The organism is Acidovorax bellezanensis, from assembly GCF_025421555.1.
GTDB lineage: Bacteria > Pseudomonadota > Gammaproteobacteria > Burkholderiales > Burkholderiaceae_C > Comamonas > Comamonas bellezanensis.
In genome coordinates this window covers 356-57,422 of record NZ_JAODYH010000014.1, presented here as the reverse complement: position 1 = coordinate 57,422, position 57,067 = coordinate 356, and the positions used below count along the sequence as shown (strand labels likewise).

Below are 57,067 nucleotides of genomic sequence, written 5' to 3'. Positions count from 1 at the left end.
GCCCGGCTGGCATGTCGTATCACGGCGGCCAACGTGGTGGGGGTTGCGGGCAATGCCCAGCATTTCGATGAAATCCTGTTTGCGGCCAAACCCCATCCCGGGCAGCAGCGCGTGGCGGCGCGCATTCGCGGCGACCTGGTGGCGCAGGCGCCGCTGCGCAATTCCCACCGTCTGCAGGACCGCTATTCCTTGCGCTGTGCTCCCCACGTGATCGGTGTGCTGGAGGATGCGCAGCCCTTCTTCCGCCAATTGATCGAAGGCGAGCTGAACTCCGCCAACGACAACCCCTTGATCGAGCCCGACGAGGAGCGGGTGCTGCATGGCGGTCATTTCTACGGCGGCCACATCGCGTTTGCCATGGACGGACTGAAGAACGCCGTGGCCAATGTGGCCGATCTGCTGGACCGGCAATTGGCATTGCTGGTCGACACGCGCTACAGCCAGGGTCTGCCGTCAAACCTGTCGGCCGTGCAAGGCCCGCGCCAGGCGATCAACCACGGCTTGAAGGCCTTGCAGATCAGCGTCTCGGCCTGGACGGCGGAAGCCTTGAAGCAGACCATGCCGGCCTCGGTGTTCTCGCGCTCCACCGAATGCCACAACCAGGACAAGGTCAGCATGGGCACGATTGCCGCGCGCGATGCCTTGCGGGTGCTGGAGTTGACGGAGCAGGTGGTGGCCGCGATGCTGATTTCAGCGCGACAGGCCGTGGTTCTGCGCCAGCGCGTGCAAGCCGACATGCAGTTGGGCGACACGTTGAACGATTGGGTGGGGGATCTGGCACAGCGCGTGGCGCTGGTCGAGGAAGATCGTGCCCTGGACCAGGATTTGCAACGCCTGATCGCCGATATACGCGCCCAGGCCTGGAATTTGTATGATGGCGCGTGAAACAGCCCCTGACCTGGGCCAGTTGGCGTCTTGTGAAGATGTTTCTAATTGTATCAAGTGGTATGATGCGCGGTTGATCGGTGGAAGGGGCCTGCCTGCGCCTTGTGTGATTTCAGATCGGTTTCATTTGTGCCCCAGTCATTCGTCATCCATTCCTGGGCAGCAGTAGCTTCCGGTCTTTCGTCTTCCGATCAGTGGTTGGCATGGGCGCGGGCGCCTTTTTTGCCAGTCGGCCTGGTCAACGACGTGGCCTTGGTGGATTTTCCCGCCATGTCGCGGCGGCGCTTGGCCCTGCTCGGAAAGATGGCGGTGTCGGTGGCTGACCAGGTGCTGGCCGGCCTACCCGATAGCGCACTGGATCTGCCCGTGGTCTGGGCCTCACGCTATGGCGATGCCCAGCGCTCGCTGGAGTTGCTGCGCGAGCAGGCGTCGGCCGCACCCTTGTCTCCCACGTCTTTTGCACTTTCCGTGCACAACGCCATCGGTGCGCAGCACTCGATTGCGCGCCGCATGCGGGGCAATGCCTTGTGTGTTGCTGCAGCAGGCGCCACGGTGGAAGCCGGTTTGCTGGAGTGCATGGGCCTGCTGGCCGAAGGCGCGCAGCGGGCGCTGCTGGTTTGCTATGACGGGCCTCTGCCCGCGGACTATGCCCATTTCCATGACGAGCCGGCCTGTGCCTATGCCTGGGCCTGGTTGCTGGGAGCTGTGCCCGCCGAAGGTGCATCGCGGGTGATGAGGCTGGAGCACTTGCCAGCGGGGCCGGCAGCCAATGACGCCAGCGCCAGACGGCTGCCGCACGGCCTGGAAGTGTTGCAATGGGCGCTGGCCCCGGGACAGGGCGGCGAAAACGGCCGCTGGAGGTGGTCGCATGCGAATGCTTGAAGCGCTGGGGCGGGGCTGGCGCGTGCTGGCGACAGGTTTTTGTTTCCTGGTCTTTGGCCTGGGCGGCATGGTGATGCGCTGCCTGGTGTATCCGCTGCTCAGCCTGTGCGTGCGAGATCCGCAGCGGCGCGTGGCCTGGTCGCAGAAAATCATCCATTACAGCTTTCGCGCTTTCGTCGGGCTGATGGCTGCCGCGCAGGTGCTGACCTATGAAGTGCGCGGCCATGAGCGTCTGCGGCGTCGCGGATTGCTGGTTCTGGCCAACCACCCGTCGCTGATCGACGTGGTGTTCCTGATCTCGCTGATCCGCCACATGGACTGCATCGTCAAGGATGCGCTGGTGCGCAATGCCTTTACCCGTGGACCCATCATGGCGGCTGGCTTCATTGCCAACAATGCGGGCGCTGGCCTGGTGGCCGACTGCATGCGTTCGCTGGGGGCCGGCAATAATCTGATCATCTTCCCCGAGGGTACGCGCACGCCGCTGCACGGTCCTCCGGTGCGGCTGCAGCGCGGCGCTGCCAACGTGGCGGTGCGTGGCGGCTTCGATATCACGCCAGTGCACATTCATTGCACATTGCCCATGCTCACCAAAGGCACGCCCTGGTGGCAGGTGCCGCAGCGGCGTCCGCATTTCACCATCGAGGTGCGCGAAGACATCGCCATTGCACCTTTCGTGGCCCAGGCCGCGAGCGAGGCGCTGGCCGCGCGTGCCGTCACAGAACACCTTTCGGACCAACTTTTCAAGAAAGCTTCACGTGTCTCCACTTGAGCAGGAAATCAAGCAAATCATCATCTCCGCCCTGGCGCTGGAGGACATCCTCCCCGAGGACATTGACGCCGCCGCGCCGCTGTTCGTCGAGGGTCTGGGTCTGGACTCTATCGATGCGCTGGAGCTGGGTCTGGCCCTGCAAAAGCGTTACGGGCTCAGCATGTCGGCCGATGCGCAGGAAACCCGCCAGCACTTCAAGAGCGTGCAGGCACTGGCAGCTTTTGTGGCGGCCAGCCGCACACTGTGATTCCGGACGAGAAAACGCACATGACCAAAGACGATATTTTTCAGCGCATTGTCCAGATTCTGCAGGACACGTTTGACATCGATGCGCAGCGCATCACCCTTGAATCCAAGCTGCATGAAGATCTGGATATCGACAGCATCGACGCTGTGGATTTGATCGTGCAACTCAAGCCATTGGTCGGCAAGCGCTTGAACGCGGAAGCGTTCAAGGCCGTGCGCACCATTCAGGATGTCGTGGACGCGCTTTACCTCCTGGTCAGCACGGACAGTGCGTCGGCCTGAGTCCGACCGGCAGACTCCGTTGCGCGCGTGGATCACCGCCGGACTGGCGGCCGTCACCATGGCTTATCCATTGGTGGTCTACCTGTCTATCGGGCATCTGGCGCCACAGTGGCTGGCTTTGTTGCTGGTGCTGCTGGCGGTGGCCCGGGCCTGCGTGGCCGGCCAGCGCTTTTGGTGGCTGGTGGCGGGCGGCGCTGCGTTGCTGTGCGCCGCCGCCTGGTGGCACGGCGATGCGCTGGCGGTCAAACTCTATCCTGTGCTGGTCAATCTGGTGCTGCTGCTGGTGTTCGCTTTCAGCTTCTGGCGCCCGCCCAGCGTGGTGGAGCGGCTGGCGCGCTTGCGCGAGCCTGATTTGCCGCCGTCGGGCGTGCGCTATACGCGCCAGGTCACCGGCGTGTGGTGTGGATTTTTCGTCTTCAACGGCAGCATGGCCCTGTATACGGCCCTGTGGGGCAGCGACCGACAGTGGGCGCTGTACAACGGCCTGCTGGCCTATGTGTTGATGGGGCTTCTGATGGCGGCAGAGTGGTGCGTGCGACAGCGCGTACGTGGCAAACAAGAAAAGGGATCCGCGTGATGGCGTGCATTGCATTGACGCAACTGGCCTGGGAAGGCGCGGCGCCGGATGAGCGCGTGGTGGGCTACCGAGACGGCCAGGCGGTGACGCGTGGCGCTTTCATCGCCCAGGTCCATGCCTGGTGCGCTGCGTTCCGTGAAGTGCGCGGCCCGGTGGTGGCCCTGTATTTTGCGGATGCACTCGATGCTGCCGCGGCCTTGTACGGCGCCTGGCATGCGGGCAAGGCCGTGGTACTGCCGGGTGACATGCAGCCAGCGACTCTCGGGCCTCTGCTGGCCGGTGTCGACGCCTGTGCCGGCCAACTGCCCGGGGCCTTGCAGCCGCTGCCACAAGCCGGCCGACAGGACTTGCAAACCCTGTCCTTGCGCGCTACCCGGCTGACCCTGTTCACTTCCGGCTCCAGCGGCCAGCCCGCGCGCATCGAAAAATGCCTGGGGCAATTGGACGCGGAAGTGCAGGCCTTGCAGGCCTTGTTCGCCGAGTCGCTGGATGCGGACGGCATGCCTTGCGTGCTGGCCACGGTCTCGCACCAGCACATTTACGGCCTGTTGTTTCGACTGCTGTGGCCGCTGGCGGCTGGGCGGCCGACCGAGGCGCTGCCCCTGTCCTACCCTGAAGAGCTGGTGCATCGTTTGCTGGCGTGGCCTGGCTGCCTGCTGGTCTCCAGCCCTGCGTTTCTCGCGCGCCTGCCGGTACAGCTGGACTGGGCGCAGGCCAGTCCGGGGCTGCGTGCCGTGTTCTCGTCGGGCGGGCCGCTGCCGGCCGACGCTTCCGCGCAGGCCTTGGCCTTGCTCGCGCACTCGCCAACGGAAGTGTTCGGCAGTTCGGAAACCGGGGGCATTGCCTGGCGTCGACGCGCCGAGCACGGCGAGCAGTGGGCGCTGCTGCCGGGCGTGGATTGCCGGGTCAATGCCCAAGGCCTGCTTGAAGTGCGCTCGCCGCACCTGCCGGATGCCGATCAATGGTGGGAGACCGCCGATCGAGCGCAGGCGCATGCCGATGGCCAGGGCTTTGGCTTGCTCGGACGTGCCGATCGAATTGTCAAGATTGCAGAAAAACGCGTTTCTCTGACGGCCATCGAGCAGGCCTTGCTGGCCAGTGCCTGGGTGCGCGAGGCGCGTGCCGTGGTGCTCGAAAGTGCGGCGAGCGCGCGCATCGGCATGGTGGTGGTGCTCAGCGAGGCCGGATGGCTGCATTTGCAGGCGCAGGGGCGCCGCGCCATGCAGCTGGCCTTGCGGGCCCTGGTGGCTCCCCATGTGGAACGGGTGGCGTTGCCGCGCCACTGGCGCTATGTGGAGCACCTGCCGCTCAATGCCCAGGGCAAGAGCACGCAGCAGCAATTGGCGCTGTTGTTCCGTCCGGTGATGCCGGCGCTGGAGTGGTTGCAGCGTGACGCGCAGCAGGCCAGGGCGCGCTGGCAGGTGGCTGCCGACCTGTTGGTGTTCGATGGCCATTTCCCCGATGCGCCACTGGTGCCGGGGGTATCGCAGCTGCATTGGGTGGAGTGGACCGCGCGCCAGGCGTTTGCGCTGGCGCCGAACTTCCTGCGGGCGGACGTGCTGAAGTTCCAGCTGCCCATCCTGCCCGGGGCGGCGGTGGACGTGGCGCTGGAGTGGCATGCCGACAGGGCTGCACTGCATTTTTCGCTGACTTCGGGGCAGGGCACCCATGCCAGTGGCCGCCTGTTCTGGGGGGCATGAGGCCATGGCGTTTTCCGCAATCACGGTCATTCCGTATTACAACCACCCCGCGACGATCACCGCGATGGTCGAAGGCGTGCTGCGTGCCGGCCTGCCTTGCATCGTGGTGAATGACGGCTCGGCCCGTGAGAGCGTTGGCGTGCTTGACAGCTTGGCGCTGCAGCATGGCGCCCTGGTGCAGGTCTTGCATCTGCCGCGCAACCTGGGCAAGGGCGGGGCCATGATGGCCGGCCTGCGTGAAGCGCTGCGGCAGGGCTATTCGCATGCGGTGCAGATCGACGCCGATGGACAGCACCGCTGTGACGAGATTCCACGTTTTGTGGCGGCCGCGCGCCAGGCATCCGAGGCCATGGTCTGCGGCGCGCCCGCCTATGACGCCAGCGTGCCCAAAAGCCGGCTGTATGCGCGCTATTTCACCCATGTCTGGGTCTGGATCAATACCTTGTCGCTGGACATCCAGGACTCCATGTGCGGCTTGCGGGTCTATCCGCTGGCCGCGACCGTGGCGTTGCTGGACCAGGTTCGGCTGGGCCAGCGCATGGAATTCGACACCGAGGTGCTGGTGCGCCTGCACTGGCGCGGTCTGCGTGTGCTGAGCCTGCGCACACCCGTGACCTATCCGCAGGACGGCATCTCGCATTTTCAGCTGTGGCGTGACAATGCGTTGATCTCCGGCATGCATGCCCGGCTGTTCTTCGGCATGCTGGTGCGCAGCCCTGCGCTGCTGGGGCGCCGATTGCTCAGAGGCCTGCGCGCATGAAGCAGCAGGCCGGCAGCGAGCACTGGGCGCAGATGGGCGAAAGTACCTTCGTGGGCGGCATGTGGCTGCTCTACCAGGTGCACCGGCTGCTTGGGCGTTGGCCTTTCCTGGTCTGCCTGTATCCGGTGGTGCTGTACTACTGGGCCACGCGCCGGGTGGCGCGGGCGTCTTCGATGGAGTATTTGCAGCGCCTGCAGGCGGCTTGCGGCGCGTTGGGCGGTACGCCTGGCTGGCGCCACAGCCTGCGGCATTTCATGGTGTTTGCCCAGGTCATCCTGGACAAGACCCTGGCCATGACCGGGCGCTATCGCAGCGAGAACATCGTCTTCATGGGCCGCCAGCCCTTGCTCGACCTGCTGCGCCGCGGTCAGGGCGCGGTGGTGGTGACGGCGCATCTGGGGTGCATCGAGCTGTGCCAGTGCATGGCCCGGCAGCAGCCCGGCCTCAAGCTCAACATCCTTGTGCATACCAAGCATGCGCTGCGCTTCAACCGCCTGATGCAGCGCCTGTCGCCCGATAGCGGCGTGCAACTGCTGCAGGTCAGCGAGTTCGATGCGGCCATGGCCATGGTCCTGGCCGACAAGGTGGCGCGCGGAGAATTCATTGCCATCGCTGGCGACCGTGTGCCGGTGCAAGGCGGCCGGGTTGTGTCTGTTCCTTTCCTGGGGCATGACGCCGCTTTTCCGTGCGGACCCTATGTCATTGCCGCGCTGCTCAAGTGCCCGCTGTACTTCATGGGCTGCATCCATGCAGGACCGGGCTATGCCGTGACCTTCCACCCCTTGGCCGAGCAGGTGCTGCTGCCCCGGGACAGGCGCCAGCAGGCCTTGGAAGGCTACGCCCGCAGCTTCGTGCAGCAGCTGGAGCTGCTGCTGCAGCGTGCACCCTACGACTGGTTCAATTTCTTTCCGTTCTGGGAGCAGGGCGCAGCACCCTTGCCTCCGGCGGCTTCTGTACCCGACAAGCCTTCCGCGATTTGACAATGCCCACTGACAATGAATTGGCGACGCGCACACGCCTGTGCTGCGAGGTGGAAGTGACGCCGGCTTTCTATGACATCGATGTCATGGAAGTCGTCTACCACGGCCACTATGTGAAGTACCTGGAATTGGCGCGCAGCGCATTGCTTGCGCAGTTCGACTATGACTACCCGCGCATGCGCGAATCCGGCTATGCCTGGCCGGTGGTGGACATGCGCCTGAAATACGTGCGCTCGGCCACTTTCGGCCAGAAGCTGAAGGTCACGGCCACCATCACGGAGTGGGAAAACCGCTTGCGCATCGACTATGTCATGCGCGATGCGGCCACGGGCCAGAAAGTGAACGTCGCCCACACCATCCAGGTGGCGGTGGATATCGCCACGCGCGAGATGTGTTTTGTCTGTCCCCCTGTGCTGCTGGAAAAGCTGGGAGTCACGCCATGAAGCGCCGCCTTGCCTGGCTTTTGTGCGCGAGCCTTGCCTGGCCGTTGGCGCAGGCGGTGGAAACTGGCGCAGTGCAAACTGGCGCAGCCCCAACCCGTCTGCTCAGCCAGGTGCGACAGCGCCTGGCTGAGGCGCCAGTGGTGCGTGGCACGTTCACGCAGGAAAAGACCATCAAGGGCTTCCAGCATCCGCTGCGCTCGTCCGGGCGCTTCGTGGTGGCGCAGGGCAAGGGCATTGTCTGGCAGGTGCAGCAGCCGTTTGCTTCGACGCTGCGCGTGACGCCGGACAGCCTGCAGTCGCTGCAGGCCGACGGCCAGGTGGACTTCCAGCTGCAGGCGCAGCAGGAGCCGGCGCTGCGTGCCATCAACGGCATGCTGTTTGCCGTGATGGCGGCCGATGTGGCCGCGCTGGCGCAGCATTTCGTGGTGCAGGGAAATCTGCAGGGTAATGACGCCTGGCGCCTCACGCTCATACCCCGCGACAAGATGCTGGGCCAGTGGCTGGTGCGCATCGAATTGCGGGGCGACCGCTTCGTGCGCGAAGTGCGCCTGCTGGAAGCGCAAGGTGATGCCAGTGTGATCCAGCTGCAAAACCCGGCCGCCGACCGGGCCCTGAAACCTGAAGAAGCTTCGCTCTTTGATTGATCCTGCATGCGCCACACCCCGCCTTCTTCCCCGTTGAGCCCTTCGGATCGCCCCGGCGCCTGGTGGCGCCTGGCGGCGATCGTCTGGCTGCTGTGCGTGCTGGCCGTGGGCTGGCACCAGTGGAATTTCTGGCAGCAGGGGCGGGTGGACATGAATGTGCTGGCGCTGCTGCCCGAAGATGAGCAGGCGCCGGAAGTGGGGCTGGCAACGCGCAAGCTGGTCGACGGCATTTCTCGCCAGGTGATGCTGCTGGTGGGCGGTGAAGACTGGAATGAAGTGCGTGCGGCCACGGCCTTGTTGCGCGAGAAGCTGCCTGCGGGCGCCGCCGGCCTGCAGGAGCAGCCTTTGGCTGACGGCGTGTCGATGGCTGCGGCGCTGGACTTTTACTTCCCCTGGCGGGATCGCTTGCTGACGCCCGGGCAGCGCCAGATGCTCGACGCCAGCGATACGCCGGCGCTGGCCCAGCGGGCACTGACCGCGCTCTATCAGCCCGCGGCGCAGGCGCGCCTGTCTCAATGGGTGGCGGATCCGCTGGGCCTGTGGGTGCAGTGGTGGGCGGCGCGCGCGGCGCAAAGCCATGCCCGCCCGCGCGACGGCCTGTTATGGTTGCAGTCCGAAGGCCGGCACTGGGCGGTGCTGGCGTATGAGGTGCCGGGCTCGGCCTTTCGCCTCTCGGGCGAGGCCGAGTATGGACAGGCGATCGCTGAGGCCACCGCGGCCATACAGCAACGCTGGCCGCAGATGCAAGTCTTGCGCGCAGGCGTGCCCCTGCACGCCGAAGCTGCCGCTGTACAGGCCAGCGGTGAAATCAACACCATAGGCTGGGGTTCGCTGGCCGGAGTGCTGCTGCTGACCTGGCTGGCCTTTCGCTCGCTGCGGCCGATTGCGCTGGTGGGGCTTTCTCTGCTGGTGGGCTGCGCGGTGGCGCTGTCGGTGACTGCCTGGGTGTTTGGTGAAGTGCATCTGCTGACGCTGGTGTTTGGCGCCAGCCTGGTCGGCGTGGCGGAAGACTATGGCATTCACTATTTCGCGGCCCGCCAAAGCCAGGCCGACGTGCCGCCGCACCGCCTGATGCGCAGTCTGTTGCCGGCGCTCTGGCTGGCCTTGGGCACCAGCGTCATTGCCTATCTGGCCTTGGGCGCGGAGGCCTTTCCGGGCTTGCGGCAAATGGCCGTGTTTGCGGCCTTTGGGCCGGTGGCCGCCCTGATCACCGTGGTCTGCTGGTTCCCCTGGCTGGACCGGGGCCGGGTGCCGCGCAGCCGTTGGGCGGACAAGGTGGGCGGCTCGCTGGCCTACTGGCCTCGGCTGCCCTTGGGGCGCAAAGCCTGTGTGGGCTATGGGCTGGCCGCCGCAGGCCTGGTGGCGGTGTGCGTGCTGATGCTGCGTCCGCAGGACGATGTGCGCCAGCTGCAGAATTCGCCGCTCGAACTGGTGGAGCAGCAGCGGCGCATCAGCGCCATGCTGGGGCTGCCCAGCCCGGCCCAGTTCTATCTGGTGCGCGGCGACAGTGCCGAGCAGGTATTGCAGCGCGAGGAGCTGCTGACCCAGCGCTTGCAGCCGCTGGCGGCGCAGGGCCATATCAGCGGCTGGAGCGCGGTATCGGACTGGGTACCGTCGCAGGCGCAGCAGGCACGGGACGCGCAGCGGCTGGGCGAAGTGGAGCCCGCCGTGCTGTCGGCCGTGAATGCCGCCTTGGGCGAGCACATGCAGCGCCCGGCCTTTGCCGCAGAACCTCTGACGGTGGACGCCTGGCTGGCCCAGCCGATTTCCGCGGCCGGGCGTGCCCTGTGGCTAGGGGCTGTGGGCGATCAATGGATGAGCGTGGTCATGTTGCGTGGTCTGCATGACTGGGCCGTGCTGCCACGGCTGGAGGCGGCGGGCCAAGGCCTGGAGGGTGTGCGCTGGGTCGACAAGCCGGCAGAAATTTCATCGCTGCTGGCCCGTTACCGGGATTCGATGACCTGGCTGCTGGTGCTAGGCCATGTGCTGGTCCTGGCCGCCCTTTGCTGGCGCTTTGGCCGCCAGGCATGGCGTGCCTGGGTGCCTACGCTGGCGGCCACGCTGGGCGTGCTGGCGTTCATGGCGCTGGCCGGCCAGCCTTTGCAACTGTTCAATATATTGGCCCTGGTGCTGTTGCTCGGGGTCGGCGTGGATTACGGTATTTTCCTGCTCGAACACGAGGAGGACGGATCCGCCTGGCTGGCGGTGGTCGTCGGCGCGGGCAGTACCTGGCTGTCCTTTGGCTTGCTGGGGCTGTCCCAGACGCCGGCGCTCAAGGCCTTTGGCACCACCTTGATGGTGGGGCTGCCGCTGGTGCTGGTGCTGGCGCCTGCGCTGCGCGCCAGGAAGATCCGCCCATCTATCGAGGGGCTGGTTCAGCCCTGCACCCCTAACCAACCCTCATGAACAACATGCAGCAGACAGATATTCTCATCATTGGCGCCGGCCCTTCGGGGGCGGTGGCCGCGGGCCTGTTGCGCAAGCAGGGGCGCCAGGTACTCATTCTCGAGCAGCAGTACTTCCCGCGCTTCTCCATCGGCGAGAGCCTGCTGCCGCAAAGCATGGCCTATCTGGAAGAGGCCGGCTTTTTGCAGGATGTGGTCGAAGCCGGCTTCCAGTACAAGAATGGCGCGGCGTTTGCCAAGGGTGACGCACGCACGGCCTTCGACTTCCGTGAGAAATTCTCTCCAGGCTGGGGCACGACCTACCAGGTGCAGCGCGCGGATTTCGACAAGGTACTGGCCGATGCCGCGGCCAAGGCCGGCGCTGAAATCCGCTACGGCCATGCGGTGCTGGCGGTGGATGTGAGCGGCGCCAAGCCTTGCGTGACCGCGCGCGACCCCGAAGGGCGCGAGTACCAGGTGCAGGCGAATTTTCTGCTCGATGCCAGCGGCTTTGGCCGCGTGCTGCCCAGGCTGCTCGACCTTGAGACGCCGTCCGACTTTCCTGTGCGCGGGGCCTTGTTCACGCACATCGAGGACCGGATCGCGCCGCAGGAAATCGATCGCAACAAGATTCTCATCAGCGTGCACCCGCAGCAGCAGGATGTCTGGTTCTGGACGATTCCCTTTTCCAACGGCCGCTGCTCGCAAGGCGTGGTGGCGACGCCCGAATACCTGGCGCGCTATCAGGGCACGGAAGTCGAGCGTCTGCGCGCCATCATCGGCGAGACGCCCAGCCTGTTGCAGGTGCTGCGCCATGCGCAGTGGGATACGCCGGGCCGCTCCATCAGCGGCTATGCGGCCAACGTCAAGTCGCTGTGGGGCCAGGGCTTTGCCCTGCTGGGCAATGCCGGTGAGTTTCTGGACCCGGTGTTCTCCAGCGGCGTGACGATTGCCGTCAAGTCGGCCAGCCTGGCCGCACAGTGCCTGGCGCAAGCCGCCGACGGCCAGACCGTGGATTGGCAAAAGCAATATGCCGAGCCACTGCAGGCCGGCGTCAACACCTTCCGTTCCTTCGTGCAGGGATGGTACGAGGGTGGCTTTCAGGACATCATTTTCCATGAACAGCACAACCCGGAGATCCGCCGGATGATTGCCTCCATCCTGGCTGGTTACGCCTGGGATGCCAACAATCCCTATGTGGCCGAGCCGCAGCGGCGTCTGCGCGTGCTGCAGGAATTGTGCGCTCCCAAGCCTTTGGCCGCCTTGGCCGAAGCCGAGGCAGTATGAAGTCCGGGCGCGCTTTGTCCTGGCGTACGGCCCTTGTACTGTGCGGGCTCGCCGTGCTGGCGGGTTGCGCGCAGCCGCCCGCTGCCGTGCCGGTGCCGCCGGTGGTGGCGGGCGCGCAGTCCGCGGCCATGCCTTTGCTGCAACTGGCGCCCGCGGCCTTGGGCCGGACACTGGCGCTGCAGCAGCAGCTGAGCGTGCGCGGGCCGGATGGTACAGAGCGCCATCTGCAGGCCCTGCTGGAGGCGGATGCCAGCGAAGTGCGCATTGCGCTGACGTCCATGGGGCAGGTGCTGGCGCGCATGCGCTGGGACGGTGTGCAGCTGGACGTACAGCGTTCGCGCCACTGGCCGCAGCAGGTGGAGCCCGAGCGCATTCTCAGCGACCTGCAACTGGTGCTGTGGCCCGCCGAAGTGATCGCCCAGGCCTTGCCGCCGTCGTGGCAGTTGCTGGCGCAGCCCGACGGCTCGCGCCGTTTGCTGCAGGGCGAGACGGCGCGCGTGGAAGTGCGGGTCGTCACGCCGGACTTGACGGAAATCGACTACTTGCAAGAAGGCTGGCTACTGCGCATCCTGACCGCGCCGCTGTCGCCCACGGGCCCGAAAGCGCCATGATGTCGCCGGTGTATTTGCAAGCCATGGGCCAGCTCAGTGCCTTGGGCGCCGGTGCGGCGGGGATGCGCGCAGGCTTGTTCGCGGCGCAATACCCCGACAGCCTGCAGTGTACCGAACGCTATTCTCCGCAGCGGCCTTTGCCTCTGGGCATGTTGCCGGCGCAGGTGCGGCTGCCGGACCTGGACTTTGCCGCGCCCGCGCAGCGCAGCCGCAACAATGCCTTGGCCTGGGCGGCGGCGCAGCAGATTCGACTGCAGGTGGACGCCGCCATCGCCCGCTTTGGCGCCCACCGTGTGGCGCTGGTCATAGGCACCAGCACGGCAGGTGTGGAAGAGGGTGAGGCGGCGGCGAGGCAGTTGCTGGCGCAGGGACGTTTTCCCCCAGGTTTTGACTATGCCTTGCAGGAAATGGGCAATGTGGCCCAGTTCCTCGCGCGGCATCTGGGCATTGCCGGGCCGGCGCACGTGATTTCGACGGCCTGCTCCTCCGGTGCCAAGGCCTTGGCCTCGGCGGCGCGGCTGTTGCGCAGCGGCATGGCGGATGCGGTGGTGGCGGGCGGGGTGGACGCCTTGTGCAGCTTCACCGTGGCGGGCTTCAGCGCGCTGGAGTCGGTGTCGGCGCAGCGCTGCAACCCGCTGTCGCGCAATCGCCAGGGAATCAATCTGGGCGAAGCCGCGGCTTTGTTCCTGGTCGGGCGCGATGCCGGGCCGGTGCGCCTGGCCGGCTGGGGCGAAAGCCAGGACGCCCACCATATGTCGGCGCCCGACCCCAGCGGCCAGGGCGCGATGCGGGCGATGGAGCAGGCGCTGGCGCTTGCCCAGGTGCCGGCCGCGGCCGTGGACTACGTCAATCTGCACGGCACGGCAACGCCGCACAACGATGCCATGGAAAGCCTCGCAGTGCATAGCCTGCTGGGGCCGCAGGTGCCGGTGAGTTCCACCAAGCCGCTGACCGGCCACACCTTGGCGGCGGCAGGGGCGCTGGAAGCGGCCGTGGCCTGGCAGGTGCTGGTGGACAATCCCCGGGGCCGCTTGCCCCCGCACTGGTGGGACGGCGCGGCCGATCCGGCCTTGCCGGCGATGCAACTGGTGACGCCGGGCATGTCGCTGGGCCGGCCGGTGCGCCATGTATTGAGCAATTCCTTTGCGTTTGGCGGCAGCAACGCGGCGTTGCTGCTGGCGGCGCAATAGAAGAGAACGGAAATGAGTGATTTTTTACCTATAGAGCGCTATGTGCCGCACCGCGGCAGCATGCTGCTGCTCGACCGCTTGCTGGAGGCCAGCGATGAACACGCCGTGGCCGAAGTGCGTGTCGCGCGCGACGGCATGTTCGTGCAGCCCCAGGGTGTGCCGGCATGGGTGGCGATTGAGTACATGGCCCAGACCGTAGCGGCCTGGGCCGGTTGGCGGGCGGCCCAGAAGGGGGAGCCGGTGAAGATCGGCTTCCTGCTGGGTAGCCGGAAGTTTGAAGCCTTGCAGCCGTTTTTTGCGCTGGGGGCGGTGTTGCGCGTGGAGGTGCAATACGAGTTGCTCGGCAGCAATGGCTTGGGGATGTTTTCCTGCCAGGTGCTGCACAACGGCCAACTGGCCGCGCGCGCCAGGGTTTCGGTGTTCGAGCCGGGTGATGGCGCCGCTTACCTCCAGGCTTTGGGATCAGAGGAAGAGAAAAAGCATGAATGATGTTCCACAGGCCGGCACCGTGCTGGTCACCGGGTCGAGCCGCGGGATTGGCCGTGCGATCGCGCTGCGGCTGGCCCAGGCCGGCTACGACATCGTGGTGCATTGCCGCAGCGGCGTCGCGCAGGCGCAGCAGGTGGCGGCAGAGATTGAAGCCATGGGGCGCATGGCCCGCGTGCTGCAGTTTGACGTGGCCGACCGCGCGGCCTGCGCGCAGGCGCTGGAGACAGACATCCTGGCACATGGCGCCTACTACGGCGTGGTGTGCAATGCCGGCATCGCCAGGGACAACGCCTTCCCCGCCATGACGGGCGAGGAGTGGGATGCGGTGATCCACACCAATCTGGACGCGTTCTACAACGTGCTGAAGCCCGTGGTCATGCCCATGGTGCGCCGCCGCAAGCCGGGGCGCATCGTGACCCTGGCATCGGTTTCCGCCCTGATGGGCAACCGCGGCCAGACCAATTACAGCGCGGCCAAAGCCGGCGTGATCGCTGCGACCAAGTCGCTGGCCGTGGAAATGGCCAAGCGCGAGATCACCGTCAATTGCGTCGCGCCTGGCCTGATCGATACCGAGATGGTGCCGGATGAAGTGCGTGACGAGGCCATGAAGATCATTCCCATGCGCCGCATGGGACGGGCTGACGAAGTCGCCGGACTGGTGGCGTTTCTCATGGGTCCCGAGGCGGGCTACATCACGCGGCAGGTGATTTCCGTGAATGGGGGGATGGTGGGATGAGCAAGACTGGCAAGCGCGTGGTGGTGACTGGCATGGCGGGCATCAGCCCTTTGGGCAACGACTGGCCGTCGGTGCGGACCCAACTGCTCAGCGGCCGCAACAAGATCCGCGTGATGCACGAGTGGCAGGACTATGAAGGCCTGAGCACCCAGCTGGGCGCGACGGCCGCGCCTTTCGAACTGCCGGCGCATTACAACCGCAAAACCATGCGCAGCATGGGACGTGTGGCCGTGATGGGCACGCGGGTCAGCGAGCTGGCGCTGCAGGACGCGGGCCTGTGGGGCGATGCTTTCGTCAAGAGCGGCGACATGGGAGTGTCCTACGGCTCCTCGGCGGGAACGCCTTCGGCGATCGGGGATTTCGGCCGCATGATGGCGGGAAAAAGCACCGAAGGCATCAATGCCAACACCTACATCAAGATGATGTCGCATACGGCGGCGGTGAACATTGGCGTCTTTCTCGGCACGACCGGCCGCATCATCACCACGTCGAGCGCCTGCACTTCGGGCAGCCAGGGCATAGGCTATGCCTACGAAGCCATCCAGAACGGCAAGCAACTGGCCATGCTGGCCGGTGGCGCCGAGGAGCTGGATGCCATACAGGCCGCGGTATTCGATACCCTGTTCGCGACCAGCACCAAAAATGCCACTCCCGAGTTGACGCCCCGGCCTTTCGATGCGGGCCGTGACGGACTGGTGCTGGGCGAGGGCGCGGCCACGATGGTGCTGGAGTCGCTGGAGCATGCGCGCGCACGCGGCGCGCGCATTCAGGCTGAACTGGTGGGCTTTGCGTCCAACAGCGACGGCACGCATGTCACCCACCCCAATCCGCACACCATGGCCAAGGCCATGCGCATGGCCTTGGCCGATGCCGGCCTGCAGCCCGAGGACATTGGCTACGTGAACGCCCACGGCACGGCGACCGACCAGGGCGATATCGCCGAATCCCTGGCGACGCATGCCGTGTTTGGCGACAAGGTGCCTGTCAGCACGCTCAAAGGCTATATGGGCCATACGCTGGGGGCCAGCGGCGCGCTGGAAGCCTGGATGACGCTGGAGATGATGCGTGAAGGCTGGTTTGCAGCCAACGCCAATCTGGAGGTGCCCGATGCGCGTTGTGCCCCGCTGGACTACATCATGGGCAGCGCACGCCAGGCCCAGGTGGAGTACGTGATGAGCAACAACTTCGCGTTTGGCGGCATCAATACCTCGTTGATCTTTCAGCGCTGGAGCGAATGACGGAGCTCCTCTGAACTGCCGCAGCTGTGGCAGCCCTGCCTGAATGGGGAGCGGGCAGGGCGTTTCTCCCTTACTCCGATGGCAAAGACTTATGAAAAAAATCGCACTCACCCTCTCGGTATTGATGGCCGCCGGCATGGCGCATGCACGCAATGACGCGATGATGCTGCCGCTCGACGCCGTGGTGGAGCAGGGCCTGGCCAGCGGCAAGCTGGACGGCTCCGTCAAGTTTTACCTGTCCGGCGCCCAGACGCCGGCCGTGGCCACCGCCTTGGACGAAGACGTTTCCAACAAGAAGACCAACGGCGTGGGCAAAAGCGACCAAGAAGCCTGCAACTGGGCCGCGCTGTCGGCGCTGATTGCCTTCCAGAACTCGGCCAAGCAAAGAGGCGCGAACGCGGTGGTGGACATGCACAGCTTCTACAAGCGCAACGTGGTCAAGGATGCGGTCAACTATGAATGCCACGCTGGCAACATCATGGCCGGCGTGACCTTGCAAGGCACTTACGCCAAGCTGCGCTGATCAGCGCCAACTCCATGGAAGCCGCCGTGGATCTGACCGTGGCCTGCGTGGATGCGCTGTGGCCGCTGGCCAGTCAGGCCCCGCAGGCCTGGCTTTCACCCAGCGAAACACGGCGCCTGGAGCGTATCCGCGGGCCCGGCCGGTACCGGGAGTTTGTGGCTTCGCGCTGCCTCATGCGCATGTTGCTGAGCGCGCATACCGGTTTTGAGCGGGGCTGGCAAAGCTGGGTGCTGGAAGCGCCCGACAACGCATCCCCCGTGGTGCATGCCTGTGGCCTCGACGGCGCGGGCCTGCACCTGAATCTGTCGCACAGCCAGGGCCTGCTGGCCTGTGCCGTGTTCCACCTCCCCGTGGGCGTGGATCTGGAAGTGCGGCGCGCTGCTCGGTTGCGCGACGTCGCCGGCTTGAGCGAGCTGGTCTGCAGCGTGCAAGAGCAGTCCTGGCTGGCAGGCTTGCCCGATGAGGGCGCGCGCCAAAGCGCTTTTTTGCAGTTGTGGACGCGCAAGGAAGCCTATTTCAAATGGCAGGGAACGGGCCTGGACCTGTCGCTGCTGCCTGCCGTGTGCAGCCAGACTCCATGCCCGCTGCAAAGCGCTATCGCGGCCGGCACCAGTCTGGCAGGCGAATGGGGGGGCCGAGGCTTCGATCTGTCCGTGTGCGCGGGCGCCTCGCCTATCGAGGTCCGAATCAGGCTGCTGGAGGGCGTGGCCTGCCTGGCGCCTGCGCACAGCAGCCCGTGGGCCTTGACGGCGCTGAGCGGCAGGGCTTGATTGTCAACGCCGTGGAAACAAACTGCGTCTGTTTCAAGGCTTTTTCAGAAACACGTGTGGCCCTAGAGTGGAGAAAACTCAGGAGACGCAGATGTTCGAGAAAAATCTTTATCAGGGCCAGCGGGTGCTCATCACCGGTGGCGGCACGGGCCTGGGATTTGCCATGGCCAGAAAACTGGCCTCCCTGGGCGCTGAAGTCCATTTGTGCGGCCGGCGCCTGGCGGTGCTGGAGCAGGCGGTGGACGCCCTCCAGGCCGAGTTCGGCTGCCAGGCCTTTGGCCATGCGCTGGATATCCGCAGCGCCGAGAACGTCACCCAGGTGGTGGAGCACATCTGGCAGCAGCACGGCCCGCTCACGGCGCTGATCAACAACGCGGCCGGCAATTTCGTCAGCCGCACGGAAGACCTCAGTCCCAACGCTTTCCACGCGATCTCGGACATCGTTTTCCGCGGCACCTTCTATGTGACCCAGGCCGTGGGCCGCAAATGGATTGCCGGCCAGCTGCCGGGCGCGGTGCTGAGCATCGTGGTGACCTGGGTCGACACCGGCGCGCCGTTTGTCGTGCCTTCGGCCATGTCCAAGGCCGGTCTGGACGCCATGACCAAGTCCCTGGCGGTGGAGTGGGGCCCCAAGCGCATTCGCTTGAACGCCATCGCGCCCGGCGTGATTCCCACCCAGGGCGCAAGCAGCCGGCTGCGCCCCGATGTCAAGGGCAACGAAGATTCGGCCGACCAGCGCCGCCTGGACAATCCCACGCGTCGCCTGGGCACCGGCGACGACATCGGCAATCTGGCTGCTTACATTCTCGCGCCGGAGAACACCTGGCTCAACGGCCAGACCATTACGCTGGACGGCGGCGACGCGCTGGCCAACGGCGCGTATTTCACCGATTACCAGGCCTGGGACGACGAAGACTGGGCGAGTGCAAAGCAAAAGGCAAAAAGCGCCAATGCCAGCGCCAATCCGCAAGAGCAGGGGGCCTGAATGATGGTGACTTCACCCAATTCCACGCTGGTCTGGGAAGGCCAAAGCGTTGACGCCGCCCAGCAGCAAAGCCGGGGCAGTCGACTGGCCGGGGGGCTGTGCGCCCTGGGCCTGAAAGAAGGCGATGTGGTCGCCGTGTTTCTCAGAAACGGCCTGGAGTATGCCGACGTCGTGCACGCCTGCCGCATGGCCGGCATCTCCTACTGCCCCATCAACTGGCACTTCACGGCGCAGGAAATCAACTTCATCCTGAACGACAGCGGCGCCAAGGCCTTGATCGCCAGCCAGGACTTGCTGGATGGGCTCAAGGGTGAGCTGGATCCCACCCCCGTCCGGCTGGTGGTGCATGCCGTCGAAGGCGCGCAGGATTACGAGCCATGGCTGGCACGGCAGCCCGCGTATGACGGCCCGTTTGTCGCACCGCGCGGCCATATGGCCTATACCTCGGGCACCACCGGCCGTCCCAAAGGCGTGATCCGCTTTGCTTTCCCGGTGCAGGAGCTGCCCCAGCGCCTAGCGGTCAACCGCAGCCTGATAGCGACCGCCTACGGCCTGCAGCCGGGCGCGCGCACCTTGCTGACGGCGCCCATCTACCACAGCGCTCCCAGCCTTTACTTCCAGAATGCGCTGATGCTGTCCGAGCTGGTGGTGCTGACTTCGCGCTTCGACCCCGAGCAGTTCCTGCAGCTGGTGGAGCAGCACCGCATCGATACGGCCTATATGGTGCCCATCATGTATGTGCGCCTGCTGAGGCTGCCGGCCGCGGTGCGCGCGAAGTACGACCTGTCGTCGCTGAAATTCATCGCTTCGACGGGCTCGCCTTGCGCGCCGGAAGTCAAGAAAGCCATGATCGAGTGGCTGGGGCCCATCATCAACGAGACCTATGCGTCCAGCGAGGCCGGCCTGGTCACGTTCATCAATGCGCAGGACGCCCTGACCCATCCGGGCAGCGCGGGCCGCCCCTTGATGGATGCCAGCGTGCGCATTCTGGACAAGGCGCAGCGCCCGCTGCCCGCAGGCGAGGTGGGCCTGATCTATGTGCAGCAACCGGCCTACGCCGACTTCACCTACAAGGGCAATGCAGAAGCGCGCCAGAAAATCGCGCACGACGGCATGGTGACCCTGGGCGACATGGGCTATCTGGATGAAGACGGTTTTCTGTATGTCTGCGACCGGGACTCGGATCTGGTCATTTCCGGCGGCGTGAATATCTACCCCGCGGAGATTGAAAACGAGCTGCTCAAGCATCCGCAGGTGGCCGACTGCGCCGTGATAGGCATTCCCGACGCGGAATACGGCGAAAAACTGCATGCCCTCGTGGAAAGCGAGCAGGCATCGCCGGAGTTGGAAGCCCAGTTGAAAGACTGGCTCAAAGGCAACCTCGCGGCCTACAAGCTGCCGCGCAGCATTGAGTTCAGGAAGCTGCCGCGCGACGAAAACGGAAAGATCGCCAAGCGCAAGCTGCGCGATGCTTTCTGGGGATCCGAGCAGCGAAAAGTCTGACGTATTAAAAACTGAAGGAGACAACACCATGAAAAAGAAACTCATTGCCATGCTCGTGGCCACGGTGGCGGGCGCGGCTTTCGCGCAGACGGATTTCCCCAGCAAGCCCGTCAAGCTGATCGCACCCTATGCCCCAGGGGGCGCGGCCGACGTGCTGGCGCGCACCCTGGCCAGCTATCTGTCCGCGGAAATCAAGCAGCCCGTGGTGGTGGAAAACAAGCCCGGTGCCAACACCATGATTGCGGCTTCGGCCGTGTCGCGCTCGCCGGCCGACGGCTACACCTTGCTGCTGGCCAGCAATGCCAGCATGGTGCTGAACCCGTTGCTGTACAAGAAGCTGAGCTATGACCCGGACAAGGATTTGACGCTGATCAACATCCTGGCCGAAGCGCCGCTGGTGCTGGTGACGAACACCCAGACCAGGATCAAGAACATCGCCGATCTCAAAGCCGTCTCCAAGGCCCAGGGCGGCCAGCTCAACTACAGCTCCATCGGCCTGGGCAACCCGCTGCAGCTGACCTCCGAGCTGATCAAAAGCCGCCTGGATGTGACCGCGACCCATATCCCGTTCAATGGCAGTGCGCCTGCATTGACGGCCTTGATGTCCAACAGCACGCAGTTGATGGTCGATGTCCTGGGCACTTCGCTGCCCCAGATCAAGGCTGGAAAGCTGGTGGCGATTGCGACCACGGGACCGGCCCGTTCGCAGTTTCTGCCGGAAACGCCAACCATTGCGGAGTCCGGTTTCCCTGGCTTCAAGGCGTCGACCTGGTTCGGTGTCTCCGTGCCTTCGGCCACGCCGGGCGCCGTGAAGACCAGACTGCAGGCCGCCGTGGATGTGGTGATGCAAAACCCGGAGTTCGCCGCCACCCTGGCCAAGCAATACCTGGTGGCCCAGAAGCCGCAATCGCTGGCGGAACTCGATGCCTTCCTGAAGTCCGATGGCGTCATGTGGCGCAAAGTGATTGCCGACAACAGCATCGTTTTAGAAAACTGAGCCAATCCCTGGGCGCCTGCTGTCGCCCATCGGACTATTGCACAAACCGTGCGAGATTGGTCTTGAGGAAATCCGTCATGACCTTGACGGCCTGGGAGGGGCGGCGGTTTTCCACGGTGACGATGAACAGCCTGTCGCCCAGGCCGGTGACCCACCAGTCCGGGCAGACGCGCTGCACGGCGCCCGAGCGCAATTCATTCTCGACCATGTAATACGGCAAGGCCGCCACGCCGCAGCCCATGAGCATGGACTGCTTCAGAAAGGGGAAATGCTCGCTGGTGAGGTAGGGCTCGCATTTCAGCGGAATTTCCTGGGTCTGGGTTTTCACCGTGATGGCGTAGGTGCGCCCGTCGCCCGGCGGCGTCAGCAGCACGCCGTGCGGGATATCGGTGGGCACCTGAAAGCGGTTCGCCTTGGCGAAGTCCTTGCTCGCATACAGGCCGAACTCCACGGCGCCCAGGTCGCGGGCCACCAGATGTTCATTGATCTCCTTGGCCAGGCGCACGGCGACGTCGATTTCGGCGCTCATCAAGTCGCTCACCCGGTTGGAGAAAAGCACCCGTATATGCACTTGCGGGTAGCGCTTGTGAAACCCCACCAGCATTTCGGCCAGGTACAGCTCGCCCAGCCCGGTGGGGATGCTCAGGCGCACGGTGCCGGTCACCACCTGTTGCAAGGCATCGATGGCGCCCTGGGCCGACTCGACTTCCTGGATGATGCTGCGGCCATGGGCGTACAGGATCTCGCCGGCGGCCGTCAGCAAAATGCTGCGGGTGGTGCGGTGCAGCAAGGTCACCCCCATGGACGCTTCCAGCGCCTTGAGTTCCTTGCTGACCTTGGAGCGGGTGATGTCTCTGCGCCGGGCCGTCTCGCTGAGGCTGCGGGCATCGACAATGTCGACAAAATTTCTGATGAGGTTGATATCCATCCAGGCGTCTCCGTTCGTCGCTTGCAATGTGCCCGGCGAAATTCCCAAGGCCTGCCAGCATGCAGGTGCCTGATTTTGACCTGATACAGACGAACGCCGCGGGGGGATGGCGGAAATTGCCCGTATTTCTCAAAACGGCACTTTTAATGGTGCTATAATCGACGGCTTGACTGGGGTATACGGGAGCGCGCTGCGAAGCTGCCTTGTATATCCCAGCAAAAGGGTGATTAGCTCAGTGGTAGAGCACTGCCTTCACACGGCAGGGGTCACATGTTCGAACCATGTATTACCCACCAAATTCAAAACCCTCTTGAGTCCTTGATTCAAGAGGGTTTTTTCGTGCGCGCCGCCAAGGCCTTGGGGTGGTGATCTCGCTGTAGACTTTGCCCGCTGCGCAATGCGGCGCCACAGAGACTGAGACACCCCATGACTACGTTCACCTCCTTGCCTTCCACCATGCAGGCCATCGTCCATGATGGATTCGGCCCGCCTTCCGTCTTGCGTGCAGCGCAGCTGCCTTTGCCGCAGCTGCGGCCCCATGATTTGCTGGTGCGGGTGCGTGCCGCCGGTCTGAACCGGGCAGAGCTCAACTGGCGCCAGGGCAAGTACGGCCCCACGCCCGGTTTTGGCGATTCTGACGCGGTCATCGGGCTGGATCTGGCCGGCGAGGTGGTGGCCATGGGGCCGCAGGTGCAAGGCTTTGCCCTGGGCGAGCGGGTGATGGGCATTGTCGGCGGCGGCGCTTACGCACAGTACGCGCGCATGGATGCGGGCATGGCCATGAAGGTGCCGGACAGCCTGAGCGATGTGGAGGCCGCGACCATTCCCGAAGCCATGGTCACCGCCCACCATGTGTTGCTGCATCTGGGGCAGTTGCAGGCCGGCGAGCGAGTGTTGCTGCACGGCGCCGGCGGCGGCGTGGGCACGACGCTGGTGCAGATGGCGCGCATGGCGGGTGCGGCCACGGTGGTGACCACCAGCAGCGCGGGCAAGCACGCGCGCCTGGCCGAACTCGGAGCGGACATCACCGTCGACTACGCGAAGCAGGACTTTGCCGAAGTGATCGCCCAACAGGTGAGTGGCGGCCGGGTGGACCTGGTGATCGACAACATGGGCGCGCCTTACCTGGAGCGCAACGTGCGCAGCCTGGATGTGGGTGGGCGCCTGATCCAGCTGGGCCTGCAGGGCGGGGCCAGCGCCACGCTGCCCCTGGACCTGGTGCTTACGCGGCGTCTGCGCATTGAAGGCACGGTGATGAAATCGCTGACCAGCGAACAAAAGGCGCAGATGACGCAGCGCTTTGCACAGCGCTGGCTGCCCGTGATCGCCGCGCGCCAGCTGCTGCCGCTGATCGAGCGCCGTTTCGCGCTGCAGGATGCGGCCCAGGCCCACCAATGCCTGGAAGAAGACCAGCCCTTTGGCAAGCTGGTGCTGGAATGCGCCTAGCCTTCGTTGGCCGCTGAAGGCGCGCGCCTGTCGAGCGGCCAGATGGCCTCCAGGGCCTTGGCGTCCGCGCGATAGGCCTGGCAGGTGTTGAAGAGGGCCGGGCGAGGCAGCAAGCCGGGCAGGGCACGCGCGGCCCGCGCGCTGCCCGTCTCGCGCGCCAGCGCATGCCAGGTCTGAAAGGCGGTGGTGGCCACCGGGCCCATCAGCTCGGTCAGGTGGGTGCAGCCCTTGGTGCCGCCCGCCAGTTCGCGCAGCTTTTGGGTAAATCCCGGGCCGATCTGCAAGCCGATCAGGCCGTCGTAGACGGCATTCGCTTCGGCACACCATGGCGTGGGCGCGGCCAGCGTGCCCACCTGCACGTGATGAATCACCAGACTGCGGTCCAGTGTCAGCGTGATCTGCATGTGGTGCAGGTCTTCACCGGGGGCCAGCGTTTTGAAGAACAGGTCGGAGCCGCCGACCGAGATGTCGCGCATGACGCTTTCGACTTCCATCATTCCATCGGCGCGCACGTAGCCGTGGCATTCGATTTTTCGGGTGTGCACCAGACGGCGCGTTGCGGGGATATCCATTGTGCGATCTCTGTCTCGTGGAGTGAGAACATGGATGTTGCTCGCATTGCCTGGATGTGACCCTACTCCTGAAGGGGGGCGTGGCCGTGATTGCATTGCTGTATGGATGGCCAAGGCCCAGCACGCAATCCCGGTTGCCGCGACAATGGCCCCCCTATGCAATCTACTGTTTCCCTGCGCCTGGTTTTGATTCTGGGTTTGTTGTCGGCCATCGGCCCTTTTGCCATCGATATGTATTTGCCCGCGCTGCCCCAGATCGGCAGCAGCCTGGGGGCGGAGGTCGGGGCGGTGCAAGCCAGCCTGACGGCGTTCTTCCTGTCCATTGGTCTGGGCCAGCTGCTGTACGGCCCGGTGTCCGACATGGTGGGCCGCAAACCGCCCTTGTTCTTTGGTCTGGTCGTGTTCGCCGGGGCCAGCGTGGGCTGCGCGCTGGCGACCAGCATCGAGATGCTGGTGGCGTTTCGCCTGGTGCAAGGCCTGGGGGCCGCGGCCTGCATGGCCGTGCCGCGCGCCGTGGTGCGTGATCTGTATACCGGCCACGCAGCGGCACGCATGATGTCGCTGCTGATGCTGGTGTTCAGCGTCTCGCCCATTTTGGCGCCCCTGGCCGGCAGTGCCGTGATTGCCTTGACCAGCTGGCGCGGCGTGTTCTGGGTGGTGACGGCGGCCGCCGTGCTGGGCCTGGTGGCCATCTGGCGCGGCATGGAAGAGACCCGTACGGCGCAAGCGCGGCTGGAAAGCAGCTTGAGTAGCGCCCTCAAGGCCTATGGTGTCTTGCTGCGCGACCGGCATTACCTGGGCCTGGTGTTGATTGGCGGCAGCGCCATGGCGGGCTTTTTCGTCTATCTGGCCGGCTCGCCCTTTGTGCTGATCAATCACTACGGCTTGACGTCCACGCAGTACAGCCTGGCGTTTGGCTTGAACGCCTTTGCCTTTATCGGCGCATCCCAGTTCACGGGCCAGTTGGGCCAACGTTTCGGGCTGGTGCGCGTGGTCAAGGCGGCCGCCACGGGCTCGGGTGTGGTCATGGCGTCCTTGCTGGCGTACTACTTGCTCGGTGGTGAGCAACTGGCGGTGCTCATCGGGCTGTACTTCATCGCCAGCGCCTTGATGGGACTGGTGATTCCCACCACGTCGGTGCTGGCGCTGGAAGAGCACGGCGCGATCGCCGGCACTGCCTCGGCCTTGCTGGGCACGCTGCAAATGCTGACGGGTGCGGCCGCCATGCAGATCGTGGGTTATTTTTCCAACGGCAAGCCCTTGCCCATGGTGGTGGGCATGGCCAGTGGCGCGCTGGTCGGCGTGGCATTGACCTGGATCACGCTGAGCGGCCCGCAGCCCCACCACGGCGCGGCGCACGAATAGCCGAGGACTCCCCCCGAAAGGGGTGGTGAGCCAGGTCAATGTGCATGCTTTACTGGCATGCAGCGCATTGATAGAAAGCTTCGCCCCATGTCCATGACCCTCGCTTTGCGGCGCTCTATCCAGACCACGCCCGAGCAGACCGCCACGGTGTTTCACGGGCGGCGCCAGAGCTTTTGCAGGTTCGGCGATCGCGTCGCGCGCCTGGCCAGCGCCTTGCGCACGCAGGGCATGGGCAGCGGCGACCGTGTCGGCATGCTGGGCGTGAACTCCGACCGTTGGCTGGAAGTGATGATGGGCGTCTGGTGGGGCGGCGGCGTGCTCAACCCCGTCAACACCCGCTGGAGCGGGCCCGAGATCGTCTATTCGCTGGATGACAGCGATACGGGCATCTTGCTGGTGGACGACCACTTTCTCCACCAGGTGGAGGGCATACGCACCACGGCCAGGCGCCCGCCGCTGCTCATCCATGTGGGCGAGCAAGCCGTGCCCGAGGGCATGCTTTCACTGGAGGCGCTGATGGCGGCGAGCGCACCCATGGACGATGCGCACCGCGCCGGCTCCGACCTGGCCTGCATTCTGTACACGGGCGGCACTACCGGCTTTCCCAAGGGCGTGATGCACAGCCACGGGACCCTGTGGGCGATAGGCATTCAGCGGCTGGCGCAAACACCCATGCCCGGCGGCAGCGTCGCCTTGCATGTGGCGCCCTTGTTTCACATGGGCGGCATGGGCCGCGCGCTGGTGCAGTTCATTGCCGGGGAGACGCATGTGCTGCTGAGCAGCTTCGATGCGCGCGAAGTGATGCAGACCATAGAACGTGAACGGGTCAGCGACCTGTTGCTGGTGCCGACCATGCTGCAAGCGCTGATCACGCATCCTGAGTTCGATTGTTTTGACTTGAGCAGTCTGCGGCGCATGGTCTATGGCACGTCGCCGATTGCGGAAGCGGTGCTGGAGCGGGCGCTGGATCTGCTGCCCCACGTGGCCTTCACCCACTCCTATGGCCTGACGGAGCTCGGCAGTGCCACCACCAACCCACCGCACAACCACGGTGCTCAAGGGCGGGCATCGGGCCTGTCGCGCTCTGCCGGACGTGCCAACGCGGGCCTGGCGGTGAAGGTGGTGAATGGCGATGGCGTGGAGCTGCCGCGCGGGGAAGTGGGCGAGCTGGTGGTTGCCGGGCCCAATCTCATGCTGGGCTACTGGAACAAGCCCCAGGAGACGGCGCAGGCGTTGCGCGGTGGCTGGCTGTACACGGGCGACGGCGCGCACATGGATGGCGACGGCTATGTGTTCATCGTCGACAGGCTCAAGGACATGATCGTCAGCGGTGGCGAGAACGTCTACTCGGCCGAAGTCGAGAATGTGATCGCCCGGCATCCGGGCGTGATGTCCTGCGCCGTCATTGGCGTGCCGCACCCGCAATGGGGCGAGGCCGTGCACGCCGTGGTGGTGCGCAAGCCTGGCGCCGCGCTGGAAGCGCCGGACCTGCATGCGCATTGCAAGGCCTTCATCGCGGGCTACAAATGCCCTAAAAGCATAGAGTTCCGCGAGGCCTTGCCCCTGTCCGCGGCCGGCAAGGTGCTCAAGCGTGAACTGCGTGCTCCGCACTGGGCGGGACAGTCCCGGCAGGTGGGCTGAGCGGAAGGCACGACCCATGCCGGCCCCGGGCGCCTAAGATGCGCCCCCCCGGCCGCCTAAGATGCGCCCGGTAATGCCGCTCGATTCGGCGCTGTGGGCTCCTTTGTCATTTCAGGCTGCCTATTTGCTTCGCCAAGGCGCGGTAGCGTGCGGTCTCGGCGGCGATCATTTCGCCCATTTCCTTGCCGCCCACGGTGAAGACTTCGCCGCCCGCGGTTTCGGTCACGTAGTTCCTGAATTCGGGCTGGGTCATGGCTTTGAGCAGGGCGGTTTCCAGGGTTTTCAGGGCCGGCTCCGGTGTCTTGGCGGCTACGCCCAGGCCTATCCAGACGTACAGGTCGTAGTTTGGCAACCCGCTTTCGCGCACGGTGGGCACGCTGGCCAGCTTGGGGTGGCGTTCCTTGCCGGTGGTGGCCAGGGGGCGCAACTTGCCCGCGGCGATCAGCGGCAAGGCGCCGCCGATATCGAGCAGGGCGAGGTCCACCTGGCCGCCCATCAAGTCGGTTTGCACCTGGCCGGGCGACTTGTAGGGGATGGCGTTGAATTCCACGCCGGCGTTTTGCTGCAGCACCAGGGCGCCGATGCGGTAGTGGTTGCTGTAGCTGGCCATGCTCACTGTCTTGGGGCTCTTCCTGGCCGCGGCCATGGCATCCGCATAGGTCTTGTAGGGGGAGGCCGCGCCCGTGACCAGCACCGCGGCGCTGCGCATCATGGTGGCCAGCGGGCGCAGGTCGCGCTGGGCGTCGTAGGGCAGGTTGTCGATGATCAGCGGGTTGATCACCATGGAAGACGGCGAGAGCATGACCACGCTGTAGCCGTCGGCGGGCGAGGCGAGCAGGCTTTGTATGGCCAGCACCGTGTCGCCGCCCGGCTTGTTCTCTATGAAGGTGGACTGGCCGCCCAGCTCCGCGGTGACCAGTTTGGCCACCAGGCGCGTGATGGTGTCCGAGCCGCTTCCGGGCCCGAGCGGAACAATGAAGCGCACCTGGCGCGAGGGAAAGGGGTCCGCAGCATGCACCAACTGTACGGGCAGGGCCAGTGCCAGCATCGAGGAGAGTGTGACTCTGAGGAAGCGCCGCGTCTTGAAGCTTTTCATGGGTGTCTCCTGGCTGTTGTGGGTGAAAGAATCGTCTGGGGGCTCAGAGCTTGCGGGCGATGAGGTCGCGCTGGACCTCGTTGGTGCCGCCGAAGACGCGGGTGATGCGGTAGTCGGTGAAGGCGCGTGCAATCGGGTACTCCAGCATGTAGCCGTAGCCGCCGTGCAGCTGCACCATGTCGTCTATGCATTTCCAGAGGGACTCGGTGGCAAATAGCTTGGCGATGGCCGCTTCCTGCACGCTGATGCGCCGGCGCATGTGCTCGCCTATGTAGTAGTCGACCAGCGTGCGCGTCGCCACGGCCTGGGCCTTGATGTCGGCCAGCTTGAACTTCGTGTTCTGGAAATCCCAGACCGTGCCGTCGAAAGCCTTGCGCGCTTTCACGTACTCCAGCGTCTGCTCCAGCAGGCGTTCGAGCTTGGCGGCGCTGTAGACGGCGATGATCAGCCGCTCCTGCGCCAGCTCCTGCATCAGGCAGACAAAGCCCTTGTTCTCTTCGCCCAGCAGGTTGCTGACCGGAACGCGCACCTCGTCAAAGAACATTTCGGTGGTGTCGGCCGCGGCTTGGCCCACCTTGTTCAGCTTGCGCCCGCGCCTGAAGCCCGCGCGGTCGGTCTCGACCATGATCAGACTCACGCCCTTGCTGCCGGCGTTCGGGTCGGTCTTGCAGGCCACCAGCACCATGTCGCAGTTCAGGCCGTTGCTGATGAAGGTCTTGCTGCCGTTGATGACCCACTCGTTGCCGTCGCGCACGGCGCTGGTGCGTATCGACTTCAGGTCGGAGCCTGTGCCGGGCTCCGTCATGGCAATGGCCATGATGGTCTCGCCGCTGCAGATCCGGGGCAGCCAGCGCTGCTTTTGCTCCTCGGTGCCGAAACGCACGATGTAAGGCGCGGTGATGTCGGAGTGCACCGACAGGCTGAAACCGGAGACGCCGGATTTGTGCAGCTCTTCGGCCAGCACGCAGGAGTGGCCGAAATCGCCGCCCCCGCCGCCGTACTCGGTGGGGATGGTGACGCACAGCAGGCCTTCGCGGCCGGCCTTGAGCCAGGTCTGCCTGTCGGTGCGCCCGGCCAGGTCCCATTCGGCCTGGCGCGGCAGGCATTCACGCTCGAAAAAACGCCGCGCGGTTTCGCGCAGCATCTCGTGATCTTCTCGGTAGACGGTACGGTGGATGTTCACGGAGTTCTCCTTGTCCTGGAGTCATTCTGGGTACGCGACCGCGCCCGGCCACTACCCTGATCGGGGGGACGGCGTGCCACAATGCCCTCCAGAGACATGCAGAACAAGCCCCTTCCCAAGTCGCGAACCACCGACGCCGGTGCCCCCAACACCCTGATCTCCTCCAAGCTGGCGCCGCCCCGCAATACAGGGCGCTCGGTGTCCCGTGAGCAGCTGTTGTCCCGGCTGATGGAGGGGCGCCGGCGCCGTTGTCTGGTACTGCAAGGCCCGGCCGGCAGCGGCAAGACCACCACCTTGGCGGGCTGGCGCCTGGCCTTGCTGCCGCTGGGCTTTGATGTGGCCTGGCTCCATCTGACCCACGAAGACAACGAGCCCACGCGCCTGCTCGACTACCTGTTGGCCAGCGTGGCCCAGGCCGCGCCGGGTGCGACGCTGGGCGCGGCCGATTACGCCGGCCGCGGCATCGACAGCGAAGCCGTGGAGCGCGCGCTGATTTCCCTGGTGCGCGGAATTGCTGCCCACCCCCGGGAGCTGGTGCTGATCCTGGATGACGTGCAGCACCTGACGGATGTGCGCATCCACGAAGCCCTGCAATGGCTGCTGGACTATGCGCCCGCCAACCTGCACCTGGTGTTCGCCTCGCGCAGTGCCTTGCCCCTGTCGCTGGAGCGCCTGCGGGCGCTGGGCGACATCGTGGAACTCCATGCGCAGGACTTGCGCTTTTCACCGCAGGAGTCCGAGCGGTTCTTGCAGATACAGCTGGGCCAGGTGGACCGAGGGGATGCGCAGCGCCTGCACCAGCTCGCCGACGGCTGGGCCGCGGGCCTGCAACTGCTGGCCATTGCGTGGAAGAAGCGCAGGCAGGCGCAGGCCAAAGGGGGCAGCGCGGCTGCCGGCGGCGCGGACCATGCGGGCTTCACCCAGGTGCAGGACCCGCAAGCGTTTGCTGACTATTTTGAAAAAGAGGTGCTGTCACGCCTTTCGGCGCCGGAGCTGGAGTTGCTGATCCAGGTGTCTGCCTGTCCGCGCTTTTGCGCGCCCTTGTGCGCCGCCTTGCTGGAGCGGCCGCAAGAGGATGTCGCTCTGGACGCGCTGCTGGCGCGCCTGGAATCGGACAATCTGTTCGTCATTCCGGTGGATGGTGCCGAGCGCATGGTCTGGTATCGCCTGCACCCGCTGCTGCGCGAAACGCTGCGCGGGCGCCTGGCGCAGCGCAGTCCGCAAGCGCTGCGCCGCATCCACCAGACGGCATGGCGCTGGTTTCGCGACCACGGCTTGATCGATGAAGCCGTGCGCCTGGCCGTGGCCGCGGGCGAAGGTGCCGCCGCCGCCGCCATGGTCGAAAAATCGGCCCATGCGTTTGCGGTGCGCGGTGATCTGCGCAAGCTCATCAGTCTGGTGCGCCAGTTGCCGCCCGAGCAGGTGCAGGCACGCGTGGGGTTGCGGCTATGGATGATCCGGGTCGAGCTGTTCGCCCGCGAGCTGGACACTTTCTCCGAGCACATCGCGCGCCTGCGCCCGGATATCCCGCCCGATGACGCCATGAGCCACTACTGGCTCACGCTGCTCGAAGCTTCGCTGGCCCTGCAGCGCGACGACACGGACGCCGCGCAGGCATTGCTGCCGCGACTGCTGGCGGCGCCCCAAGGCGCGGATGCGCTGGCCACCGGCGGGCGCGACAACCTGCTGACCTGGTTTTACATGCACCGCGGGGAATACGAGCTGGCCAGGCGCATCCAGCAAGCCAATCCGATGCGGCTGATCGACGGCGTGCCGCTGCGGGGCACCGCCTCGGGCACGCTGCAGGGGCGTGCGCTGGTGGGCCTGAGCTATGCGCTGGAGGGGCGCATGACCCAGGCCGAACGCATTTACCGCGAAGTGCTGCGCGAGGCGGGTGAGGCCGGCGGCACCTGCATCGACGCCAGCTATCTGGCCACCGGTCTGCTGGCGGAAGTGCTTTATGAGCACGATGAGACCGAGGCCGTCATCGAACTGCTGGAAAACCGTGTCGATGCGCTGGAGCGCGTGTCCATTCCCGATTCGGTGCTGCGCGTGCACCGCGTGCTGGCCGCCGCGCACTGGGCGGCGGGGCGGCGGCTCGAAGGCATGGCCTCGCTGGAGCGGCTGGAAGACTACAGCGCGGCCCTGGGGCTGGACCGGTTGCTGGTGCACAGCCTGGCGATGCAGGTGCAGTGGCGCCTCGAGCTGGGCGAGCCGGCTGCGGCCGAATTGGCGCTGCAGCGCGTCAACGCCATAGATGCCAGACATGAGAATGCCCAGCACAGCGCCCAGGGCGAAATCGCCGTGGTGGCCGAGCGCGCACGCATTCTGTGGGCCATGGCGCGTGGCGACCTGGACGATGCGGACCGGCGCATCGTGCGGCTGACCGCTATCCTGGAGCAGCGCGGCCGCCAGCGGCTGATTGCCCAGTTGACGCTGATGCAGGCCGCCATCGCCATGCGGCGCGGCCGCCTGGAAACGGCGCGCGACTGCACCCTCACCGCATTGCGCCGCGGCCATCGCCTGGGCCTGGTGCGCAGCCTGCTGCAGGCGGACCCGCAAGTGCCGCAGCTGATTGCCGATGTGGCGAGCGACCCGGACCTGGATCCGGTGCTGGCTTTTTATGCGCAGCGGCTGCTGGAGGCAGCGCGCGCAGCGGCCCGTTCGGCGGCGTCTCCTGCGCCGCCGGCCGCCGAGCAGCAACCGGCCGTGGAGCCGCTCAGTGAGCGCGAACGCGATGTGCTGCTGCTGCTGATGCAGGCCATGCCCAACAAGAAGATCGCGCTGGCCCTGGGCGTATCGATCGACACGGTGAAGTGGCACTTGAAGAACATCTACGGAAAGCTCGGCGTCACCGGCCGGGACGAAGCGGTGGCGTGGATGCGAGGCAGGTCCTAGGCTTGCCTCCAGTCAGGGGGGCGGCGCACGCACACTGAAGTGATCTACTGGTGGCGCGCCGCTGGGTGCAATGGCTGGCGAATGGACGCCGCGGCCATGTCGCTTTGGGTTTTCAAGGGGCCTGGGCCGCAATCAGTCTCTGTCGTCATGCCAGTCCCTGTGCCAGCGATGATGGTGTGGCCTGTAGTAGACGGGCGGCGGAGGGCCGTAGTAGACAGGTGCGGGCCTGTAATAGACGGGTGGGGGCCGCCGATAATAGCCAGGGCCCGCCGGTTGATAGTAGATCGGCGCCGGAGGGGCATATACGGGCGCAGGCACGTAGTACACGGGAGCAGGCTCGCTGATCACAACACCTGGCAGGCCCACGCCGATGGACCAGGTCACGCCAGCGCTGGCTGCGGTGCCGCCGAACAGCGCGGCAGTCAGCACAATGCCGCTGGCCGCGTATTTCAAGTAAACAGAACGATTGAAGTTCATTTCGGCTCCTGCAAGGGGCAAGAACTGCCCTTATTCGCTTAAAACGCTGGACGCGCTGCTTAGGCTTACAGGGCCTGTGTGAACGTTGTTGCCAGACGTCACGAAGCGCTGCTTGCCTGCGTGGGAGCGCTGGATTGGCCCGCCGCCTGCGCGGCCGGCGCGGGGAATTGATCGGCCAGTTCCCTCAGGGCACTCGCTTGGCAACTTCGTTGCCAAGGAATCCGCCGCCGACAGCCCCGGCGATGGTTGCCAGGGTCTTGCCGTTTCCGCCGCCGATCTGACTGCCCAGCAACCCGCCGACCACCGCGCCCACACCAATGCCTATGGGGCTGCTTTGTGCCGCGGGTGCTGGTTGCGTGGACGCGGGGGGCTGTTGCTGGTACGCCGGTGCCTGAGCGTATTGTTGATTTGAGGGCGTCTGTGCGTGCTGGACCGGACGATGGTGTACGACGGACTTGCGCACTGTGCTGACGTCGCGGTTTTCCGCGGCCGCCATGACTGGCGGCACAAACTGTTGCGCGGGTGGGGATGGCGCAATGGCTGGAGCCGGCGCGGTGATTGACGGCGCTGGTGACGCGGTGGCCTGCGAGTTCGGCAAGACGCCAGTCAGGACCGCAGCGCCAAGCAGGCTCACGAGCATGACGGAGATGGCTGCGCCTGCCATCAAGGGGTGAATGCGATTTGCAGTTTGCTTCATTTCCATTGGAGACACCGTTTCATACGCCGGATTGGCGATCTGCCAGTTACAACGCGCGACGCAAGCGGTAAGCCGACGCGGAAGATGGAACAGATGTAACGAAGTTCACGGTGTACCAGGCCCTGCACCTGGCGGCTGACACGGCCGCCTGGCGATGACCGCACTCGCCTTCGCCAATCGGAGGTGGCGTTGCGCCCGCCGCGGTCAATCCACCTTGGCGCCGGAGACTTTCACCAGTTTCTGGATCATGGGGCCGCTGGCGTCGTAGTTTTTGCGGAAGTCCACCGAACTGTTGCCAATGCCTACGATGCCGAAGGCATGGAAACGGGTCTGCATCGCGGGCGTCTGGACTGCGGCACGGGCTTCCTTCTCGAGCAGCGCGAGAATGGGGGCGGGCGTCTTGGCGGGCGCCATGAGCAGCACGCCGCCAGGGGGCTGGTACTCCAGATCAGGAAAGCCCGCCTCGGGCATCGTGGGCACGTCAGGCAAGGCGGCCTGGCGCTGGTTGCCCATGATGGCCAGCGCACGCAGGCTGCCGTTGGCCAGGTGGGGGCCCATGGTGCCGGGCGTGCCTATGGCCACGGCGATCTGTCCACTGATCAGGTCCTGGGTCATCAGCGCCTCGCCCTTGTAGGCGACGTGGCTCATGTCGAGCTGGTACGAGTCACTGAGATAGGCCGACAGCAGGTGGCTGCCCGAGCCTATGCCGAAGGAGCCGTAGTTGACCTTGCCCTTGTTCTTCTGCGCCCAGCCGATGAATTCCTTCACGGAATGGACGGGAATGTTCTTGTTGACCGCCAGCACCAGATTGGCCGCGCCGATTTCGGTGATGAAGGCAAAGTCCCGGCCGGTGTCGTAGGCCATCTTGGTGAAGAGGTACTGCGTGTAGTAGATCGGGGAGGAATGGGTCAGCAGCAGCGTATAGCCGTCGGGCGTGGCGCGGGCGACTGCGCCGGCACCCAGCATGCCCGAGGCGCCCGGCTTGTTGTCGATGATGATGGGGCGCTTGAGGCGCTTGCCCATTTCGTCGGCCATGACGCGTGCCAGGACGTCGGTGGCGCCGCCCGGTGGCGCGGGCACCACCAGCGTGATCGTGCGGCTGGGGTAGTCCTGGGCGAAGACGGGCACGCAATGGGCCAGGGCCAGAACGAGAGTGAGTGCTCTGATGCGCATAGATTTCTCCAGATCGGTTTAGGGGTGCGTGCCGGCCACATGCGGGGCCGGCTGCGCCGCGAACAGTTGCTTGACCAGATCGGCGCGCCGGGCGCGGGTGACTGCCTGGTTGACATAGCCCTTGTCGGCGATTTCGTTGGCATCCATCGAGGCCGGTTCGGCCATCAGCATCAGGCGGCGTATCTTCAGGCTGACACTGCCGGTCTGTTGTTGCAGATGCGCGTTGAGTTCGGCAATCAGGGCCGGATGCGCGACCAGTTCTGCAGCGCTCAATCCCGAGAGTTCCGGCAGTAGGCGCTGACAGGCGGCCACATTGGGCCAGGCCAAGGCTGCGATGTAGTCGTGGTCGTGGCCGCAGATGACGGCGTCGGACAGCAGCGGCGCGCAGACCTCCACCAGGCCCAGGCGCACGGCGCCCGCACGCACCCAGGTGCCGTTGATCAGCTTGAAGTCTTCGGCCACGCGGCCGTCGAAGCGCATGCCCTGGATGGGGTCGCTGGCATCGATCAGGCGGACTGCATCGCCGAGCTTGAAGAAGCCTTCTTCATCGAAGGCGGCTTGCGTAAGGTCGGGGCGGCCGATATAGCCGCTGAAGTTGTGGTCTCCGCGCATGCGGATCTCGTAGCGTTCGCCTTCCAGCGGCACGAGCTTGACTTCGGTGCCGGGTGGCGGCGCGCCGATGTGGGCGAGGTCGTCACTGGCCCAGTTGCGGTAGGTGCCTACGCCCGTGGTCTCGGTGGCCGCCAGGCCGGTGGCAAAGACGATGCGCTCGCCCACGGTTTTCTCGGCCACGCGCTGGATGCGCTGGTTGACGTCGTCCGGCAGGCTGGCGCCGCCGTAGCCGAAGTTGAGCACGCGCGCAAAAACGCTTTTGGCCAGTTGCGGATCGCGCTCCAGCTCCGTGGCCAGCATGGTCCATGCGGAGGGCACGCTGCTCAGCACGGTGGGGGAGATTTCGCGCAGATTGCGCACCGTGCGCTCGAATATTCCGGGCAGGGGCTTGCCATCGTCGATGTAGTGGGTGCCGCCCAGCAGCACGGCGCGGCCCAGGTTGAGCACGCCGCCCAGCGCGTGGTGCCAGGGCAGCCAGTCGAGAAACACCGCAGGCTCCGGCGAATCGGCGAGCGCGGAAAACATGTCGCTGAGGTTGGCCGCCGACGCCTGCAGATTCCGGTAGCTGATGGGCACGCCCTTGGGGGCGCCCGTGGAGCCCGAGGTGAAGAGGATCTTGGCGATGTGGTCGGGACGGATGGCCGCATGCGCGGCCGCCACGGCCTCACGGCGCGCGGCGCTGAGTTCGAGTTGGGCCAGCGACTGCCACGACACGGCACGCTGCGTTGCGCCGTCCACGGCGATCAGGGGCAGGTCTGCGCCGTTGATGGCCTGCACTGCGCGCTGGAACAGGGGCATGTCCTGCACAAACAGCGCGGCCGGGGGCACGAGTTCGCAGACCCCTTTGAGGCGTGCGAAATCCTGGCTGAGCAGCGAATAGGCGGGCGATACCGGCGCGAGCGGCACGCCCACATACTCGGCGGCGAACAGCAACACCAGCTGCTGCAGCGAATTGGGCGAGAGCACGACCAGCGGGCGCCCTTGGCCCAGACCCATTTCCAGCAGGCCGGCGCCCACGGATTGCAGCTGTTGCCACAGTTCGCTCCAGCTCAGGCGCGTCCATTCGCCCGTTTTGGCGTCGCGCTCGCAAAAGGCGGGTGAATCGCCACGGCGGCTGGCCCAATGGGGGATGGACCCGGCAAAGCCGATGCGGTCGCTGGTGTGGGGGGCGAGCGGGGAGCGCAGAATCAAAGTGCCATCAGGACGGTGCTCGCACAGGGTCTTGCGCATCCCATAAGGCACGGCGCGGTAGGGCGCGGCAGCGGGAGTTTCGCGGGTAGCCGTTGTCATGCTGGTCATGTCTCCGTTTTTGTTCCTGAGCCAACGCTGGGCAGCGGGGCCGCCTGCGCCCCGCTGCCGTCCACCAAAGCCTTACTGCGGTGCGCCCGCCACCGCCACCACCTGGCCGGTGATGTAGTTCGACTCGGGCAGGCAGAACAGGTAGACCGCGCCCGCGGCTTCCTCGGGTGTGCCGCCGCGACCGATGGGGTTGCGCTGGGCGTGGGACTTGAGCAGATCCGGGTTCAGGCCCACGCGGATGTCGCGGCCTTCGATGTTGATCGAGGCGCCGGAATGGGCGTCGGCATTGGTCATGCGGGTATGGATCAGACCGAAGGCCACGGCGTTGACGTTGACCTTGAAGCGGCCCCATTCGCGGCTCAGTGCGCGTGTCATGCCGATCACGCCGGCCTTGGCTGACGAGTAATTCATCTGGCCGGCGTTGCCGTTGAGGGCCGAAGTGGACGAGACATTGACCACCTTGCGGAATACTTCCACGCCATTTTCCTGGTCGGCCAGGGCCTGCGCCTTGATGACGGGGTAGGCGGCGCGCAGGATGCGAAAGGGCGCGGTCATGTGGCAATCGATGATGGCATGCCATTGCTCGTCGGTCATGCGCTGGATCACGTCATCCCAGGTGAAGCCGGCGTTGTTGACGATGATGTCTATGCCCTTGAAGTGGTCCATCGCCGTCTTGATGTAGCGCTCGGCGAAATCAGGGGCGCTGACATTGCCGGCGCAGGCCACGGCCTGGCCGCCGCTTTTCTTGACCAGTTCCACGGTCTCCTGCGCCGGGTCGGCATCCAGGTCGTTGACCACGATGCGCGCGCCCTGGCTGGCGAGTTTCAAGGCGATGGCCTGGCCTATGCCGCGGCCCGAACCGGTGACCAGTGCCACTTTTCCGTCCAGTGTTCCCATGTAGATGTCTCCTGAAAATGGATGATCAGAGTGCAACCACGGCATCGCCAACGATCTTGGTGTCGCCGTACTGGTTGCGTGTTTCGATTTCGAGCTTCACGCGCTGCTCGCCGTTTTCCTCGAATTTCTCCACGACCTTGCCGTGGCAGGTGATCTGGTGGCCCAGGTGGGTGATGCCGGTGAAGCGCACGCCGAAGCTGCGCAGCTGGCGCTGGTCGACCCACTGCGTGAGCAGGCGCCCCAGGTAGGCCATGGACAGCATGCCGTGGGCGAACACATCGACGGCGCCGGCCTTGCGGGCGTAGTCGATATCGATGTGGATCCGGTTGTGGTCGCCCGAGGCGCCGGCGAACAAGGCCAGCGTGGTGCGGGTGATGGGCGGCAGTTGCAGCGCGGGCAGGCTGTCGCCGACCTGCAGGCTGGCAAAGGAGGGGGTGTTCATGGTGCGTGCTCCTGCGGGCTCATGCGTTCTTGTGGACCAGAATGCTGCGCAGGTCGGCAACATGCTCGCCGCGCTGGTTGCTGACGCGCGATTGGCGCACCACAAAGCTCAAGGCCCCGGCTTTCTTGTCGTAGATGTCGGAGATGTGGGTCTCGAACTGCAGCGTGTCGCCGGCGTAGGCCATGCGGTGGTAGGTGAAGCTTTCCTCGCCGTGCAGGATGCGCGAGGTCTCTATGCCCAGCGCGTCGCGCCAGGCGCTGCTGGGAATCTGGAATTCCAGCGAGAACAGGAAAGTGGGAGGCAGGGGCAGGTCCGGATGGCCGGCGTCGCGTGCGGCCGATACATCGAGGTAGATGGGGTTGGTCTCGCCTATGGATTGGGCGAAGAACCGCAGCTGGCCCGCTTCTGCCTTGGCCTGGTAGACCGGCAGCTTCATGCCGATGTGCTTCTTGTCTATCATGCGGACACCTTTTGGTAGATGGTCACGACGCCCGCGCCGCCCAGGCCCAGGTTGTGCTGCAAGGCCAGCTTGGCGCCTGCGACCTGGCGTTTGTCGGCCGTGCCGCGCATCTGGTGCGTCAGCTCGTAGCACTGGGCCAGGCCGGTCGCGCCCAGAGGGTGGCCCTTGGACAGCAGGCCGCCCGAGGGGTTGGTCACCCAGCGGCCGCCGTAGGTGTTGTCGCCGTCGTTGACCAGCTTCTCGCCTTCACCTTCGGCGCACAGGCCCAGGCCTTCGTAGGTGAGCAATTCGTTCTGGGCAAAGCAGTCGTGCAGTTCGATGACGTCGATGTCCTCGGGGCCGACGCCGGCCTGCTCATAGGCTTGCCTGGCGGCCAGGGCCGTCATGTCGAAGCCCACGACGCGGATCATGTCCTTGGCGTCGTAGGTGCTGGGCAGGTCGGTGGCCATGGCCTGGCCGGCGATCAGCACATCGGTGCGCAGGCCGTGCTGGCGCGCGAATTTCTCGGACACCAGAATGGCGGCCGCCGAGCCGCAGGTGGGCGGGCAGGCCATCAGGCGGGTCAGCACGCCTTCCCAGAGCCAGGGCGCGGCCATGACTTCCTCGGTGCTCAATTCCGTGCGGAACAGCGCCAGCGGGTTGTTGGCCGCATGGCGGCTGGCCTTGGCGCGGATCTTGGCGAAGGTTTCCAGGCGCGTGCCGTACTTCCGCATGTGCGCCTGCCCGGCGCCGGCGAACTGGCGAATGGCATTGGGCAGTTCGCCGTTGCCCTCCAGTTCGTTGACGACGTCGTTGGCACGCTCGAGCGCCGGCGCACGGTCGGTCCAGACGGATTTGAGCGCGCCGGGATTCATCTGCTCGAAGCCGAAGGCCAGCGCCACATCGACGGCGCCGCTTTGCACGGCCTGCCGCGCCATGAACAGCGCGGACGAGCCGGTGGCGCAGTTGTTGTTGACGTTGAGCACCGGAATGCCGCTCATGCCCACGCGGTACAGCGCCTTCTGGCCGCAGGTGGAGTCGCCGTAGACATAGCCGGCGTAGGCTTGCTGCACCTGCTCATAGGCAATGCCGGCATCGGCCAAGGCCAGCTTCACGGCCTGCGCGCCCATCTGGTCGTAGCTTTCGCTGGTGCCGGGTTTCTTGAACGGAATCATGCCGACGCCGGCGACAAATACTTTGTTGGTCATAAGGCTGTGGGGGTTGGGTTGGAATCAGAGGTTGCGGGCGATGAGGTCACGCATCACTTCGCTGGTGCCGCCGTAGATGCGCGTGACGCGCATGTCGACGAAGTCGCGGGCAATCGGGTACTCCAGCATGTAGCCGTAGCCGCCGTGCAGCTGCACCATTTCATCGAGCGCCTTGCCCAGCGTCTCGGTGGCAAAGAGCTTGGCGATGGCCGCTTCCGCCAACGTGAGGCGCCGGCGCGTGTGCTCGGCGATGTAGTGGTCGATCATGGTGCGAACGGCAACGGCCTGGGCCTTGATGTCGGCGAGCTTGAACTTGGTGTTCTGAAAGTCCCAGACGGTCTGGTCGAACGCGCGGCGTTGCTTGACGTATTCCAGCGTGTTCTCCAGGGCCCGCTCCAGCCGCGCCGCGGCCGAGATGGCAATGCTCAGGCGTTCCTGCGGCAGCTCGCCCATCAGATAGGCAAAGCCCTTGCCTTCCTCGCCCAGCCGGTTGCTGACCGGTACGCGCACGTTGTCGAAGAACAGCTCGGCCGTGTCCTGGGCGTACTGCCCCACTTTTTGCAGCTTGCGGCCGCGGCGGAAACCCGCGCGGGTCGCTTCCACGGCGATCAGGCTGATGCCTTTGGCGCCCGCGGTCGGATCGGTCTTGCACACGACGATGATCAAATCCGCCGTCAAGCCGTTGCTGATGAAAGTCTTGCTGCCGTTGATGATGTATTCGTCGCCGTCGCGCACGGCGGTGGCGCGCACGGCCTTGAGGTCGCTGCCCGTGCCCGGCTCGGTCATGGCAATGGCCAGGACGATTTCGCCCGAGGCGGCGCCAGGCAACCATTGGCGCTTTTGCTCTTCGCTGCCGGCGCGCAGGATGTAGGGCGCGATGATGTCGGAGTGCATGCCGAACGCCGGGCCGCTGACGCCCGAGCGCGCCATTTCCTCCGCGAACACGGCGGCATGGCCGAAGTCACCGCCGCCGCCGCCGTATTCCTCCGGCAGCGAAGCGCACAGCAAGCCTTCCTTGCCGGCCTTCAGCCAGGTCTCGCGATCGACCTGTCCGGCCAGGTCCCAGGCGTCCTGGCGCGGCTTGCACTCGCGCTCCAGAAAGCGGCGTACCGTTTCGCGGTACATCTCGTGGTCATCTCGAAAAACGTTGCGTTGTACGTGCACGGCTTGGTCTCCTGTAGGTTCACCTGTATTGAGGCTCTACGGTAAGGAGGTGCCGTGATGGCGTCACCACTCCCGATGGGTGGTGGGGTTCACCCGCGGGTGGGGTGGGGACGGGCTCGCCGCGCGGTTTAGGGCGCAGTGGCTTCGCTGCTCCAGCCGAGGTCGCGCGCGCGCGCCACGGCCTCCTGGCGGCCCGACACCCCCAGCTTGGCGTAGATGCGGCTCAAGTACCACTTGACGGTCTCGGGCGACAGTTCCAGGGCGCGTGCCATCTTCTTGTTGGGCATGGCCTGGGCGAGCAGGCGCAGCATGTCCATCTCGCGCTCGCTCAGGGATTGCAGCGCGCTGGTGGGCGGGGCGGCCGCACCACAGGCCTGTGCCTGGGTAGGGGAACTGGTGGCCAGCAGGCGTTCCACGTAAAAGGCCAGCACGGGGTCGAGTGGCTCGGTGGTGCCCAGTTTCTGGAGCAGGGCGCGTGCCATGGGATCGGCATCGACCAGGCTGCGCAGGAGACCCAGCCGGTGACCGCGCCGCAGTGCCTCGACCAGCTGCAGGCGTGCGGCATCGCCGTGGCCGCGCAAGCTGTCCAGCGCCGCGCTGCGCACCAGCAGGTGCGTGACGCTGCGCTGTCGGCCCGCGGCCTCGCACGAGGCGAGCAGCTGCGCCAGCCGATCTGCGGCGCCTTCCAGGTCGCCCGTGCCGAGCGCCCACTGGATGCTGGCGCTTTGCGCCGCTTGCGCGATTTCGCTGATCGCGCCGTCGCTCGCCTGGCGTTTATCCATGGCCTGGAGTTGCGCCATCGCCGATCGCGCGGCGTCCGGTTCCTGCAGCAGCAGGTGGTAGTGCACGGTATCGGCCAGGCCATGGGCAAGCAGCCGCTCCAGCCGGTGGTGGGTGGCGTAGGCCTTCAGCCGTTGCAATTGGCTGAAGGTCTGGGCGGGCTGGCCTGACTGCCAGGCCGCGGCCGCCAGCACGCGATAGACGCGCAGCATGGCGTCGGGCATGACCGTGCGCTCCAGCACTTCGAGTTTGTCCTCCACCAGGGCGCAGGCCTGGGGGATATGGTCGAGCTCAAAGAGCACGTCGGCCAGCAGGCTGAGTGCCAGATAGCGTGCATCGCTGCAGGCCTTGCCGGCCTGCGCCGCCTGCGCCACCACGGCGCGCAGAACGCGCTCCGCCTGGGGCATCTTGCCTTCCATGGCGTAGCTCAGCCCCACCAGACTGCGGCCTTGCAAGCTGCCTGAAGCGGTGGCCAGCAGCGGTGCGCCATTCATCACCAGCGGCGCTGCCTCGCGCTGTACGCTGCGCGCCATGGCGTATTCACCCTGCTGGATGTACATCCACGACAGGATGTTGTGGCGCGAGCCCACCGAGAACGGATCGGCATCGCTGGGGACCATGCGCAGCCGCGGCATGATGGCGCGCGCCGCGTCGGTGTCGTCAAGCTGCAGTGCCAGCGCGCCTTGCAGCACGGTGACCTGAAAGCGCTGGCAGACCGCATCTTCGGGCAGCAGGCGCTGCAGTGCATCGAGCGATCCGGCGCATTCGTCCAGCTTGCGCTCGAAGAACTGCATGCGGGCCTGCCAAAGCTGCAGGTTGACATTGCTGGGGGCCAGCTCCTTGAGCAGGTCCATCAACTCACGCCGCTCACCACGCGCCAGCAGCGATTGCGCGCACTGCTCGATGAGCGCGGCCTGCTCTGCCTGGCCCGAGCGCATGGCGTGATGCTCTGTTTCCTGCGGTAGGCCCTGTCCCTGAAACCAGGCAAACGCGCGCCCGTGCACGGTCTGCTGTTGCGGTTCGGGAAAGTGGGCAAAGCGGGCGAGCAATGACTCGCGCAGCAAGGGGTGGAAGCGATACCAGTGCCCGGTTGACGGATCATCCACCCGGACCACGAAATGGTCTCCGCGCTCCAGCCGGTGCAGCAGCGCGGCGATGCCGTCAACGGCCTGCGGGGTGTCGACCAGCGCGGCACACAGCGCGGCGCAAAAGCGCTTGCAAGGCGCTGCATGCACCAGCAGCTCCAGCTCGTCGGCGCGCAACGGGGCGAGCACTTCCTTGTCGAAATACCGGGCCAGCACCTGGGCCGTGCCAGCGGTGGACAAGGAGGTGTCGGCTGGGGGCTCCCGCGTGAGCAGCTGCAGGCCGTGGACCCAACCTTGCGTACGTTCATGCAGGCGGCGTACCTGGCCGGGATCGGCAAGGGCGCATTGCGACTGGATGAATTGGGCGCTTTCTGCCGCCGTGAAGCACAAATCCTGCTGATTGAGCTCCAGCAGCTGTGCCTGGCTGCGCAAGCGGTCCAGCGACAGCCGCGGCATGCCGCGCGCGACCAGCACCCACTGCAGCTGCGCGGGCGCGTGGTCCAGCAGCCATTGCAGCGCATCCAGCGTGGCCGCGCTGGTCAGCTGCTGCACATCGTCGAGCACGCAGACCAGGCGGCGCTGGCGTGCCGAGATATCGCGCACCAGCAAGACCGCGAGCCGTTCCATGGCGTCGGGGTCGGCGTCCATGCCCGCTGCCGCGCGGGATGCGTTCTGCGTCGCGGCCGGCGCCTGCGGCGCTATGCAGCTGCGCAGCGCCTGCAGAAAGTGCAGTGGATCGTTGTGGCGATCCGTGGCTGTCAGGCGGGTCACGTCTATGCCTTGGCTCGCCAGCCCATCGCTCCAGGCCGCCGCCAGCGCCGACTTGCCCGCGCCTGCGGGGCCGGTGATGAGCAGGCAGCGCAGTTGCCGCGCAGCGTTCATGCGCGCCAGCAGGCGCTCAGGGACCGACGAGGCGCTGGACGTGGTCAATGGCGACGGAAAAGGGGTGGGGCGAGAGGGCATGGCGAAGGCAGGACCGGGGTCAGCGCTGATTGTGCAGCATCATGGCGGGAGGCCACGGCCTGCCCGCTACCCGATGCGGGTGGGGCGAAATCGCCCCATTTTGGTTCTACTCGTGGCTGGCGAATCCTGCCTTCATCAACGCCTCCGGCCGCCGCCGGGGGCACCGCACACACTGGAGATTGCAATCATGGGCGTTTTGTCCGGCATACGGGTTCTGGAGTTTGAAGCCATTGGTCCTGGCCCCTTTGGCACCATGCTGCTCGCCGACATGGGTGCGGATGTGATCCGCATCGACCGGCCCGTGGCGCATTCGGACCTCGGGCCCAAGGCCAGCGGCCCGCGCATCGACATCACGGGACGGGGCCGCCGTTCCGTCATGCTCGACCTCAAGCAGCCGGCGAGCGTCGCGGTTGCACTGGACCTGATAGAACGTGCCGACGTGGTCATCGAAGGCTTCAGGCCGGGCGCGATGGAGCGCCTGGGCCTGGGGCCGGAAGTCGCTCTGGCCCGCAATCCCAAGCTGGTCTATGGCCGCATGACAGGCTGGGGGCAGACGGGGCCGCTGGCCGAGCGCGCCGGCCATGATCTGAACTACATCGCGCTGTCGGGCGTGCTTTCCGCCATAGGCCCCCAAGGCGGCAAGCCCACCGTGCCGCTGAATCTCGTGGGCGACTATGGCGGTGGCGGCATGCTGCTGGCCATGGGCGTGCTCGCCGCGTTGCTCAATGTGCAGCGTGGGGGCACAGGCCAGGTGGTGGACGCGGCCATGGTGGAAGGCGCGGCCCAGCTGGGCGCGGTGTTCTGGGGCATGCTGGCCGGGGGCAACTGGAAGGAAGAGCGGGGCAGCAACTGGCTCGATGGCGGCGCGCCCTGGTATGACAGTTATCGCACCCAGGACGGCCACTACATGACGGTGGGCGCCGTGGAGGCCCGTTTTTATGCCGAGCTGCTCGACAAGCTGGGCCTGGCCGGCAGCGATCTGCCTGCGCAACACGACCGCGCTGGCTGGCCTGTGCTGCGCGAGCGCTTCGAAAGCGTGTTCGCCAGCCGCACGCGCGCCCACTGGTGCACGGTGTTCGAAGGCAGCGATGCCTGCGTGGCCCCGGTGCTGGGCTTTGCCGAAACCCCGGAGCATGCACAGCACCGCGCGCGCGGCAGTTTCGTGGAAGTCGGCGGCGTCGTGCAGCCCGGCCCAGCGCCGCGGTTTTCCGCCACGCCGTCGGGCATTCCCAGGAACGCGCCGGCGCGTGGCGAGCATGGCGCGGCGGCCTTGCGCGATTGGGGCTTTGATGGCGATGCGATGGCGCGCATGCAGCAACAAGGCCTGGGTCTGAAACCGGAGTCCTGAAGCGGCGCCGCGGATGGGACAATGGCGTCCCGTTTCCCAACCCTGCAACGTTTGTGACCCGTCGCGTCGATCCCTACAGCCTGCGCCTTTTCGTGGCGGCCGCCCAGGCCGGCTCCATCGTGCGCGCGGCGGCGCAGGAGCACATTGCGGCTTCGGCGCTCAGCCGCCGTCTGGCGGATCTGGAGCATGCCTTCGGCACGCCGCTGCTGGTGCGCTCGCCGCGCGGCATTGCCTTGACGGATGCGGGGCGGGTGGTGCTGGCGCGCGGTCTGCAGATCGACGAGGACTTGCAGGCGCTGGTGCGCGAAGTCCAGGCCGAAGGCGAGGAAGTGCGCGGCACCGTGCGCTTGTACGCGAACATGTCGTCGGTGATCGGCTTTCTGCCCGAGCGGATCAAACGCTTCATGGCCGCCTATCCCCAGGTCAGGGTGGCATTGCACGAAATGGACACCAAGGACGTGGTGCGCGCCTGCCTGGACGATCGCGCCGATGTCGGTGTCGGCGCCGAGATGCCCGTGCCCGCGGGGCTGGATGCCTGGCACTTTGCCGAGGATGCTCTGCATGTGGTGATGCCCGCCGGCCATGCGCTGGCAGGGCAGGCCAGCGTGGGCTTCGCCCAGGCCCTGGACCACCCTTTGATCGGCATCCACCAGGGCGGCGCGCTCGACAGGACGCTGCATGGGCGGGCGCAGGACCTGGGCCGGCAGTTCGCGCCCATGGTCTCGGTCAGCAGCTTCGATGCCGTGTGCCGCATGGTGGAGGCCGGCTTGGGCATCGCCGTCGTGCCGCACAGCGCGGCCGCGGCCTATGCCGGTGCCGCCCACTTCGAGCGCCGCCCGCTGGACGAGCCCTGGGCCGCGCGCAGCCTGCATTTGTACGCCTTGCGCCGCTCGCCGCAGCCGCGCGCCACGCGGGCCTTGATCGCCAGCCTGCAAGGGTAAGCCCGATCTCGCATTTTGCGAGACCCCCTGTGCTGTCTTGGCGCTTGGCCCGCTTGCGCTGGCGGGCGAGCATAGGCCATGGCTTTTGATCCCTTATCCCCGTTGACGACTGAAGACGTTGCACTGCGCTTCAGTCCCCGTATTCTTTTCTTGAGTCAATCCGCGCAGCAGGTGGACGCGGTTTTCCGCGGCGAGCCGGTGACGCTGGCGCAGGCAATGCCTATGCGTGACGATGTCTCCACGGACGAGATCACGCCCCTGCCCATCCTGACGCACTATGACGAGCAGCTGGGCCTCTACCCCTATACCGGCTTCAAGGCCGGCGAGCGCTTGCCCATAGGCCCGGGCATGGTGTCCGTGGCGGACATCGAGGTGGTGGTCGCCGGCAAGCGTTACGGCAAAGGTTCGTCGCGCGAACACAGTCCCACGGCGGAAAGGCTGGCCGGCGTGCGGCTGGTGATCGCCGAGAGTTTTGAGCGCATTTACCGACAGAATGCCGACAACATAGGGCTGTTGACGTCCACCGATCTGGGCCTGGTGGCGCGGATCCAGGCGGGCGAGGCGATTGCGCTGTCGGAACTGCTGTCGGGGCGCGATGCGCTGGCGGCGGCCATTGTGCGCAGTGGCGGCTTGCTGCGCTTCGGCCAGGTCCATATGCGCGACATCCGCACGGCGCCCCGCGGCGACGGCGGGGCGCCCAAGACGCTGTTCGAGAAAATCGTGGCCCGACATGCGTTGCGCACGGCGCTCACGCCGGCCGAACCCGCCGTGGGCGACGGGCTTTTCGTGCGCGCCGACTGGCGCTTCATTCACGAGTACTACACGGCCATGGCGGCCCACATGCTGCACGCCAGTTTCGGCCGTCCGCTGACGCTGCAAGCGCCCGAATCCGTGGTGGTGTTCGAGGACCACACTTCCTATGTCCAGGAGAGCCCGGCCCATGTGCGGGCAGGCCTGGTGCCCCATGTGCAGCGCATGGTCCAGGCCCAGCGGCAATTCGTCGCCGACTACGGCCTGCGCTCGCACCGCACGCTGACCGAAGACGAGGCCTTGCGCGACGATGGTCGCAACGTGGCCGGCATTTCGCACGCCATGGTGGCCGAGCACTATGCGCTGCCGGGCCAATTGGTGGCGGGCACGGACTCGCATACGCCGCACAGCGGAGCCCTGGGCTGCGTCGCCTTCGGCGTGGGCACCACCGACATGGCCAATGCCTTTGTCACGGGGGCCGTGCGACTGACCATGCCGGCATCGCTGCTGATCCGGTGCGAAGGGCGGCTGGCGGCGGGCGTCACGGCCAAGGATCTGGTGTTGCACCTGCTGGCGCAGCCCTTCATCCGCGCAGGCGGGGGCGTAGGCAAGGTGTTCGAGTTCGCGGGCGCGGCCGTGGCCGCGATGTCGACCGACGAGCGTGCCACGTTGACCAATATGACGGCGGAGCTGGGCGGATTGACGGGCATTGTGACGCCCGACGCCGAGACCGTGCGTTTTCTGCGCGAGCGCCGCGGCGTGGACTTCACGCTCGAGTCCTGGATGCACAGCGATGCCGGCGCGGCCTATGCCGCCGTCATGGACATCGACTGCGCGGCCGTGCCGCCCATGGTCGCCGCGCCAGGCGATCCGGGCAACGGGAGGTCGTTGGCCGACGTGCCGGGGCCGGTACGCATAGACATCGCCTACGGCGGCTCCTGCACCGCGGGCAAGCGCGAGGATTTCGCGCATTACCACGCTGTGCTGCGCTGGGCGGCCGACAGAGGATTGCGCGTGGCGCCGGGCGTGTCCCTGTACCTGCAGTTCGGCACCACGGCCGTGCGTGACCACTGCATTGCCGCAGGCTATATGGACGCTTTTGACCGTGTGGGCGCGCGCATTCTCCAGCCTTCGTGCGGGGCCTGCGGCAATTGCGGGCCGGGCGGCTCCAGCCGTGCGGACCAGGTCACGGTCAGCGCCATCAATCGCAATTTTCCCGGGCGGGGCGGACCGGGAAGCGTGTGGCTGGCAAGCCCGCCGACGGTGGCGGCCAGCGCCATCGCGGGCGAGCTGCTGTCGTTCGAACAACTGCAGGCGCGCCACGCTTGACGCTGGATTGAGAAAAATACAAAGGAGACAAGACGATGAAAAGCAAGTTCTTTCTGACACGACGGGCGCTGGCCGGCGCGGCTGCGCTCGCCTGCGCGGCCCCTCTGGGGGCCTGGGCCCAGGCGGCTCCCGCGGCCAAACCGATTCGGTTGATCGTGCCGTTGGCCGCGGGCTCCACCGTGGACGCGATTGCGCGCGCCGTGGCGCCCAGTTTCAGCCGCACCACCGGCCACCCGGTGGTGGTCGAAAACGTGGCGGGCGCTGGCGGCATTCCGGGAACGAGTCAGGTGGTCAAGGCTGCCAAGGACGGCATGGTGCTGGGCATGATTTCGTCCAACCATGTGATCAATCCCAGCATCTACAAATCGATTCCCTTCGATAGTCTCAAGGACATCACGCCGATTGCGGTGCTGGCTACCGTGCCTCTGGTGCTGGTGGTGCACGCGGGCCTGCCCGTGAAGACCGTGGGTGAATTGCTGGCCTATGCCAAAGCCCATCCGGGCAGCCTGAACTTTGGCTCGGCGGGCAACGGCAGCACGCTGCATCTGGCGGGGGAGTTGCTGGTGAGCGAGACCGGCATGGAGATCAAGCATGTGCCTTATCGCGGCACCGGGCCGTTGATCACCGATTTGATCGGCGGTCAGGTGCAACTGGGTTTTGTGTCGATTTCCCAGGTGGCGGCCCAGGTCAAGGCCGGAACCCTGCGCGCGCTGGCCGTGAGCACCCGCCAGCGTTCGGCGGCCCTGCCCGATGTGCCTACGCTGGCCGAAGCGGGCGTGCCCAAGTATGCGTTCGATGCCTGGGTCGCGCTGATGGGGCCTTCAGGCTTGCCCAAGCCCCTGGTGGACAGCTACGCGGCAGCGATCAGCACGGCGATTGCGTCGCCCGAGGCGCGCGCGGCGGTGATGGGCCAGGGCCTGATGGTGCTGGACATGGGGCCGGACACCGCGCCCGGCTTTTTCCAGTCCGAACTGCTCAAGCACCAGAAGCTGGTGAAGCAGTCGGGCGCCACGCTGGATTGAGCGTCCCATGGCGCTGATTCAGGAATCGACGGCCGACCTGTGCGACCGGCTGGGGGCCAGGGCGCGGGTCTGTCATTTGCCATGGCGCTCCTACGGCGGGCTGCAGGCGGCGAGCGGCACGGTGGCTTGCGTGCAGGCGTTTGAGGACGCGGGCCCGGTGCGCGCCATGCTGGAGACGCCCGGAGCAGGGCGCATCCTGGTGGTCGATGGCGGTGGTTCGCTGCGGGTGGCCTTGCTGGGTGACCGCCTGGCGCAGCTGGGCCTGGACCACGGCTGGAGAGGGGTGATCGTGCACGGGGCAATCCGGGATGTCGCGGCCTTGGCCAGCATGGATTTCGCCGTGTTCGCACTGGGCGCCGTGCCGCGGCGCGCCAGTGGTTCGGTCTTGTGCGAACCGTCGCCGGTTCTGGCGTTTGCAGGGGTCCGCATCACCTCCGGGGAAGGGGTCCATCTGGATGCCGATGGGGTGGTCTTCGTGGGCTGAGCGCAAGGCCCGGGCATCACTGAGAAAACACGCATTGCGGCATATGGCCCGCGTTGTCCTGACAGGGCAGCGCGGGTTTTTTGTTTTTTGCGGGGAATGCAATAACGGTGGCATGTTTGCCGCCCATTTACATCCGGATATTCCCCAACTTCTGTGCTGGCTTTTGAAAAAATGACCTATCTTTTCATTGGAAGGTGTAACTAAAACGCAAACAAATGTAAATTCATCGCTTAAGCGCTAGTAAAAATAAACAAATAGGCTAATCATTGCTAATAGATAAAAGCTTTTGTAAATCAACGCAACTTAGCGAATAGTTGTGTCCAGTCCTCTTAATACCAGGAGAGAAAAAATGAAGCTCAAGAAGATCTCCCCATTTGTTACAGCATTGGGGCTTTCGTCATTGGTGGTGGGGGCCGGCGCGCAACAAGCGCCGGCGGCAGAGTCTGCGGCGGCGCCCGTTGCGGCGGTGTCCATGCCTGTCGCGCCAGGCTCGGCCCTGTCGCAAGTGGTTGAACAGGCCATCATGACCAATCCGGAGGTGCGTGCCCGCTTCCAGGATCTCACTTCTTCTCTCGAGGGCCAGCAGATAGCGCGCGCCGGTTGGCGGCCGCAGGTGACCGCTCAGGGCTGGGCGGGCAGGGAGTGGCGCAGCAATGTTCCCAACACCCCTTCTTCCGATTGGAATCGTTCGGGCTGGAGTCTGGAACTGCGCCAATTGATTTTCGATGGTGCGGCCGTGAGCAACAACATCAGACAAATGGGTTTTGAAAAGCTGTCGAAGTTTTACGACCTGCGTGCGACGACGGACACCCTCGCCAGTGATGCGGTGGCGGCTTATTTGGACGTGCAACGTTATCGTGAAATGTCTCATCTGGCGGATGAGAATTTCACAATGCACAAAATCACGCTGGATCAGTTGCGTGAGCGTCAGCAGTCTGGCGTGGGTCGGGGCGTGGATCTGGAGCAGGCCAGCGGCCGTGTTTCTCTGGCGCAAACCAATCTGATGACGGAAAACAATAATCTCAACGACGTGACGCAGCGTTATCGCCGCATCGTCGGTACATCTCCCGCGGCGGTGCTGGCCCCCGTGCCATCCGTCAGCGACAAGCTGCCGGTAGCAGGCGTGGCCACGGATTTCAACGAGGCGCTGCGCGTCAACTCGACGCTCTTGTCCAAGCAGGCCTTGGTGCAGGCGGCGGAAGCCAGCGAAAGAGTCGCCAATGCGGCCTTCTCGCCGACGCTGGACCTGCGTGCGGGAACGGGGCGCGACCGAACGCTGCCCGACGATTTCTACCGCAATGTGCAAAGCTCGCGTGTGCAGTTGATGTTGACCTACAACCTGTACCGCGGCGGCGCCGATGAAGCGCGCGTGCGCCAGACCATCGCCCAGGCCTATGCGGCCCGGGACGTGCGTGACTTCACCTGCCGCAACGTACAGCAGGACATGGCGGTGGCGTGGAACAACATGACGCGTCTGCGCCAGCAGATTCCTTTCATGCGCGACCATGAACTCTCGACCGCCAAGGTGCGCCTGGCCTACCAGCAGCAATTCAAGATTGGCCAGCGTTCCCTGCTGGATCTGCTGAACACCGAGAACGAGCTGTTCGATGCACGCCGGGCCTTGGTCAACGCGCAATACGACCTGAAAAAGATCGAGTACCAGTGGCTGACGATGGCGGGGCAGGTGTTGCCCGCACTGGGTCTGGCCCAGCCCCATGGGGACAGCCGGCCGGAGGAGGCCAAGGACCTGGCGTTGGCGGATGATGCATTGCGCGCCTGCCTGGCACCCCTGCCTGACACCAGCAATCTCGTGCCTGTCATCGCTTCCTATCGTCCGGGCGCCGAGCCGCCGCTGCTCAAGGCCGCCCCCAAGCCCTGAGCGCGATCGACCATAACGTGGAAGAAATACCTATGAACAAGACTCCGGCGCAGACGGACAGTCAGGCACCCCGGCAGGAGCTGTCTGCGCTGGATGCGGATTTCATTCGCGTATTGGAAGATTTGATTGATGCCTTGTTGGCGAATGGCACCCTGCGGCTGACGGATCTGCCCCCGCTGGCGCTGGAGAAGCTCAACCAGCGCAAGCAGGTGCGGGAGCGTCTGCGGGATTCGCTGGATCTCATCGACAGCAGCACTGACGACTTACCCATCTGACCGGATCGATTCCATCCATGTTCATCAAGGAAGACGCCACGCCTGTGGGCGCACCGCCAAGCCCCTCGGGGCAGGACGATAGCTGGCGCCTGCCGCCCCATGCGACGCATGACGACCCGCTGTTGACCTGCCTGGTCGAGTTGACGCGGCTGCACGGCACGCCTTACACCGCACAGGCGCTGAGCAACGGCCTGCCGCTGGTGAATCAGCGGCTGACGCCGTCGCTGCTGGCACGCGCGGCGGCGCGCGCGCATTGCACGTCCCGCATCGTGCGCCGCAAGCTCGAAGGCTTGCCGCCGGGTTTGCTGCCGGCGATCCTGATTCTGAAGAAAAACCGCGCCTGCCTGTTGTTGCAGGAGCTGGGGGATGGGCGCTTTCTGGTCCAGTACCCCGAGTCCGGCAGCCCGGTCGAGGTGGAGGCCGAGGTGCTGCAGGACGACTATGCGGGGCTGGTCTGCTTTGTGCGCCCGCAGTTCCGCGTGGAGCGCCGGGCCGAGCAGGGCGAAGCGCCGCGCAGCAGCCACTGGTTCTGGTCGGTGGTGCTGGACAACTGGCGCCTGTACCGCGATGCGCTGCTGGCGGCAGTGCTGATCAATCTGTTTGCGCTGGCCATGCCGCTGTTCAGCATGAATGTCTACGACCGTGTCGTGCCCAACAACGCCGTGGAGACGCTGTGGGTGATGGCGGTCGGTATCACCTTGGTGCTGGTTTTCAATTTTGTGCTGACGTCGGCGCGGGCCTATGTGGTGGACACGGCCAGCAAGCGCGTCGATGTGCAGCTGTCGGCGCAGATCATGGAACGGGTGCTGGACTTGCGCCTGGAAAGCCGGCCGGCGTCCGTGGGCTCGTTCGCGGCCAATCTGCGCTCGTTCGAGTCGGTGCGCGATTTCATCGCTTCGGCCAGCCTGACGACGCTGGTGGACTTGCCCTTCGTGCTGCTGTTCCTGGCGGTGATGGCCTGGATCTCGCCGTGGATGCTGATTCCGCCCGTCGTGGCCATCGTGCTGGTGCTGGTGGTGTCCTTTTTCGCCCAGGCCCGCATGGAGAGCCTGACGATGAAGACTTTCCAGGCCGCGTCGCAGCGCAATGCGCTGCTGGTCGAGTCGCTGACCAATCTGGAAGCGATCAAGACCCTCAATGCCCAGAGCGGCGTGCAGCGCCTGTGGGAAAGCGCCACGCAGTACATCGCCTACATCGGCGGCAAGATCAAGTTCATTTCCTCGACCACCGTCAACTTCGTGCAGACCATGCAGCAGGTGGTGACCGTGGCCGTGGTGGTCATCGGTGTCTACCTGGTGCAGGACGCCACGATGTCGATGGGGGGCATCATTGCCGCCTCCATGATTGCCGGACGTTGCCTCGCGCCCCTGGGCCAGGTGGCCGGACTGATGATGCAGTTCCACAACGCGCGCATTTCGCTGGCGTCCATCGACAACTACATGAAGATGCCTGTCGAGCATGCGGCCGGCAGCGAATTCGTTTCACGGCCGGACCTGCGCGGGGCCATAGAGTTTCGCCAGGTGGGCTTCAGCTATCCGAACAGCAAGCAGAGCGCGTTGTCGCAGCTGAGCTTCACGATGCAGGCGGGCGAGCGAGTCGGCATCATCGGGCGCATAGGCTCGGGCAAGAGCACGCTGGAGAAGCTGGTGCTGGGCCTGTACCAGCCCACGGAGGGCGCTATCCTGATCGATGGCGTGGATGTCCGGCAGATCGACCCCATAGACCTGCGCCGCGCCATCGGCCATGTGCCGCAGGATCCGCTGCTGTTCTACGGCAGTCTCAAGCACAACCTGTTGATCGGCGCCCCGCATGCGAGCGAGGCGGACATGCTCAACGCGGCGCGCATTGCCGGCGTGGATGAGTTCGCGGCCCAGCATCCGCAAGGCTACGACATGACCATTGGCGAGCGTGGCGACTCTCTGTCGGGAGGGCAGCGCCAGTCGATTGCCGTGGCCCGGGCCATGATCAACGATCCGCCCATCCTGCTGCTCGATGAGCCCAGCAGCAATCTGGACAACCAGAGCGAGGCCATGCTCAAGCGCCGCCTGCTGGAGGCGGGTGTGGGCAAGACCATGCTGGTGGTGACCCACCGCACGGCATTGCTGGAGCTGGTCGACCGCTTGATCGTGATCGACGGCGGCAAGATCGTGGCCGATGGCCCCAAGGCGCAGGTGATCGAGGCCTTGAAGCAAGGCCGCATCGGACGCGTGGGAGGCCGCTCATGAAAAAGCCATCGCGCATGCGCACACTGTTCAGACGCCTGGAACGCTGGCTGCTGGACGGCAGCGCGGTAGTGGCCACGCACCAGCCGTCCGATCTGCAGGCCGACGCCCAGTGGGCCACCGGTCAGCAGCAGGCACGTGGTTCGCGGCTGTTGCTGTGGGCTTCGTTGCTGGCCGTGCTGGCGCTGCTGGTCTGGGCCAGCGTTGGCCACATCGACGAGGTGGTGCGAGGGCAGGGCAAGGTCGTGCCGTCCCGCCAGGTGCAGGTGGTGCAAAGCCTGGACGGGGGCATTGTCGAGAAAATCCTGATCCGCCCGGGCGAGCATGTCGAAGTGGGCCAGGTGCTGCTGCGCATTGACCCGACCCGATACAGCTCCTCGCTGGGCGAGAACAAGGCAGAACTGCTGTCGCTCAAGGCCAAGGCCGCGCGGCTGGAAGCCCTGGCCACGGGGCAGAACTTCCAGGTATCCCCGGAAGTCATGGCCGCGGCGCCCCAATTGATGGAGATGGAGCGCCGTGTCTGGGAAGCCCGCACGCAGGAACTCAACACCACGCTGAACATCGCGCGCGACCAGTTGCGGCAGCGGCAGCAGGAGTTGCGCGAAACGCAGGCCAACCGCGAACAGGCGGCGTCGAGCTGCAGCCTGACGACGGAGGAGTTGACGATGACGCGGCCGCTGCTCAAGAGCGGTGCCGTTTCCGATGTCGACCTGCTGCGTCTGCAACGTGACGTCGGGCGCTTTTGCGGTGAGGCCAAGGCCGCCAGCGCGCAGATGGGGCGCATCCATGCGGCCATCCAGGAGGCCGAGCGCAAGATCCAGGAATCCGAGCAGAACACGCGCAATCTGGCCCGGGTCGAGCTGTCGGAAACGCGCGCCAAGCTGTCCACGCTGGAGCAGGGGCAACTGGCGCTGGCGGACCGCGTGAAGCTGGCCGAAGTGCGTTCGCCCGTGCGCGGCACCGTCAGCACGCTCATGGCCAACAGCGTGGGCGGCGTGGTGCAGCCCGGCAAGGACATTCTGGACATCGTGCCTACCGATGACTCGTTGCTGCTGGAAGTGCAGGTCAGCCCGCGGGACATTGGTTTTCTGCACTTCGGGCAGAAGGCCGAAGTGAAGTTCACGGCCTATGACTTCTCCATTTACGGCGGGCTGCGAGGAAACCTGGAGCAGATTGGCGCCAACACCATCACCGACGAGAAAGGCAATTCCTTTTATATCGTGAAAGTGCGCACCGACCGCACGCATGTGGGGGATGACTCCAGACCCATCATCCCTGGCATGCAGGCGGAAGTGCACATCCTGACTGGTCAGCGCACGCTGATGCAGTACCTCCTCAAGCCCATTTCGCGTGCCAAGTCCAACGCCTTGACCGAACGCTGAGGCAGACATGGACACAGTGAATGAGAGCGAAGCCATAGGAGAGGGCATGCAAGTATTACCGGTATTGATGGTGACGCAGGACGCGGCCTTGTGGCGCGACTGGCAGCAGATTGGCAGCGCGGGCTGGCTGCCCGCGCGTGGGCAATCCCTGCTGGATCTCGCGCGCTGGAAGCAGCAGGAACGGCAGCTGGTGGTGCTCGATGCGGAGCTGCCCCGCTTGCCCGATTGGAGCGATGAGGCCTGGAATGGGCACTTCAAGGGCTTGAAAGTGCTGGTCTTGAGTGCCCGGCCGGGTGACGATTCGGGGCGCCAGGCGCTGGCGCGCGGCGCCTGTGGCTATGCGCATTCCTATACGGCGGCTGCGGTGCTGGATCGCATCTTGCAGAACATCGACGATGGCAACATCTGGATGGGGCGCACCTTGTTGCAACGCCTGCTGCAGGACGTCGACAGCCGTCTGCCCGCGGCCGGCTCCGACTGGGCCATTGGCTTGACCCAACGCGAGCAGGAAGTGGCGCGCCATGCGGCCATTGGCGAGAGCAATATCGACATTGCCGAGCGCCTGGGCATCAGCGAGCGCACCGTGCGGGCCCACCTGTCCGCCGTCTTCGAAAAGCTCCAGGTCAGCGACCGTCTGATGCTGGCGCTCAAGGTGCACGGCATCCACGGCTGACGGCCCGGACTCTGCCTCCGGGTCCGGCCGATGCGGCCATGGCCTTATCCCCCGCTGCGCGCGCGCAGCCATGTTGACCTCAGGCATTGGCGTCGACGCCAATTGGTGTCGTAGACATCCCTTCTTACGATGTGTTTCATAGCGGCACTGGTTTGCTGGTCGTGCGCGGCGGCAAACAGGGCGCAGAGAACATTTCCTGGAGGTTGTCACACATGGCAAACACTACAGTTCTCGTTACGCAGCTGATTGGTCAGGCCTGGATTCGCGCCGCGGATGGCTCCCTGACCGTCATCCATCAGGGCATGCGTATTCCTGTCGATGCTGAAATCGTCACCGCATCCGGCAGTTCCATGCAATTGCAGGCCGACGGCATGCCGCCGCTGACGGTGGGGGAAAATCAGGCGACGGTGCTCACCGCTGATCTGTTCATGCCGCCCACGCCCAGCGAGGCGGCTGTGGCTGTTCCTCCGGATGCGGCCACCATCGCGTTGGTTGCCGCCATCAATGCCGGCCAGGATCCGTTCGCGCAGCTGGATCCCACGGCCGCCGTGCTGACGGGCGGCGGCGATGCCGGCGGCTCGTTCGTGCGCCTGACCAGCGTGCTCGAGTTGACATCGCCCCTGGGCCTGGCCTATGGCCAATCCGGCAGCCACAATATCGATAACGACCCATTTGGCTCAGTCGTCCTCGCTGCTCCAGCGCCCATTGTTTCGACCATCACGTTGACCACCGACTCCCGCGTCATCGAAGGCACGCCCTTCACGGTGATGGCAACGGTGAGCAATGTGGTCACAGGCAGCGACCTGGTGATCACACTGTCGAACGGTTCGCAGATCACCATCCCCGTGGGCGCGACCAGCGGCTCCGTGCAAATCGATTCCCGTCCGGATGATGTCTATGGACAAGGCGACACGACGGTGCAGCTCGGCATCAGCGGCACCACCGGCGGACAATACGATCAGCTCAACACCAGCAGCAGTACCAGTATCGTCGTCGCAGACGATGCCGATGCGGTGCATATCACGCTGACGGCTCCCGAGAGCGTGGTCGAGGGCGGGAGCATCACCCTCACGGCCCATGTAGAGCAGCCGCCGCAGGGCAGCGATCTGGTGATCACGCTGACCAATGGCCAGGTCATCACCATTGCGGCGGGCGCGACCACGGGCACGGTTTCCTATGTGCCGCAGCCAGATGACAACATCGTGCAAGGTGACCGCTCGCTGCAAGTCGGCATGACCAGCAGCACGGGTGGAAATTACGAAAATCCCGTGCTGGGTGGCGCTGTTGATTTCACCGTCAAGGACAACGACGTGCCGCAATTGCTGGTGGGCGACGCCGGCATTGTCAACGAAGGCAACAACGCTGTCTTCAACGTGGAGCTGACCAAGGCCGTGGATGCCCCGACCACGCTGAGCTTCACCTTCAGCGGCCAGGCGGACGCCGGTGACATCGGTACGCCGGTGGTCACCGTGGGCGGAACCGTCGTCACGCTGACGGCCCTGGCCGGCGGCGG

The 57,067-nt window shown here is 65.6% G+C and carries 52 protein-coding genes and 1 tRNA gene (1 of these 53 only partly in view); 39 read left to right on the top strand and 14 right to left on the bottom strand.

Features of this window, described 5'->3' with window-relative positions:
- The 23 genes from N0K08_RS20195 to N0K08_RS20085 form a co-directional block, all read left to right on the top strand.
- A protein-coding gene (locus N0K08_RS20195) for an HAL/PAL/TAL family ammonia-lyase (RefSeq protein ID WP_261502203.1) crosses the window boundary here: on the top strand, window positions 1-885 show its 3' portion. Its footprint begins 669 nt before the window's first position; only the last 885 of its 1,554 coding nucleotides appear in the window; its start codon lies off the left edge, out of view; its stop codon occupies window positions 883-885.
- Window positions 886-1,107: 222 nt separating this feature from the next.
- On the top strand, window positions 1,108-1,767 hold the full coding sequence (locus N0K08_RS20190; RefSeq protein ID WP_408642986.1) for a beta-ketoacyl synthase chain length factor: 660 nt from the start codon (window positions 1,108-1,110) through the stop codon (window positions 1,765-1,767).
- Entirely contained in the window at window positions 1,760-2,539 is a 780-nt protein-coding gene (locus tag N0K08_RS20185; protein ID WP_261502314.1) for a lysophospholipid acyltransferase family protein, read from the top strand. Before N0K08_RS20190 ends, N0K08_RS20185 begins: the two co-directional genes overlap by 8 nt.
- Window positions 2,526-2,786 carry a phosphopantetheine-binding protein gene (locus N0K08_RS20180; protein ID WP_261502201.1) on the top strand — a complete coding sequence of 87 codons (261 nt, stop codon included), beginning with the start codon at window positions 2,526-2,528 and terminating at the stop codon, window positions 2,784-2,786. The genes N0K08_RS20185 and N0K08_RS20180 overlap by 14 nt, the downstream gene beginning before the upstream one ends.
- A gap of 20 nt (window positions 2,787-2,806) precedes the next feature.
- Window positions 2,807-3,067, top strand: a complete 261-nt coding sequence (locus N0K08_RS20175; protein WP_261502200.1) for an acyl carrier protein — start codon at window positions 2,807-2,809, stop codon at window positions 3,065-3,067.
- A 58-nt stretch (window positions 3,068-3,125) separates the two neighbouring features.
- Window positions 3,126-3,644, top strand: a complete 519-nt coding sequence (locus N0K08_RS20170) for a COG4648 family protein (protein WP_261502199.1) — start codon at window positions 3,126-3,128, stop codon at window positions 3,642-3,644.
- Window positions 3,644-5,344, top strand: a complete 1,701-nt coding sequence (locus N0K08_RS20165) for an AMP-binding protein (protein ID WP_261502198.1) — start codon at window positions 3,644-3,646, stop codon at window positions 5,342-5,344. Before N0K08_RS20170 ends, N0K08_RS20165 begins: the two co-directional genes overlap by 1 nt.
- Before the next feature lie 4 nt (window positions 5,345-5,348).
- Window positions 5,349-6,104 carry a glycosyltransferase family 2 protein gene (locus N0K08_RS20160; protein ID WP_261502197.1) on the top strand — a complete coding sequence of 252 codons (756 nt, stop codon included), beginning with the start codon at window positions 5,349-5,351 and terminating at the stop codon, window positions 6,102-6,104.
- The gene (locus N0K08_RS20155; protein ID WP_261502196.1) at window positions 6,101-7,084 is read left to right on the top strand and encodes an LpxL/LpxP family acyltransferase; all 984 of its coding nucleotides are present in this window, start codon (window positions 6,101-6,103) and stop codon (window positions 7,082-7,084) included. Before N0K08_RS20160 ends, N0K08_RS20155 begins: the two co-directional genes overlap by 4 nt.
- 2 nt (window positions 7,085-7,086) lie before the next feature.
- Window positions 7,087-7,527, top strand: coding sequence for an acyl-CoA thioesterase (locus tag N0K08_RS20150; protein WP_261502195.1), 441 nt, complete (start codon window positions 7,087-7,089; stop codon window positions 7,525-7,527).
- Window positions 7,524-8,171, top strand: a complete 648-nt coding sequence (locus N0K08_RS20145; RefSeq protein ID WP_261502194.1) for a LolA family protein — start codon at window positions 7,524-7,526, stop codon at window positions 8,169-8,171. The genes N0K08_RS20150 and N0K08_RS20145 overlap by 4 nt, the downstream gene beginning before the upstream one ends.
- A gap of 6 nt (window positions 8,172-8,177) precedes the next feature.
- The gene (locus N0K08_RS20140) at window positions 8,178-10,577 is read left to right on the top strand and encodes an MMPL family transporter (protein ID WP_261502193.1); all 2,400 of its coding nucleotides are present in this window, start codon (window positions 8,178-8,180) and stop codon (window positions 10,575-10,577) included.
- A gap of 5 nt (window positions 10,578-10,582) precedes the next feature.
- Window positions 10,583-11,842 carry an NAD(P)/FAD-dependent oxidoreductase gene (locus N0K08_RS20135; protein ID WP_408642985.1) on the top strand — a complete coding sequence of 420 codons (1,260 nt, stop codon included), beginning with the start codon at window positions 10,583-10,585 and terminating at the stop codon, window positions 11,840-11,842.
- Window positions 11,839-12,453, top strand: coding sequence for a DUF3261 domain-containing protein (locus N0K08_RS20130; protein ID WP_261502191.1), 615 nt, complete (start codon window positions 11,839-11,841; stop codon window positions 12,451-12,453). Before N0K08_RS20135 ends, N0K08_RS20130 begins: the two co-directional genes overlap by 4 nt.
- Window positions 12,453-13,643 carry a beta-ketoacyl-ACP synthase gene (locus N0K08_RS20125; protein ID WP_408642989.1) on the top strand — a complete coding sequence of 397 codons (1,191 nt, stop codon included), beginning with the start codon at window positions 12,453-12,455 and terminating at the stop codon, window positions 13,641-13,643. Before N0K08_RS20130 ends, N0K08_RS20125 begins: the two co-directional genes overlap by 1 nt.
- Before the next feature lie 12 nt (window positions 13,644-13,655).
- Window positions 13,656-14,132 (top strand): ApeP family dehydratase, encoded by a 477-nt coding sequence (locus N0K08_RS20120; protein WP_408642984.1) that lies wholly within the window; start codon window positions 13,656-13,658, stop codon window positions 14,130-14,132.
- Window positions 14,125-14,868 carry a 3-ketoacyl-ACP reductase FabG2 gene (locus N0K08_RS20115; protein ID WP_261502188.1) on the top strand — a complete coding sequence of 248 codons (744 nt, stop codon included), beginning with the start codon at window positions 14,125-14,127 and terminating at the stop codon, window positions 14,866-14,868. The genes N0K08_RS20120 and N0K08_RS20115 overlap by 8 nt, the downstream gene beginning before the upstream one ends.
- Complete coding sequence (locus tag N0K08_RS20110) at window positions 14,865-16,106, top strand: beta-ketoacyl-ACP synthase (protein ID WP_261502187.1); 1,242 nt, start codon at window positions 14,865-14,867, stop codon at window positions 16,104-16,106. The genes N0K08_RS20115 and N0K08_RS20110 overlap by 4 nt, the downstream gene beginning before the upstream one ends.
- Window positions 16,107-16,197: 91 nt before the next feature.
- Window positions 16,198-16,629, top strand: coding sequence for an excinuclease ATPase subunit (locus N0K08_RS20105; protein ID WP_261502186.1), 432 nt, complete (start codon window positions 16,198-16,200; stop codon window positions 16,627-16,629).
- 14 nt (window positions 16,630-16,643) lie between these two features.
- Window positions 16,644-17,399: a 4'-phosphopantetheinyl transferase family protein gene (locus N0K08_RS20100; RefSeq protein WP_261502185.1), complete on the top strand. Its 756-nt coding sequence runs from the start codon at window positions 16,644-16,646 to the stop codon at window positions 17,397-17,399.
- 91 nt (window positions 17,400-17,490) lie between these two features.
- On the top strand, window positions 17,491-18,384 hold the full coding sequence (locus N0K08_RS20095) for an SDR family oxidoreductase (RefSeq protein WP_261502184.1): 894 nt from the start codon (window positions 17,491-17,493) through the stop codon (window positions 18,382-18,384).
- The gene (locus N0K08_RS20090) at window positions 18,385-19,887 is read left to right on the top strand and encodes an acyl-CoA synthetase (protein WP_408642983.1); all 1,503 of its coding nucleotides are present in this window, start codon (window positions 18,385-18,387) and stop codon (window positions 19,885-19,887) included.
- 28 nt (window positions 19,888-19,915) lie between these two features.
- Window positions 19,916-20,884 carry a Bug family tripartite tricarboxylate transporter substrate binding protein gene (locus tag N0K08_RS20085; RefSeq protein WP_261502183.1) on the top strand — a complete coding sequence of 323 codons (969 nt, stop codon included), beginning with the start codon at window positions 19,916-19,918 and terminating at the stop codon, window positions 20,882-20,884.
- Window positions 20,885-20,918: 34 nt separating this feature from the next.
- Here N0K08_RS20085 and N0K08_RS20080 read toward each other — a convergent pair whose 3' ends face one another.
- Window positions 20,919-21,812 (bottom strand): LysR family transcriptional regulator, encoded by an 894-nt coding sequence (locus N0K08_RS20080; RefSeq protein ID WP_261502182.1) that lies wholly within the window; start codon window positions 21,810-21,812, stop codon window positions 20,919-20,921.
- Between the two features lie 221 nt (window positions 21,813-22,033).
- Between N0K08_RS20080 and N0K08_RS20075 the strand changes: the two genes are divergently transcribed.
- Window positions 22,034-22,108, top strand: a tRNA-Val gene (locus N0K08_RS20075).
- Between the two features lie 130 nt (window positions 22,109-22,238).
- Complete coding sequence (locus N0K08_RS20070) at window positions 22,239-23,258, top strand: NAD(P)H-quinone oxidoreductase (RefSeq protein ID WP_261502181.1); 1,020 nt, start codon at window positions 22,239-22,241, stop codon at window positions 23,256-23,258.
- Here N0K08_RS20070 and N0K08_RS20065 read toward each other — a convergent pair.
- Entirely contained in the window at window positions 23,255-23,830 is a 576-nt protein-coding gene (locus N0K08_RS20065) for a DUF2889 domain-containing protein (RefSeq protein WP_261502180.1), read from the bottom strand. The genes N0K08_RS20070 and N0K08_RS20065 overlap by 4 nt on opposite strands.
- Window positions 23,831-23,986: 156 nt before the next feature.
- Between N0K08_RS20065 and N0K08_RS20060 the strand changes: the two genes are divergently transcribed.
- Together N0K08_RS20060 and N0K08_RS20055 are read left to right on the top strand one after the other, a co-directional pair.
- Entirely contained in the window at window positions 23,987-25,195 is a 1,209-nt protein-coding gene (locus tag N0K08_RS20060) for a multidrug effflux MFS transporter (protein ID WP_261502179.1), read from the top strand.
- Window positions 25,196-25,282: 87 nt separating this feature from the next.
- Window positions 25,283-26,836, top strand: a complete 1,554-nt coding sequence (locus N0K08_RS20055) for an acyl-CoA synthetase (RefSeq protein WP_261502177.1) — start codon at window positions 25,283-25,285, stop codon at window positions 26,834-26,836.
- A 106-nt stretch (window positions 26,837-26,942) separates the two neighbouring features.
- Here N0K08_RS20055 and N0K08_RS20050 read toward each other — a convergent pair whose 3' ends face one another.
- On the bottom strand, window positions 26,943-27,932 hold the full coding sequence (locus N0K08_RS20050) for a Bug family tripartite tricarboxylate transporter substrate binding protein (RefSeq protein WP_261502176.1): 990 nt from the start codon (window positions 27,930-27,932) through the stop codon (window positions 26,943-26,945).
- Between the two features lie 43 nt (window positions 27,933-27,975).
- On the bottom strand, window positions 27,976-29,115 hold the full coding sequence (locus tag N0K08_RS20045) for an acyl-CoA dehydrogenase family protein (RefSeq protein ID WP_261502175.1): 1,140 nt from the start codon (window positions 29,113-29,115) through the stop codon (window positions 27,976-27,978).
- An 81-nt stretch (window positions 29,116-29,196) separates the two neighbouring features.
- Here N0K08_RS20045 and N0K08_RS20040 point away from each other — a divergent pair, with 81 nt between their 5' ends.
- Window positions 29,197-32,013 (top strand): LuxR C-terminal-related transcriptional regulator, encoded by a 2,817-nt coding sequence (locus N0K08_RS20040; RefSeq protein ID WP_261502174.1) that lies wholly within the window; start codon window positions 29,197-29,199, stop codon window positions 32,011-32,013.
- 132 nt (window positions 32,014-32,145) lie between these two features.
- On the opposite strand, the gene N0K08_RS20035 is transcribed toward N0K08_RS20040, so the two are convergent.
- From N0K08_RS20035 to N0K08_RS19990, 10 genes are all read right to left on the bottom strand, one after another.
- A complete protein-coding gene (locus N0K08_RS20035) occupies window positions 32,146-32,490 on the bottom strand; it encodes a hypothetical protein (RefSeq protein WP_261502173.1) in 345 nt (114 codons plus the stop codon).
- Between the two features lie 184 nt (window positions 32,491-32,674).
- Window positions 32,675-33,193: a glycine zipper 2TM domain-containing protein gene (locus tag N0K08_RS23260; RefSeq protein WP_315968020.1), complete on the bottom strand. Its 519-nt coding sequence runs from the start codon at window positions 33,191-33,193 to the stop codon at window positions 32,675-32,677.
- A gap of 198 nt (window positions 33,194-33,391) precedes the next feature.
- A complete protein-coding gene (locus tag N0K08_RS20025) occupies window positions 33,392-34,360 on the bottom strand; it encodes a Bug family tripartite tricarboxylate transporter substrate binding protein (protein ID WP_261502172.1) in 969 nt (322 codons plus the stop codon).
- 18 nt (window positions 34,361-34,378) lie between these two features.
- A complete protein-coding gene (locus N0K08_RS20020; protein ID WP_261502171.1) occupies window positions 34,379-36,262 on the bottom strand; it encodes a feruloyl-CoA synthase in 1,884 nt (627 codons plus the stop codon).
- A gap of 81 nt (window positions 36,263-36,343) precedes the next feature.
- Entirely contained in the window at window positions 36,344-37,168 is an 825-nt protein-coding gene (locus N0K08_RS20015; protein ID WP_261502170.1) for an SDR family NAD(P)-dependent oxidoreductase, read from the bottom strand.
- 25 nt (window positions 37,169-37,193) lie between these two features.
- The gene (locus N0K08_RS20010; protein WP_261502169.1) at window positions 37,194-37,610 is read right to left on the bottom strand and encodes a MaoC family dehydratase; all 417 of its coding nucleotides are present in this window, start codon (window positions 37,608-37,610) and stop codon (window positions 37,194-37,196) included.
- Between the two features lie 19 nt (window positions 37,611-37,629).
- Window positions 37,630-38,070, bottom strand: a complete 441-nt coding sequence (locus N0K08_RS20005) for a MaoC family dehydratase N-terminal domain-containing protein (protein WP_261502168.1) — start codon at window positions 38,068-38,070, stop codon at window positions 37,630-37,632.
- A complete protein-coding gene (locus N0K08_RS20000) occupies window positions 38,067-39,257 on the bottom strand; it encodes a lipid-transfer protein (protein WP_261502167.1) in 1,191 nt (396 codons plus the stop codon). Before N0K08_RS20000 ends, N0K08_RS20005 begins: the two co-directional genes overlap by 4 nt.
- 24 nt (window positions 39,258-39,281) lie before the next feature.
- Window positions 39,282-40,421, bottom strand: a complete 1,140-nt coding sequence (locus tag N0K08_RS19995; RefSeq protein WP_261502166.1) for an acyl-CoA dehydrogenase family protein — start codon at window positions 40,419-40,421, stop codon at window positions 39,282-39,284.
- Window positions 40,422-40,549: 128 nt separating this feature from the next.
- Window positions 40,550-43,249: a LuxR C-terminal-related transcriptional regulator gene (locus tag N0K08_RS19990; protein WP_261502165.1), complete on the bottom strand. Its 2,700-nt coding sequence runs from the start codon at window positions 43,247-43,249 to the stop codon at window positions 40,550-40,552.
- A 187-nt stretch (window positions 43,250-43,436) separates the two neighbouring features.
- Between N0K08_RS19990 and N0K08_RS19985 the strand changes: the two genes are divergently transcribed.
- The 11 genes from N0K08_RS19985 to N0K08_RS19935 all read left to right on the top strand — a co-directional run.
- On the top strand, window positions 43,437-44,597 hold the full coding sequence (locus tag N0K08_RS19985; RefSeq protein WP_315968019.1) for a CaiB/BaiF CoA transferase family protein: 1,161 nt from the start codon (window positions 43,437-43,439) through the stop codon (window positions 44,595-44,597).
- A gap of 53 nt (window positions 44,598-44,650) precedes the next feature.
- On the top strand, window positions 44,651-45,538 hold the full coding sequence (locus tag N0K08_RS19980) for a LysR substrate-binding domain-containing protein (protein WP_261502164.1): 888 nt from the start codon (window positions 44,651-44,653) through the stop codon (window positions 45,536-45,538).
- Window positions 45,539-45,616: 78 nt separating this feature from the next.
- Complete coding sequence (locus N0K08_RS19975; protein ID WP_261502163.1) at window positions 45,617-47,617, top strand: aconitase family protein; 2,001 nt, start codon at window positions 45,617-45,619, stop codon at window positions 47,615-47,617.
- A gap of 35 nt (window positions 47,618-47,652) precedes the next feature.
- A complete protein-coding gene (locus tag N0K08_RS19970) occupies window positions 47,653-48,639 on the top strand; it encodes a tripartite tricarboxylate transporter substrate binding protein (RefSeq protein ID WP_261502162.1) in 987 nt (328 codons plus the stop codon).
- Between the two features lie 7 nt (window positions 48,640-48,646).
- Window positions 48,647-49,123: a ribonuclease E activity regulator RraA gene (rraA, locus tag N0K08_RS19965; protein WP_261502161.1), complete on the top strand. Its 477-nt coding sequence runs from the start codon at window positions 48,647-48,649 to the stop codon at window positions 49,121-49,123.
- Window positions 49,124-49,472: 349 nt separating this feature from the next.
- Entirely contained in the window at window positions 49,473-51,002 is a 1,530-nt protein-coding gene (locus N0K08_RS19960) for a TolC family outer membrane protein (RefSeq protein WP_261502160.1), read from the top strand.
- 32 nt (window positions 51,003-51,034) lie between these two features.
- Window positions 51,035-51,277 carry a hypothetical protein gene (locus tag N0K08_RS19955; protein WP_261502159.1) on the top strand — a complete coding sequence of 81 codons (243 nt, stop codon included), beginning with the start codon at window positions 51,035-51,037 and terminating at the stop codon, window positions 51,275-51,277.
- Window positions 51,278-51,294: 17 nt separating this feature from the next.
- Window positions 51,295-53,502, top strand: a complete 2,208-nt coding sequence (locus tag N0K08_RS19950; protein WP_261502158.1) for a type I secretion system permease/ATPase — start codon at window positions 51,295-51,297, stop codon at window positions 53,500-53,502.
- Window positions 53,499-54,881, top strand: coding sequence for an HlyD family type I secretion periplasmic adaptor subunit (locus tag N0K08_RS19945; RefSeq protein ID WP_261502157.1), 1,383 nt, complete (start codon window positions 53,499-53,501; stop codon window positions 54,879-54,881). The genes N0K08_RS19950 and N0K08_RS19945 overlap by 4 nt, the downstream gene beginning before the upstream one ends.
- Before the next feature lie 46 nt (window positions 54,882-54,927).
- Window positions 54,928-55,554: a LuxR family transcriptional regulator gene (locus N0K08_RS19940; RefSeq protein WP_261502156.1), complete on the top strand. Its 627-nt coding sequence runs from the start codon at window positions 54,928-54,930 to the stop codon at window positions 55,552-55,554.
- 212 nt (window positions 55,555-55,766) lie between these two features.
- Window positions 55,767-57,067, top strand: a 1,301-nt coding sequence (locus N0K08_RS19935; RefSeq protein ID WP_261502155.1) for a retention module-containing protein, incomplete at its 3' end; no start/stop codon positions are given.

Coding starts and splice junctions, on each gene's coding strand:
- N0K08_RS20185 (WP_261502314.1), top strand. CDS start 1,760: ATGCTTGAAGCGCTGGGGCGGGGCTGGCGCGTGCTGGCGACAGGTTTT.
- N0K08_RS20175 (WP_261502200.1), top strand. CDS start 2,807: ATGACCAAAGACGATATTTTTCAGCGCATTGTCCAGATTCTGCAGGAC.
- N0K08_RS20170 (WP_261502199.1), top strand. CDS start 3,126: ATGGCTTATCCATTGGTGGTCTACCTGTCTATCGGGCATCTGGCGCCA.
- N0K08_RS20165 (WP_261502198.1), top strand. CDS start 3,644: ATGGCGTGCATTGCATTGACGCAACTGGCCTGGGAAGGCGCGGCGCCG.
- N0K08_RS20160 (WP_261502197.1), top strand. CDS start 5,349: ATGGCGTTTTCCGCAATCACGGTCATTCCGTATTACAACCACCCCGCG.
- N0K08_RS20155 (WP_261502196.1), top strand. CDS start 6,101: ATGAAGCAGCAGGCCGGCAGCGAGCACTGGGCGCAGATGGGCGAAAGT.
- N0K08_RS20150 (WP_261502195.1), top strand. CDS start 7,087: ATGCCCACTGACAATGAATTGGCGACGCGCACACGCCTGTGCTGCGAG.
- N0K08_RS20145 (WP_261502194.1), top strand. CDS start 7,524: ATGAAGCGCCGCCTTGCCTGGCTTTTGTGCGCGAGCCTTGCCTGGCCG.
- N0K08_RS20140 (WP_261502193.1), top strand. CDS start 8,178: ATGCGCCACACCCCGCCTTCTTCCCCGTTGAGCCCTTCGGATCGCCCC.
- N0K08_RS20135 (WP_408642985.1), top strand. CDS start 10,583: ATGCAGCAGACAGATATTCTCATCATTGGCGCCGGCCCTTCGGGGGCG.
- N0K08_RS20130 (WP_261502191.1), top strand. CDS start 11,839: ATGAAGTCCGGGCGCGCTTTGTCCTGGCGTACGGCCCTTGTACTGTGC.
- N0K08_RS20125 (WP_408642989.1), top strand. CDS start 12,453: ATGTCGCCGGTGTATTTGCAAGCCATGGGCCAGCTCAGTGCCTTGGGC.
- N0K08_RS20120 (WP_408642984.1), top strand. CDS start 13,656: ATGAGTGATTTTTTACCTATAGAGCGCTATGTGCCGCACCGCGGCAGC.
- N0K08_RS20115 (WP_261502188.1), top strand. CDS start 14,125: ATGAATGATGTTCCACAGGCCGGCACCGTGCTGGTCACCGGGTCGAGC.
- N0K08_RS20110 (WP_261502187.1), top strand. CDS start 14,865: ATGAGCAAGACTGGCAAGCGCGTGGTGGTGACTGGCATGGCGGGCATC.
- N0K08_RS20105 (WP_261502186.1), top strand. CDS start 16,198: ATGAAAAAAATCGCACTCACCCTCTCGGTATTGATGGCCGCCGGCATG.
- N0K08_RS20100 (WP_261502185.1), top strand. CDS start 16,644: ATGGAAGCCGCCGTGGATCTGACCGTGGCCTGCGTGGATGCGCTGTGG.
- N0K08_RS20095 (WP_261502184.1), top strand. CDS start 17,491: ATGTTCGAGAAAAATCTTTATCAGGGCCAGCGGGTGCTCATCACCGGT.
- N0K08_RS20090 (WP_408642983.1), top strand. CDS start 18,385: ATGATGGTGACTTCACCCAATTCCACGCTGGTCTGGGAAGGCCAAAGC.
- N0K08_RS20085 (WP_261502183.1), top strand. CDS start 19,916: ATGAAAAAGAAACTCATTGCCATGCTCGTGGCCACGGTGGCGGGCGCG.
- N0K08_RS20080 (WP_261502182.1), bottom strand. CDS start 21,812: ATGGATATCAACCTCATCAGAAATTTTGTCGACATTGTCGATGCCCGC.
- N0K08_RS20070 (WP_261502181.1), top strand. CDS start 22,239: ATGACTACGTTCACCTCCTTGCCTTCCACCATGCAGGCCATCGTCCAT.
- N0K08_RS20065 (WP_261502180.1), bottom strand. CDS start 23,830: ATGGATATCCCCGCAACGCGCCGTCTGGTGCACACCCGAAAAATCGAA.
- N0K08_RS20060 (WP_261502179.1), top strand. CDS start 23,987: ATGCAATCTACTGTTTCCCTGCGCCTGGTTTTGATTCTGGGTTTGTTG.
- N0K08_RS20055 (WP_261502177.1), top strand. CDS start 25,283: ATGTCCATGACCCTCGCTTTGCGGCGCTCTATCCAGACCACGCCCGAG.
- N0K08_RS20050 (WP_261502176.1), bottom strand. CDS start 27,932: ATGAAAAGCTTCAAGACGCGGCGCTTCCTCAGAGTCACACTCTCCTCG.
- N0K08_RS20040 (WP_261502174.1), top strand. CDS start 29,197: ATGCCCTCCAGAGACATGCAGAACAAGCCCCTTCCCAAGTCGCGAACC.
- N0K08_RS20035 (WP_261502173.1), bottom strand. CDS start 32,490: ATGAACTTCAATCGTTCTGTTTACTTGAAATACGCGGCCAGCGGCATT.
- N0K08_RS23260 (WP_315968020.1), bottom strand. CDS start 33,193: ATGGAAATGAAGCAAACTGCAAATCGCATTCACCCCTTGATGGCAGGC.
- N0K08_RS20025 (WP_261502172.1), bottom strand. CDS start 34,360: ATGCGCATCAGAGCACTCACTCTCGTTCTGGCCCTGGCCCATTGCGTG.
- N0K08_RS20020 (WP_261502171.1), bottom strand. CDS start 36,262: ATGACAACGGCTACCCGCGAAACTCCCGCTGCCGCGCCCTACCGCGCC.
- N0K08_RS20015 (WP_261502170.1), bottom strand. CDS start 37,168: ATGGGAACACTGGACGGAAAAGTGGCACTGGTCACCGGTTCGGGCCGC.
- N0K08_RS20010 (WP_261502169.1), bottom strand. CDS start 37,610: ATGAACACCCCCTCCTTTGCCAGCCTGCAGGTCGGCGACAGCCTGCCC.
- N0K08_RS20005 (WP_261502168.1), bottom strand. CDS start 38,070: ATGATAGACAAGAAGCACATCGGCATGAAGCTGCCGGTCTACCAGGCC.
- N0K08_RS20000 (WP_261502167.1), bottom strand. CDS start 39,257: ATGACCAACAAAGTATTTGTCGCCGGCGTCGGCATGATTCCGTTCAAG.
- N0K08_RS19990 (WP_261502165.1), bottom strand. CDS start 43,249: ATGCCCTCTCGCCCCACCCCTTTTCCGTCGCCATTGACCACGTCCAGC.
- N0K08_RS19985 (WP_315968019.1), top strand. CDS start 43,437: ATGGGCGTTTTGTCCGGCATACGGGTTCTGGAGTTTGAAGCCATTGGT.
- N0K08_RS19975 (WP_261502163.1), top strand. CDS start 45,617: ATGGCTTTTGATCCCTTATCCCCGTTGACGACTGAAGACGTTGCACTG.
- N0K08_RS19970 (WP_261502162.1), top strand. CDS start 47,653: ATGAAAAGCAAGTTCTTTCTGACACGACGGGCGCTGGCCGGCGCGGCT.
- rraA (WP_261502161.1), top strand. CDS start 48,647: ATGGCGCTGATTCAGGAATCGACGGCCGACCTGTGCGACCGGCTGGGG.
- N0K08_RS19960 (WP_261502160.1), top strand. CDS start 49,473: ATGAAGCTCAAGAAGATCTCCCCATTTGTTACAGCATTGGGGCTTTCG.
- N0K08_RS19955 (WP_261502159.1), top strand. CDS start 51,035: ATGAACAAGACTCCGGCGCAGACGGACAGTCAGGCACCCCGGCAGGAG.
- N0K08_RS19950 (WP_261502158.1), top strand. CDS start 51,295: ATGTTCATCAAGGAAGACGCCACGCCTGTGGGCGCACCGCCAAGCCCC.
- N0K08_RS19945 (WP_261502157.1), top strand. CDS start 53,499: ATGAAAAAGCCATCGCGCATGCGCACACTGTTCAGACGCCTGGAACGC.
- N0K08_RS19940 (WP_261502156.1), top strand. CDS start 54,928: ATGCAAGTATTACCGGTATTGATGGTGACGCAGGACGCGGCCTTGTGG.